Source organism: Allostigmatella hybrida, assembly GCF_020103775.1.
Classification (GTDB): domain Bacteria; phylum Myxococcota; class Myxococcia; order Myxococcales; family Myxococcaceae; genus Hyalangium; species Hyalangium aurantiaca.
Genome location: NZ_JAHXBH010000001.1, coordinates 402,254 through 459,924 on the forward strand (window position 1 = coordinate 402,254; position 57,671 = coordinate 459,924).

Consider the following 57,671-nt stretch of genomic DNA (forward strand, 5'->3'; position numbering starts at 1 on the left):
CAGGCCATGGGCCTCGGCGCAGACGGCGCCCACCAGCCGGGACAGGGCCAGCCGCGTGGCGCGCTCGCCCTCCAGCACGCGCACCAGCAGCTTCAGCCGGGAGGCGGCCAGGGGCTGCGGCTCCTCTTCCTCATGGAGGCCCGAGGCGGAGCGCGGCTCGCGCAACCAGGCGATGCAGCGCTCCACCCACGCATCCCGGGCCTCCCGGTCCTCGCTGGGGATGACGTACAGCAAGCGGCACAAGTCCCGTACCGCCGCATGCCCCGGGGCACGCGGGGCGTACCTCACACAGAAGGCATCCATCTCGCGGCCGGAAGGCTCGCTGCGGAAGGGAAGGGAGAGGGACGCGGAAGCGGACATCACCAGCCGAGGTTCGAGGGAAGCCAGAGCCTACACGGCGCACTGGCTGCCTCCTACGCCCGGAGGCACGGCAGGTGGGGCAGGAGGCAGTGGAGCGCGGGGTTACTTCAGCGGGACCTTGGACAGCTCCTGATCCTTCTCGCGCATCGCCTTGAGCAGCGCGTCCCAGCCACCCTCCTTGAGGAGGGGGCGCACCTGGTCATCCCGGATGCCGGTGAGCATGGAGTCGCCCAGCACCACCACGTCCACCACCTTCCACGCGGCCTTGTCCTTGGCCAGGCTGTACTTGAGCTTGATCTCCTGCTTCTTCATCGGGTGCTCGATGACGACGGTGGAGGCCAGCTTGGCGCCATTGCCCGTCACCTCGGGCTCCGCGTAGTTGATGGCGGCCAGGTTCTTGAAGTTGTCGCGCACCTTGGGGAAGGCAATCTTCGCGAAGAGCGTTTGAAACAACTGGAGGAACTCCTTGCGCTGGGCCTCCGTGCCCTTCTCCCAGTCCTCGCCCACCAGGAAGCGCGCCTGCTGCTCGCCATCCATGAACTTGATGGCGGCCAGGTCCTTTCCGTAGCGGACGGACTGGACCATGCTCTTCACGGGCTTGGCCACCTCCTCGCCCGGCGCGGCGAGCGCGGGGACGGCCAGGAGGAGGGTTGCCAGAAGGGGGACGGTGCGGGAGCGGACGTTCATTCGGATCCTCGGTTCCTCTCGTCAGAAAGCGGGCGCTTCCTGTAGCCCAAGGGAACGCGCCCTGCCGTGCAAAATTCACGCGGTTGTGCCGCCGCCGCGCCCGGCCGCCTGGCCCCGGCCCCCGGGGTTCCCGGGGACTTCGTGGTGTTTGACTCGCCAAGTTGCTCACGTCTACTGTTCAAGCCTGCCGTAGTTTTCGACGGCCCGTCCTTTTCGAGAAGACATGCCTACCGACTTCCTGTTCACGTCCGAATCCGTCACCGAAGGCCACCCGGACAAGATCGCCGATCAGATCTCCGATGGTGTGCTGGATGCCATCATCTCCAAGGATCCCCAGGCGCGCGTCGCCGTGGAGACCCTGGTCAAGACCGGTCTCGCCATCGTCGCGGGCGAGGTGACCACGAACTGCTACGTGGACATTCCGAAGATCGTCCGGAGCACCATCTGCCGCATCGGCTACACCGACAGCTCCATGGGCTATGACGGCCACACCTGCGGCGTCATGGTGGCCATCGAGGGCCAGAGCCAGGACATCGCGCGCGGCGTGGACAACAAGAAGGACCAGGGCGCCGGCGACCAGGGCATGATGTTCGGCTACGCCTGTGACGAGACGCCGGAGCTGATGCCGGCCCCCATCCACTACGCGCACGCGCTCACCCGGCGGCTGGCCGAGGTGCGCCGCAAGGCGCACCCGTGGATCCGTCCGGACGGCAAGAGCCAGGTCTCGGTGCAGTACATCGACGGCCGCCCGGCGCGCATCGACACCGTGGTGGTGTCCACGCAGCACGCCGAGGAGATCTCCAACAAGAAGATCCACGAGGCGCTGCGCGAGGACGTCATCGCCCGCGCGCTGCCGGCCAAGCTCATCGACAAGAAGACCAAGTTCTTCATCAACCCCACGGGCCGCTTCGTGGTGGGTGGCCCCATGGGCGACTCGGGCGTGACGGGCCGGAAGATCATCGTCGACACCTACGGCGGCATGGGCCGTCACGGTGGCGGCGCCTTCTCCGGCAAGGATCCGTCCAAGGTGGACCGCTCCGCGGCGTACATGGGCCGCTACATCGCCAAGAACGTGGTGGCCGCGGGGCTGGCGCGCCGCTGCGAGGTGCAGGTCTCCTACGCCATCGGCGTCGCGGAGCCCGTGAGCGTGATGGTGGAGACGTTCGGCACGGCCACCGTCCCGGAGGAGAAGATTGCCCAGGCGGTGCGCCAGGTGTTCGGCCTGCGTCCGCGTGAAATCATCGAGAACCTGGACCTGCTGCGGCCCATCTACCAGAAGACCGCCGCGTACGGTCACTTCGGCCGCGCCGAGAAGGAGTTCACCTGGGAGCGCACCGACAAGAAGGATGCGCTGCGCGAGGCCCTGGCGGGCCGCACGCGCCTGAAGGCCGTGGGCAGCCCGTAACGGTCCTGTCCGCCTGCTGAGCCCGCGCGCGGTCTTCCCCTGGGGAGGCCGCGCGTTGTGTTTGGGGGCTCAGGCGGGGAAGGTGGCCAGCGTGAGCTGCCCGGGCGGGCAGGGCAGCTCCCGCAGCTGGAGCAGGTGCCCGGAGACGTAGCGCCACCCGGTCCCATCGTGGCGGAAGTCCGACCGCTCCACGAAGGAGCGGTCCTTGCCGCGCTCGAAGACCTTGGCGAAGAAGAGCACCTGCGCCACGCCCTGGGCATCGGGCGGCCTGCGGTCCAGCACGGCGAGTCCCGGGTACTGGTGGCTCTGCGCGGAGGTGCGCAGCTCGCGCAGCATGTCCGCCTCGGGGCGGGCGCGGTCCGGGTGCTCCGGGTGCAGCGTCCTCCACAGGTAGGCCACCTCCCGGAGCGCGAAGGCGCTGTAGCGCGAGCGCATCAGCGCTTCGGCGTCCGGTGGCTCGGCCTGACCCCGGTGGTAGGGGGCACAGCACTGGCGGTAGCGGAGACCCGAGGAGCAGGGACAGGGGGGCGCGGGGGGCATGGTCGGGGCACGAGCCTAGCCCCAAGCGGCCCTGCCCACCGCCGGACGATTCGGCGGGGAACCCTTCCCGGGCCCCGGACATGGCCCTTGCGGGCAGGAGGGGGAGGGCATACATCCGGCACCTTCCACTATGAGCCTCATCGAAGCCATCGTCCTGGGACTGGTCCAGGGCCTCACCGAGTTCCTCCCCATCAGCTCCACGGCCCACCTGCGCATCGTGCCGGAGCTGTTCGGCTGGCAGGACCCGGGGGCGGCGTACTCCGCCGTCATCCAGCTGGGCACCGTGGCCGCCGTGCTCATCTACTTCCGCAAGGACCTGGTGCAGCTCACCACCGCCTTCTTCCAGGGGCTCGTGCGCCGCCAGCCCTTCGCCACCCTCGAGTCCCGGCTGGCGTGGTTCGTCCTGGTGGGGACGCTGCCCATTGGCGTGTGCGGCCTGGCGCTCAAGAAGTACATCGAGAGCTCCCTGCGCTCGCTCTACATCATCTCCGGCAGCCTCATCGTCCTGGCCCTCATCCTGCTCCTCGTGGAGCGGATCGCCTCGCACCAGCGCACGCTGAAGGACATGCGCTGGAGGGACGGCATCATCATCGGCCTGTGGCAGGCGTTGGCCCTCATTCCGGGCTCCTCGCGCTCGGGCACCACGCTCACCGGGGCGCTGTCGCTGGGGCTGCGGCGGGAGGATGCCGCGCGCTACTCCTTCCTGCTCTCCATTCCCGCCACCTCCCTGGCGGGCCTCTTCGAGCTCAAGCACCTGCTGGAGGCCGATGCCCGGCCGTCCGCCCTGGCGCTGTGGACCGGCACGCTGGTGGCCTTTGGCTCGGGCTGGGCGGCCATCGCCTGGCTCATCCGCTACCTGCGCACCCGCACCACCCTGGTGTTCATCGTGTACCGGGTGGCCCTGGGGCTGGCGCTGATTGGCCTGCTGGAGGCCGGGGTGCTCAAGCCGCTGTCGGGTGTGGAGAACGTCGCGCCCCCCGAGCAGCCGGTGAAGGCCCAGGTGGAGAAGCAGGTGACGGACTGACGTGACCGCGCTCTTCGACGCCCTGGAGACCCGGCTCTCCACGCTTCCTCCCCGGGCCCTGAACCTGCCCGGGCTGGTGCTGCGGGAGTCCGCGGTGCTCGTCCCCCTCTTCGAGCGCGAGGGCGTGACGCACATCCTCTTCACGCGCCGCCCCGCCCACCTGCGCAACCACGCCAACCAGTTCTCCTTTCCGGGCGGACGGAGAGACCCGGAGGACGTGACGCCGCTGCACACCGCGCTCCGGGAGACGGAAGAGGAACTGGGCATTCACCGCTCGCGCGTGCGGGTGCTCGGCATGCTGGACGAGGTGCCCACCACGACGGCCTTCCGCATCCAGCCCTTCGTGGGCGTCATCCCCGGGGATGGGCAGTACCAGCCGAACGCCGAGGAGGTGGAGTTCATCCTCGAGGTGCCGCTGCGCGGGCTGCTGGAGCCCAGCCTGTACCGCACCGAGAAGCGCACGGCCCAGGGCATCGAGTACGACGTGGACTTCTACACCTACAACACCCACGTCGTCTGGGGGGCCACCGCGCGCATCCTCCGGAGCCTGTTGGCGCTGGCGTCCGAGGTGGGGCCTCAGAACTGGAGGTAGACGTAGGGCCGCGTCTCCACCGCCGAGAGGTGGCGGATGCCCAGGCCGATGAGCACCAGCACCACCGCGCGCACCGGCACGGGCATGCGCACGAAGAGCGTCCCGGCGTCATGGAACAGGCGCATGGGCAGCATGTGGCTCACCACCGCCACGCCCAGCATGGCCCACACCAGGCCGCTCACGTTGTCCAGGCCCGGCATGCCCAGGGCCATGCGCGCGTAGAACTCGCCCGCATGGGCCAGGTCCGGCGCCCGGAACACCACGCGCGTGAGCACCACCACCGTGAAGGTGACGAGGATGCCCACGCCGATGCGCACCGGGCCTGCGTCCTCGGGCCTTCCGCCGCGGAGCCACCACCAGGTGCGCAGCAGCCCCAGGCCCACCCCGTGTGCCGCGCCCCAGATGGCGAAGCGCCAGTCCGCCCCGTGCCACAGGCCGCCCAGCACCATCACCGTCATCAGGTTGAAGAGCACGCGCGGCTTCGAGCGCCGGTTGCCGCCCAGCGGAATGTACAGGTAGTCCCGGAGCCAGCTCGACAGGCTCATGTGCCAGCGGTTCCAGAACTCGAACAGGTTGCGCGCCAGGTAGGGCCGCTGGAAGTTCTCCGGGAACTCGAAGCCGAAGAGCGCCGCGGCGCCAATGGCCACGTCCGAGTACCCCGAGAAGTCCAGGTACAGCTCGAAGGTGTAGGCCACCGCCGCCACCAGGCACTCCGCCGAGGTGTAGGCCTCGGGGTTGCCGAACACCGGGTCCACCAGCCCGCTGCCCAGCACGTCCGCGATGACCAGCTTCTTCACCAGGCCCACGGCGATGCGGTACAGCGCGCGGCCCCCGGCCTCGGGCGAGAGCGTGGGGACGTCCTTGAAGCGCTCCAGCAACGCCGAGGCCCGCACGATGGGGCCCGATACCACGCGCGGGAAGAAGAGCAGGTAGAGCAGGTGCTCCAGGTAGCTGTGCTCCGCGCTCGCCTTGCCCCGGTACACGTCCACCACGTAGCTGATGGCCTGGAAGCACAGGAAGGAGAGCCCCACGGGCAGCAGCCACCCGAAGGGCTCGGCCCGGATGTGGACTCCGAGCGGCGCCAGCAGGTTCTGGGCCGTCTGGCGGAACAGGTCCGCGTACTTGAAGCTGCCCAGCAGCCCCAGGTTGAACACCACGGACGCCGTCACCAGCGCCTTGCGCACCCGGGGGGACTGCGCCCGGGCGAGCCCCTTCACCACCAGGTGGTCGAAGCCCGCGCCCACGAAGAAGACGATGATGGGCAGCGGGGTCCACGCCACGTAGAAGCACACGCTCGCGGCGAGCAGCACGCCCAGCCGCGCCCCGCGGTGGCGGTGCACGGCCCAGTACAGGGCGAAGGTGAGCGCGAGGAAGACCAGGTACGGGATGCTGGTGGACTGCATGTCAGCCGCCCTCCGCGGCATGGGCGGTGGGGGCGGCGGGCACGGGCAGGGTCCCCTTCGTCTGGACGCGGGCCTGGCCTGCCTCCGCGGACGTGGCCTTGGAGGCGTCGTAGCCTGCCAGCAGCTCCTTCACGAAGGCGCTGGCGAGCCGCTCGGCGCCCTCGGGCGTCAGCTGGGCGCCATCGCCGAGCGCGGGCACCGCGCGCTGCCAGCGCAGCATCGAGCGCTCGCCGCCCATGGCGGCCCGGGCTGACCAGTAGGCGCACCCAGCGTCCCGGGCCACCCCGGGCAGCGTGGAGAGCACCCGCTCCAGGGCAGGGGCCTCGGTCCAGCGGCCCTGCGTGTCCTGTTGCAGGGGGTCCGTGGGGCCGATGAGCAGACACTCGGCCCCCGTGGCGGCGCGCAGCCGGGAGATCGCCGCCGTGTACGCCTTGCTCAGTGCCTCCGGCTCCAGGGAAGGCTCGCCCGCTTCGAGGGCGCCATACCGGAACACGAGCAGCTGGGGCTTGCGCGTGGCGAGCTGCGCCTCGAGCGTCTCCAGCTCCGGGCCGTTCAGCGTGAAGGCCGTCGCGCCGGGCGTCTCGAGCGTGTCATAGGTGATGCCCTTGCTGGCCGCGCCGGAGCGCTTGGCGAGCGCCCCCTGCACGGCGCGGGAGAAGCCAGGGAGGGGCCGGTCGGAGGGGCCAAGCTGAACGATGTCCAGCGGCTCGCCCTCTTTCGCGTCTTCCATCGCCCGGAGGCGCGCGAACGTGCTCCGCAGCGAGGTGCCGCTGTCGAGGAGACCGGCGGGGTCCTCCACCTGCAAGTGCGGGTGCTGCCGGGCATAGGCCCGCTGGAGGGCGAAGTCGAACAGGTGGCCCATCAGGTCCGAGCCTCGCGCGCGGGGATGCACGAGGTCCTCGTTCAGCAGCTTCAGCGGCAGCCAGCGGATGGCGGCGCCCTCTCCCCCCATGGCGGCCAGGGAATCCCAGAAGGCGCAGCCGCCGTCGCGGGCCACCTCGCGGAGGATGCGGCCCACCTCCTGCGTGCCCCGGCGCGGCACCAGCTCGCCGCCCATGGTGCGCACCGCCGCATCCAGCGGGGACATGACGAGGCAGGCCGAGTCCGGGACGGACTCCCGCACCCACTTCACCAGCTCCACCGCCGAGGCGCGGATGTCCTCGGGCTTCGTCCGGTCCCGCGAGAGGTAGAAGGCCTCGTTGCCGCCCACCATCAGCACCACGAGCGAGGGCTTGCGGTGGCGGAGCTGGGCGCGGAAGGCCTCCCGCTTGGCGCGCAGGAACACCTCCGCGGTGGCGCCCGGCAGGCCGATGGTGTCGTAGACGATGCCCGGCTGGCCACTCTCCATCGAGACGCCGTGCAGCTCCACCTTGCCGGTGGTGTGCAGCGACAGCGTCTGGGTGCCCTCGGGCAGGGCCACCCGCGCGAAGGCCATCTGGGGCGACTCGAAGTGGGTGAGCAGGCGCTGCAGCGGCTTGCCGTCCGCGCTGAACATCACCGTGCCGCCCTGGGGCTGGGTCTGGAAGAAGAGCTCCGCGGTGCGGGCCCCTTCGGCCGGGAAGCGCGCGCTCGGCGAGCCCTGGCCCGTGGAGGCGAAGGCCACGCCGGTGAAGCCCAGCCGCTCCTTGGGGTAGTTGCGGTCGATGATGCGGGTGATCTGCCAGCCCTCGCTGGCCGTCCCTGCGCGCACCGTGCGCCCCGCCCCGGTGGGCCGGTCGATGTAGAGCAGCCCCTTGCCGCCCGAGCCGTGGCGCTCCTGGAGCCGGTCCCGGATGACGTCGGTGATGTGGTCCGAGGCGATGAGCGAGTCCCCCAGGTGCACCACGCGCACGGGGGAGCGCCGCGTGTCCTCGCGCAGCGCACTCAAGGCGCGGAAGAAGGGGGCCAGCCCGTTCTCCTCGCACCCCGAGGGCCCCGGGCGGCGGCAGCCCAGCTCGATGTCCACGTGCTGGGAGGCCACGCGCTCGCGCAGGCTCTCCAGCGACAGGGCGCGGGCGCGCGTGAGGGTCCCCAGTCCCTCCAGGTCGGACGGGGGCGCCATCACGGTGGGGGCCTCGGCCTCCTCCGGCTCGGGGGCCTCGTCTTCCTCGGGGGGCAGCGCGTCCGGGGTGCCCGGGGCGGCCACGGGGGCGGCGGTCAGCACGTCCTGGGGCGGGGCCGCGGCGGGGCCTCCGGTCAGGATGCGGGGCAGGAACAGGGCCGCCAGCCGGGGCGCGACGGGGCCCTCCTGGCGCAGGCGGGGAATGGGACGCAGGGACTCGGGCAGCGGGGCAAAGGACAGCCCAAGCGCGAGCGCGCCGGTGAGGACGATGGTCCACCCGGTGGATGTGGCCTTGAAGTTCAACTCAGCGGCATGAGACTGGCTTTTCGGCCTGGGGTCAAAACTCCGCCCTCGGCACGGGTGCCTGGTGGACGGTAGGGGGAGCAAGCAGGCAAAGCCCCGTCCTTCTGTTCCGGGAGACGCTATGGTGCGCCGCCCATGGCCCTCTATCCCGTCATCATGGCCGGTGGTTCCGGCACCCGCTTCTGGCCCCTGTCCCGTCAGGCCCGCCCCAAGCAGTTCCTGCCCCTGGCCTCGAAACTCCCCCTCATCACCGACACCACCGCCCGGCTCAAGGGGTTGGCCTCGCTGAAGGACACCTTCATCGTCTGTGGCCCCCTGCACGCCAAGACCGCCGCGAAGCTGGTGAAGGGGCTGCCCCCGAAGAACCTCCTGGTGGAGCCCGTGGCCCGCAACACCGCGCCGGCCATCGCCCTGGCCACGGTGCAGGTGGCCGCCCGGGACCCGGAGGGCATCCTCCTCGTCCTGCCCTCGGACCACCACGTGGCGGACCCGGCCGGCTTCCGCAAGACGCTCGCCGAGGCGGCGAAGCTCGCCGGGCGGGGCCACATCGTCACCCTGGGCATCCAGCCCCACCGCCCGGAGACGGGCTACGGCTACATCCAGCTCGGCGAGCCCCTGGACGGGGGCGGCCGGAAGGTGAAGGCCTTCAAGGAGAAGCCGGACCTGGAGACGGCGCAGGGCTACCTGAAGTCCGGCGAGTTCCTGTGGAACGGCGGCATCTTCGTCTTCCGGGCGGATGTGATGCTGGCGGCGCTCGCCGAGCACATGCCGGAGATGAAGAAGGGGCTCACGGCCCTGAAGGGCGCGGTGGGCAAGCGCACCTTCCCCTCCGTGCTCAAGAAGGTGTTCCCCAAGCTGCCCGCCGTCTCCATTGACTACGGGGTGATGGAGAAGGCCTCCAACATCGCCGTGCTGCCCGGGGACTTCGGCTGGTCCGACGTGGGCTCCTTCGCCGCCATCCCCGAGGTGCGCCCCGCGGATGCCCGCGGCAACGTCGTCTCCGGAGACGAGACCGTCGTGGTGGACTGCGACAACTGCGTGGTGCTGGGCGACACGCGGCCGCTGGCGGTGGTGGGCCTCACGGACGTGGTGGTGGTGGACGCCGGGGACGCGGTGCTCGTGGTGCCCAAGGACAAGAGCCAGGATGTGCGCAAGGTGGTGGAGGCCCTCAAGGCCCGCAAGCGCCAGAAATACCTCTGAAACAAGGTTCAGGGCCCTTTAACGCATTGCGTGAGATAGGCGAGGCAACGCCCTGGCAAGCCGGCTATCCTGCCGGGTTGGGAGGGCAACCTCGGTCTCATGAACGTCGTCTTTATCTCTCCTCACTTCCCGTCGCACTACATCCACTTCGTCCAGGCCCTGCGCGAGCGCGGGGTCAACGTGCTGGGAATTGGCGATGCACCGCACGACGCCCTGAAGCCGGAGCTGCGCAACGCGCTCAGCGAGTATTACTTCACGCCCAGCCTCGACAACCACGAGGCGCTCCTGCGGGCGGTGGGCTACCTCACCTGGCGCCATGGGCGCATCCACCGCATCGACTCGCTCAATGAGTCGTGGCTGGAGTCCGAGGCCCGGCTGCGCGCGGACTTCTTCGTCCCGGGGCTGCTGCCCGGGGACATCGCCCGGCTGCGCTCCAAGCTGGGCATGCATGATGTGTTCAAGAAGGCAGGGATTCCCCACCCGGACGCCATCCCCGCCACGGATGCGGCCCAGGTGAAGGCCTTCGCCCAGCGGGTGGGCTACCCGCTGGTGCTCAAGCCGGACGTGGGCGTGGGCGCGGCCCACACCTTCAAGGTGAAGAACGACGGCGAGGTGGAGGCCCTCTTCACCCAGCCCCTGCCCACGAGCTACGTGGCGCAGACCTTCGTCCAGGGCGCCATCGTCACCTATGACGGCATGGTGGACGCGGAGGGGCGCATCGTCTGCACCTTCAGCCACGAGTACAGCAACGGCATCATGGAGTCGGTCATCGAGCAGCGCGATACCGTCATCTGGAGCCTGCGGGACTTGCCCCCCGAGCTGGATGCCCTGGGCCGACGCATGGTGGAAGCGCTGGGGCTGCGCGAGCGCTGGTTCCACCTGGAGTTCTTCCGGCTCGACAACGGCAGCTTCGTGGCGCTCGAGGCCAACCTGCGTCCGCCCGGCAGCGTGCTGACGGACATGATGAACTACGCCTGTGACATCGATGTCTACCGGCTGTGGGCGCGCATGCTCACCGGCGAGTCCGTCACGCCCTTCCCGTACACGCGCAAGTACCACGTCTGCCACACCGCCCGGCGCGCCAGCCGCCGCTACCTGCACGCGCACCGGGAGGTGGTGTCGAAGCTGGGCGATGCGCTGCTCCAGCACCTGGAGATGCCCGCGGTGTTCCACAGCGCGCTGGGCAATGAAATCTACCTCACGCGCCACCAGAACCTGGACACCATGAAAGAGGCCGTCCGGCTCATCCAGATGACCTCTTGAGCGGGGCGGTGCGTCAGCTCAGCAGCCAGCGCATGGCGAGCGGCAGCCGGCGTTGCCAGTCCAGCTCGTGGTGGAGCCCCTCGGGTTCCAGCACGAGGAACAGCTCGTGGTCGGCGTACCCCAGGCGCTTGAGGTGGAAGTAGAAGTCGCGCGTCGCATCGCCGTAGCGCATCGGGTAGCCCACCGGATCGATGTTCTCGTGGACGCCGGCATCCAGGTAGATGCGGCTCCACTTGCCCGTGTGGCGCTTCCACTGCTCGAACATGCGGCCGTGGCCCCACATGACCGAGGGGGACATCCCGCCGATGCGGCCGTACAGCTCCGGGTGCGTCCAGCCCAGGTGCAGCGCCATCAGCCCGCCCAAGGACGAGCCCATGACGGCCGTCCACTCGGGCCCCTGGCGCGTCTTGTACTGGGAGTCGATGTACGGCTTGAGCGTCTCGACGGCGAAGCGGACGTATTCCCCGCCCCGTGCCACCACCTGGCTGCGGGGCTCGTCCCAGGGGGAGTACTCCGCGAGCCGGTGGAGCGTCGAGTCCACCGCGACGATGATCCACGGCTCCAGCCGGCCCTCGCCCACCAGGCGGTCCAGGGCCACGTTGGCACACCAGGTGTCGTAGATGGAGGATTCAGGGTGCGCGAAGACGTTCTGCCCGTCGTGCATGTAGAGCACGGGGTAGCGCCGGTCCGAGGACGCGTCGTAGCCGTCGGGCAGGTAGATGCGCAGCGTGCGGGCGAAGCCTTCCGCGGGGGAGGAGAAATCTCGGAGGATGTGGATGGAACCCATGGTGTCGTTCGACGGAACGCACCATACCTGACGGCTCCCCTTCCGGGGCCGCCGCTTTGGTGCAGTGCGTTGGTTTCCCCGGACGGGGGAGCCGTCACTCCTCGTCCGGAGGGGCCTCCATGTACTCGGGCGCCTGGATTCCCAGAAGCGCGAACGCGCTGCGCAGGGTCTGCTTGAGCGCGGCCACCAGCCCGAGCCGTCCCTGGGTCTTCTCCGCGTCGGCGCTGATGATGGGGTCCGTCTTGTACTTCGTGTAGTAGCTGTGGAAGTCGCTGATGAGTTCCTGGCAGAAGTAGAGCACGTGGTGGGGCTCCAGGCGCTCGGCGGCGCTGGCCACCACGTCCGGCAGCTGGCTCATCTTCTTGAGCATGGACAGCTCCTCGGGGAGCGTCAGGCGCGCCAGGTGGGCCTGCGTGAGCCCCTCCAGCCCCACGAACGGGGTGCCCTTCTCCTCGGCCTTCTTCAGGATGCTCGCGCACCGCGCGTGGCCATACTGGAAGTAGAAGACGGGGTTGTCCTTGGACTGCTTCTTCACCAGGTCCAGGTCGAAGTCGAACCGGGAGTTGGCCGTCTTCACCAGGAAGAGGAAGCGGCACACGTCGGCGCCCGCCTCCTGGATGAGGTCCTCCAGCTCGAACACCGTGCCCTTGCGCTTGCTGACTTTGACTTCCTCGCCCCCGCGGGTGATGCGCACGAGCTGCACGAGCAGGAACTCGAGCTTCTTGGTGTCCAGCCCCAGCAGCGCCATGCCCGCGTGGATGCGGGGTGTGTGCCCGGCGTGGTCCGCGCCGAGCACGTCGATGATGCGGTCGAAGCCGCGCTGGTACTTCTCCTGGTGATAGGCGAGGTCCGCCGTCAGGTACACCGGGGTGCCGTCGTGCCGCAGGATGATGCGGTCCTCGTCATCTCCATGCTGGCTGGTGCGCAGGAAGGTGCCGCCCCGCTGCCGGTCCGTGTACTGGGCCGCCTTGCTGTCCTCGTGGCGGACCTTCTCCCCCTGGCGCTCGGCCTCGGCGGCCTCGTAGGTGACGCCGCGCGCCTTGTACTGGTCGACGATGGCGTGCACCTTTCCCGCGGCGTGCAGCGAGGCCTCGCTGAAGAAGATGTCGTGGCGGATGCTCGCCTGCTCCAGCGTCTCGCGGATGGCCTTCAGGTTCTCGCGGATGCCCACCGCCATGGCCTCGGGCAGCCACTCGGACTCGGGGGCGTTCAGGTAGCGCTCGCCCACCGCCTCCTTCCAGGTCTTGGCGATGTCGATGACGTACGCGGCGGGGTACTCGCCCTCGGCCAGGTGTACCTGCTGGCCGAAGAGTTCCCGGTAGCGCTTGTGGACGGTGCGTCCCAGCGTCTCCACCTGCTTGCCGTAGTCATTGATGTAGAACTCGCGGGTAACGTCATGGCCCGCGGCCTCCAGCAGCCGCGACACCGCGTCGCCCATGAAGGCCCCGCGGGCGTGGCCGATGTGGACCGGGCCCGTGGGGTTGGCGGAGACGAACTCCACCATCACGCGCTTGCCCGTGGACTTGGGGGGCTGGTGGCCGAAGGTCTCCCCGGCCTGGAGCACCTCGCGCGCCACCTGCTGGTGGACCTGCTCCTTGAGCGTGAAGTTGAGGAAGCCGGGGCCCGCTACGTCCACCTTGGTGACGATGCCCTGCGGATCCACCAGCCCCTTCACGATGGCCTGGGCGATGTCGCGCGGGGGCTTGCCCTCGGACTTGGTGAGCATCATCGCCACGTTGACCGACCAGTCGCCGTGGGCCGGGTTTTTCGGGGCTTCCACGGTGTAGCCGGGCACCTGCTCCAGCTTGAGCGTGCCGGCGGTCTTGAGCGCCGCGAGCGTGTCGTTGATGAGGACGCGAACCTTCTGCCGCATGGGTACGTCTTCTCCAGCTCAGGAAATGAGGGGGCGCAATGTAGGGGGAATCCGTCCCCGCTTCACGGCTTCTCTCACGCTTCTGGTGGCTGGCGTACGCCTGACCCCTGCGCGGTGTAGGCGCCCTGCTCACTTCCGCTGGGCATCGTTCAGTCGCGCGGCTTGCAGCAGCAGGTAGTCCCGCTCTGGGAGGCTCGCCGTGAGGCGGGCGGCTTTCTGGTAGTGCGCGATCGCGGCCTCCGGCTCGCCTGCCCGCTCCAGCAGGTGGGCCCGGACGGCGTCGAGGCGGTGCGTCCCAGCGAGGCGTGCGTCGGCATCGAGCGCCTTCAGCCGCTCCAGCCCGGCGGCGGGGCCGTGCACCATGGCCGTGGCGACGGCGTGGTTGAGCGCCACCATGGGATTGTCGGCCATCCGCAGGAGCACCTCATAGAGGGCCAGGATCTGGGGCCAGTCCGTGTCCTCGGCCCGTGCCGCCTCGTCGTGCACGGCCGCGATGGCGGCTTGGACCTGGTAGGTGCCGATGGAGCCCTTTGACAGCGCCTCGGTGACGAGCGCCACGCCCTCGGCGATGGCCCGTGAATCCCAGAGCCGCCGGTCCTGGGCATCGAGGGGAATCAGCTCTCCCGAGGGACCGGTGCGTGCCGCGCGCCGCGCATCGGTCAGGAGCATGAGCGCCAGCAGCCCGGCCACCTCGCCGTCTTCTGGCAGAAAGCCACGGAGCAGGCGCAGCAGGCGCAGTGCCTCACCCGACAGGTCGATGCGTTGCAGCTCGGGGCCAGCGCTGGCCGTGTAGCCCTCGTTGAAGAGGAGGTAGAGCACATGCAGCACGGTGCCCAGCTGCTGGGCGCGTTCCTCTGGCGTGGGCATCTGGAACGGCACGCCGGAGGCCTGGATGCTCTGCTTGGCCCGGCTGATCCGCTGGGCCATCGTTGCCTCCGGGACGAGAAATGCCTTGGCGATCTCGGCCGTCGTCAGGCCTCCCACGGCCCGCAGGGTCAGCGCAATGGCGGAGGCCGGTGTGAGCACCGGGTGGCAGCACATGAAGAGCAGGACGAGGCTGTCGTCCCGCCCCGAGGCCCCGTCATGATCGGCGGCGAGGACGATCTGTAGCTCGGGGGGCACGAGGCTGACCACGAGCGCTTCACGGTGACGGCGGGCCGCCTCGGCCCGGGCCTGGTCGGCGATGCGCCGGGAGGCGACCTGGAGCAGCCAGGCGCGTGGCTCATGGGGAATGCCCTCGCGCGGCCACTGGAGCGCCGCGGCGATCAAGGCCTCCTGGACCGCGTCCTCCGCGGCCGCGAAGTCATGAAAGCGCCGGACCATGACGCCGAGCACCTGCGGCGCGAGGCCGCGCAGCAGGTGCTCGGTATGAGCCTCCAGGGACGGGGGCATCACGCCATGTCAGGGGGAGGGCCGCTCGGCACCTGCCGGACTTCGATCGCCATGTTGAGGGGCTTGCCATCGGGGCCGGGCGCGGCGGAGGCCTGCGCAGCAATCTCATAAGCGCGCTCGGGGCCCTCAACGTCCACGATCCAGAAACCGGCGAGGAACTCCTTGGACTCTGGGAACACGCCGTCGGTGATGGGCTTGCCGTCCTGCCCGGCGCGCACGCGCTTGGCCTGGTCGGGCCCAGCCAGGCCTTCGGCGGCCACCAATTCCCCCGAGGCGCCGAGCTGCTTGGCGAAATGGATCATGAAGGCGATGTGCGCCTTGAAGTCCTCCTGCCGCCACTGGGAGATCTGGTACGGCCCTGCGGACGGGGTGTGCATCATCAGCATGTACTTCATGGTCGGCTCCTGGTGAGCGCCAGCGCCCCGGGATGGAGTGGGCGGTCACAGGGAGGTCGGAGCCGGGCGCGGTTTCTCGACATCCTGCATGAAAAGAATCGATGGCCCCCGGCCGCCCGAAGAGCATGCGAGCGTCGTGCCAAGCCCCCAGGGCTTCTCGTCTAAACTACGGCTGCCAAGTCCGGAGAGTGGGTCGTTCGCCGAGGGGGGGAAGTGCTCAGGCCGAGTGGTTCAGACGGGAGTCATTCTCCAAGATGCCGGTGACCTGAAACCAGGGCGGCTCGGGATAGGGATTCTCCTCGATCCGCATTCCCAACCGGCGCATCACGCTGATCGAGGCGGTGTTGGTGCGTTCGGTGCCCGCGAGGATCCGGCCCAGCTTCAGGGTACCGAAGGCATGGTCCACCAGCGCGCGGGCGGCTTCCGTTGCATGGCCTTGACGCTGCTCGGAGGGGGAGAGCGCCCAGAAGAGTCCAACCTCCGCGGAGAACCGTGCTCCTTGCACCCCTCCCAGAGAGGGCAGCTGGCCAAAGGGGGCCAGCAGCGGCACGAGGCCCACGAGGCCCATGAAGCGGCCACTTTCCCGATGCACGATCGCCCGGTCTCCGTAAGGAGGTTGGTAGAGGAGCGCCAACTGCTCATAGTTGCGGACGGTCCATTCCAGCCACTCACGGCGCTGCTTCAGGTTCTCTTCCTCGCTCACCTCCTTGTTCGCCCAATCGATGTCCAGATAGAGCCGGTGGCAATCATTGAGGTCATCCCGCTGAAGCGGGCGAATTCGCAGTCTCTGTGTTTCCAATGTGGGCAGATGCATGTCGGTCCAGTCCCTCGGGGCAGTGCCTGCTGCGGCTCGCCGGCAGGACATACAGGACCGTTCGCTCAAGGCATAGGCTGCTTGCCGCGCCGCAGCCTTTTCTGTGACGGGCCCGCCGGGCGGCTACTCGCGAATCCTGCTCAGGAGGGATCCTATCATTGCCTCCACCTGGAACTGCCCAGTACCCTGCGCTCCAACACACCATGAATTCACTTCTCAGCCGAGCACCGTCCGCGCGTCACGAGACCTTGGCCGATGTCCTCCGGGGGTGGAGCGAGCGTCAGCCGGACGCCCTGGCCTACACCTTCCTGGTGGACGGCGAGCGTGAGGAACTCCAGATCACGTATGGACAGCTCGACCGCAAGGCCCGCACCATCGCCAACGTGCTTCGGACCCGGCTTCCCGCCGGTGGGCGGGCGCTGCTGGTCTATCCTCCGGGCCTGGAGTTCATTGCGGCGTTCTACGGCTGCCTTTACGCGGGTAGGGTGGCGGTGCCCGTCTTCCCCCCCCTGCCAGGCAAATCCCCCGCGGGGCTCGAGCGAGTGGCCGCGGACTCAGGTGCAGCCGTGGCCCTCACCACCTCGGCCATTCTGGGATTCGCCGAACCGCTGCTGGGGTCCTCGGAGGTGCTCAAGACGCTGGCGTGGCTGAGTACCGATGACCTGGAGGACGACAGCGCCCGCTGGCATCGGCCCGAGATCGAGGGCCGCTCAGTGGCTTTTCTCCAATACACCTCGGGCTCCACCCGCGCTCCCAAGGGGGTGCGCGTCACTCACGACAACCTCATGGTGCAGGAGGACTTCATCCGCAAGGCCTTCGGGCACGGGGAGAAGACGGTCGTCGTGGGGTGGCTGCCGCTCTACCACGACATGGGGCTCATCGGGAATGTGCTTCAACCCATGTATCTGGGGGGGCACTGCGTCCTGATGTCGCCGTTTGATTTCCTCGGCTCGCCCCTGCGGTGGCTGGAGGCCATCTCGCGCTACCGGGCGACCACGAGTGGGGGGCCAAACTTCGCCTACGAGCTGTGCGTGCGCAGATTTCAGCCCGAGCGGGCGGCGGCGCTCGACCTGAGCTGCTGGCAGGTGGCCTATAACGGCGCGGAGCCCTTGCGTGCCGCGACCCTGGAGCGCTTCGCCCGGGCCTATGCTCCCTCCGGCTTCCGCGAGAACAGCTTTCTGCCGTGCTACGGCCTCGCCGAGGCGACGCTCGCCGTGTCCGCGGGCCGCCCGGTGTTCGTCAGCTTTGATCGGCGGGCGCTGGAGCGGCGTGAGGCCCTGGCGCTTCCGGCGGGCTCTCCGGAAGCTGTGACCCTCGTGAGCAGTGGCAGTTTGATGCTGGGCGACGTCCGGGTGGTCGAGCCGGAGACGCGGGTGCCATGCGCCCCGGGCGGCATTGGGGAGATCTGGATCTCCAATGCCTGCGTCGCCGATTCCTACTGGCAGTCCGCCGAGAGCGCGGCCACCTTCGAGGCGCGTTTGGCGAGCGGGGAGGGGCCCTACCTGCGCACCGGAGACCTGGGCTTTCTGCGCGCCGGCGAGCTCTTTGTCGTGGGAAGGCTCAAGGACATGCTCATCGTCCACGGGCGTAACCACTACGCGAATGATCTCGAGGCCACGGCCGAGTCCAGCTATCCGGGATTGCGCTCGGGATGTGGGGCCGCGTTCGGGCTGGAGCGTGACGGAGAGGAGCAGGTGGTCATCGTCCAGGAGGTGGCCGATCCGGCCACCTCGAATGCCGCCGAGGCGGCGGAGGCAATCCGCCAAGCCATCACCACCACCCATGCCATCCCGGTGGCGGCCGTCGTGCTCATCGAGCCCAAGAGCATCCTCAAAACGTCCAGTGGGAAGATCCGGCGGCAGGACTGCAAGAAGGCCTTCCTCGCGGGCACGCTCAAGGCCGTGGGCGAACTGCGCTTCGATGCGCACGAGGCCAGCGTGGCCCAGGAGGCTCCCGGTACCGAGACGGAGCAGGTCATCGCCGGCATCTGGGCGGAGCTGCTTGGGCTGCGCGTCGAGCAGGTAGGCCCCGGAGCCAGCTTCTACGCACTGGGCGGTGATTCCGTGCTCGCCGCGCAGTCGGTCAACCGGCTCGGGGAAGTGTTTCAGGTTCAGATCAGTCTGGAGGAGGCGATGGCGGACCTGACCGTGCGAGGACTGGCCCGCGCGGTGGATGCTCAGTTGTTGCGCAAGCTGGAGGGGTTGTCGGACTCCGAGGCCGAGGCACTGCTGGCGCGCATGAGCAAGGTCCAGGGCTCGTGAGCCGCGGCGGCCGGAGGACCGGGTGAGCCTGATTGCGTTCCTCCTGCGCCGGGCCCCGGCCGGGGTACTGCTCTCGGCCTTGGCCGGGCTGGTCTCGGGGCTCATGACCGCCGGGCTGCTGGCCCTCGTGGGGCGTTGGGCCTCCCGTCCGGAGCCGGGGGGCCTTGCGTTGGAGGTCTTCTTCGCCCTGTGCGGCGCGATGTTCCTGACGAAGGTGGCCTCGGAGCAGCTCTTCATCCGGAGTTCGCTGAAGGCGGTCTTCGACCTGCGGATGCAACTGGGCCGTCATCTGCTGGCCGCCCCCCTGCGCCAGCTCGAAGAGGTAGGGCCTGCCCGGCTGTTGTCGGCCCTCACCGAGGACGTCACGCTCATTGCTCAGGCGCTGTCCTTCGTCTCCTCGCTGGTGGTGAACCTCGTGCTGGTGGCGGCCTGCCTGCTCATCCTGGGCATGGTGTCCCTTCCTTTGCTGATGGTCCTGTCGCTCGTCCTGGCGCTGGGGACCGTCACCTACCGGGCGCTTGCATCCGAGGGCGTCCGCCGCTTCGAGGAGGCCCATCGGTCCCAGGGGATCCTGCACGAGCACCTGCGCGCGCTCGTCGCGGGCAGCAAGCAGCTCAAGCTCCATGCGGGCCGGCGCGAGGCCTTTCTCCTGGGCCGGTTCGGGGACAACGTGCGTGCCCTGCGCGACCAGCTCTGGGCTGCCATCCGCCTGTTCGTGGCCGGAGGACAGTGGGGCTCGCTGCTGTTCCTGGGGAGCATTGGCCTGGTGCTCTTCGTGGCACCCCGGGCAGGCTGGGTGGAGCCCCCGGTCAGGGCCGCGGCCACCGTCACGCTCTTGTACCTGATGCTGCCACTCGGAGAGGTGCTGCTCGCCGTGCATCAACTTTCGCGTGCTTCCGTGGCGCTGGACAGCCTTGAGCGGCTCGGCCTGTCGCCGGCCCCGTCCGCAGGCGCGCCTCCGCCCCCCGTGCCTGGCGCATCGTGGCGGCGGCTCGAACTTCGCGGGGTGTCACACGGGTACGTTCAGGGGGGCGAGCGCACCTTCGTTCTCGGCCCCATCGATTTCACCCTGCACCCGGGCGAGGTCGTCTTCATCGCTGGCGGCAACGGCAGCGGCAAGTCGACGTTGCTCAAGCTCCTCACCGGCCTTTACCGTCCCGAGAGCGGCGAGATCGTCTTGGATGGCCGGCTCATCACTGATGCGGATCTCGAATGGTACCAGCAACACTTCTCGGCCGTCTTCTCTGACCACCACCTCTTCGATGGCCTCTACGGAATCAGCGGCCCTTCACTGGAGGAGGAGGCGCGCACGCATCTGACCCGGCTGGGGCTTGAGGGAGAGGTGCGGCTGCATGGGCGCCACTTCTCGACGACGCAGCTCTCGCAAGGGCAGCGCAAGCGCTTGGCCTTGCTCGTCTCCCTCCTTGAGGACAAGCCCCTCGCCGTCTACGACGAGCCCGCCGCCGAGCTGGCTCCAGGCTTCAAGGATTTCTTTTACCGGCAGCTCGTCCCAGAGCTGAAGGCGCGCGGCAAGGGCGTGCTGATTGTCACCCACGACGACCGTTATTTCGCCAACGCGGATCGCGTCCTGACACTCGAGAATGGACGTTTTCGCGAAGCATCGATCGCATCCCCAGCGAGGCAGTGACCCATGAACGTGAATGATCCCGGAAGGGTGCTCATTCTTGGTGCCGGACCCACCGGTCTTGGAGCGGCCTACCGGCTCCAGGAGTTGGGCATGACGGACTTCCAACTGCTCGAGCAGGGCCCCGGTCCCGGCGGACTCGCGGCGAGCCACGTGGATTCCCAGGGCTTCACCTGGGATCTGGGCGGCCATGTGCAATTCAGCCACTACGCCTATTACGACTCCGTCCTGGAACTGGCGCTCAAGGAGTGGCTCTGGCACGAGCGCGAGTCGTGGGTATGGCTCAAGGAGCGGTTCATTCCCTATCCCTTCCAGAACAACATCCACAGACTGGATGCGCAGGACCGGGAGCGGGTGCTCGACGGCTTGCGGCACGCCGCCCGGTCCCGCGTGAGCGGCGTGCCGCCTGCACACTTCGGGGAGTGGCTCGAGCGCAACTTCGGCCGGGCGCTCTGCGACCTCTTCATGTCCCCGTACAACACCAAGGTCTGGGGCTGCCCGCCCTCCGCCATGGGGGTGGGCTGGATGGGCGAGCGGGTGGCCGTCCCGGACCTGGAGCGCATCGAGCGCAACATCCGTGAGCAGCGGGACGATGTCTCCTGGGGGCCCAACAACCGCTTCCGCTTCCCGCTGCGCGGCGGCACGGGCGCCATCTGGAAGGGGGTTGTCGGCCTGATCGGTCCGGAACATCTGTCCGCCGGGTGTCATGTTGTGCGGCTCGAACTCGACGCGCGGGTGGCCGTCCTGGAGGACGGCAGGCGCTTGGGCTACGACACGCTCATCTCCACGCTGCCCATTGATGTCCTCTCGCGCATTTGCGAGCCGCTGCCGCCCGAGGTCCGGCGGGCGGGGAGCCAGATGCGCTACAGCTCCGTGCACGTGCTCGGCGTGGGCCTCCGGCATGGCAAGCCGGAGAGCCTCACGAACAAGTGCTGGATGTACTTCCCCGAGGAACACAGCCCCTATTACCGGGTGACGGTGTTCTCGAACTACTCGCCGCACCTCGTGCCCGAGGGGGACGGCTACTGGTCCCTCATGGCCGAGGTCTGCGAGTCCGCGGACCGGCCGCTGCCCGCGCGCGGCCTGATGGAATGGACGGTGGACGCCATGCGGCGCGATGCGCTGATCTCACCCGGTGCCGAAGTGGTGAGCCGTTGGCACATGCGCCTGGAGCACGGCTACCCCACGCCCTTCACCGGCCGTGACGAGGTTCTCGCCCAGATCCACCCGGCGCTGGAGGCCCGGCGCGTGTACTCACGCGGGCGGTTCGGCGGTTGGAAGTACGAGGCTGGCAACCAGGACCATTCCTTCATGCAGGGCGTGGAGCTCGCGGACCGGCTCATGCTGGGCAAACCCGAGGTGACCTACCCGGACCCAAACCGGGCCAACTCCGGCATCTTTCTGGCGAAGGGCTGAGGGCAGGGCTCAAGCGCTGCGGCGGCGAGCGATGAGCCGGTGGAAGAAGTCCACGAGCGGTGGCAGCTGGTCATCGAAGCAGAAGGTGCTTCGGGCCTCACGCATGTTGCGAGACAGTTGCTGGAGCCGTGGCCGGTCGCGCAGCTGCCGCGCCAGGTCCGCTCCGTTGTTGACGAAGATGCCCACGTCGAGCCGCCGGGCCAGCGTGTCGAGGGCTACCCGCGAGTGGCTGTTGTCCCTGAGGATCCACGGCAAGCCCGCCGAAGCGTAGGTTCCCAGGCGCGCCGGCAGGTTGAGGTCGATCCAGTCCGCGCGGCGCAGCTCTCCCTGGTTGGAGCTCGTGAAGATGTGACACCAGGCGGCGTCATACTGGGAGAGCACGCGCACCCAGTCCGCCGGGCCCACGGGGGGGTGCGTGTGGACCAACCCGCTCGCCCTGAGTTGATCGAGGAACTCCCGGGGCGCGTTCTGGAAGAAGGCTCCTCCGTACAGGTGCACATGGATGCCTGCCTGGAGAATGGACATGACGAACTCGCCGGCCTTGGCGCTTTCGCGAGGATCCAGGCCGAGGGGGCGGCCCGTGCACACGGTGTGTAGCTGTCCATCCTGGTCCGACAGCTTCGGCGCCCATTCGTCCGTCATCCATTCCCGCTTGACCAGGTCTCCGTCCTGGATGAGGACGTTGTCGCGCTGGAGCATCCCATCCGTGGCGTACTGGTACCACTCGAAGGACTCCTCATTGATGAGGATCTGCCCGTCGCTCTGGGAGAGCACGCGCATCAGCGTCGGCCAGAGCCCCCGCTGGTAGCAAAAGAACGGTGCCTCCTTGAAGTGGAACGCCATGGGGATGCCCAGCCGCGCGTCCAGCACGGTGTCAATCAGGGGCAGGGCCTGCCAGTTCAGCAGGGCGTAGATGATGTCGGGCTGAATCTCCCGCACCCGCTCGCGCCAGCGCGAGTCGGCGGGGATGTTCTCGATGTGGCCATACGCGGTGGTGCCCGCCGTGTCCCAGATCTCCGCGCGCGACCACAAGGCAGACAGCGTGTGGCCTTGCTCCTCGAACGCGAGGATCCGCTCGGCGTTGAAACCGAGCTCTCCCACCAGGAGGATCTTCAGCCCCCGGCGTGCAGGCGGCGGGCGGGGCGTGCGCCAGCGCGCATAGGCCACGCGCTCGTCCACGGGGAAGCCCCGGGAAGGCTGCCAGTTGAGGGCCTCGCCCTGGGCGATGCCGTAGTGCTCACGGTAACGCGACAGCCCGCCCTGCAGGACGTTGAGGATGAGGTTGCTGTGGTTCTCCGTGTGCAGCACCCGCTCGCAGCTGACAGCGCCCGAGTAGGCGAAGCGGGCGCCTCGCGACAGCAAGCCCCGCCAGAAGTTGGCCTCGAGCCGGTCGGAGACAATCTCCGAGCGTGGCGGCCAGTGCTGCGCTGATTCCAGGGTTCGCCGGTGCATCACCTGGACCAGCGCCAGCAAGTTGTTGTCCTCGGGCTGATCGCTTACCCGCTCGAGGACATCCGCCTCGGTGTTCTCCGGCACGGAGCCCAGGAGCGTGGGCTCATGGCGGTCGTTCGTCCAGTACTGGCCCCGGCCGATCTGGTCGCTGTACGCGGAGCGGACGGTCCAGTGCACGCCGCCATAGGCCAGGTAGATGTCCGGGCGCGCATCGAGCACTGCCGCCAGCCGCTCCAGGTGCTCTGGGTAGTACACGTCGTCAGACGGCAGGTATGCGATGTACTGGCCGTGCGCCATGGATGCCGCCAGGCCCAGCGCATGGCCCAGCCCGCTGTTGCGCTCCAGGCGGTGGTAGCGGATGCGTGGCTCGCCGAGGTAGGGCTGAAGCACCTGCTGCGTGTCATCATCGGAGCCGTCATCCAAGATGATGAGTTCCCAGTCCTGGAAGCGTTGAGCGCGCAGTCCCTCCAGTGCCCGGCGAATGAAGGACGACTGGCGGTACGTCGGCATCAGAATCGAAACGCGAGGCGTTGGGGCCGTTTGCATGCGCCGCAGCCTAATGGACAGGACCCAGAAGGGTGAAGAAGCGCTCAGGAGCGCTCATGCAGTGCTCCGTCCACCAGTTCCAGGAGGCGGTCGGCCAGATGGAAGTAGCGGTCATCGTGGCTGATGACCAGCAGGGTCTTGCCCTGCGCCCGCAGGGCCGGGAGGATGTGCTCGTAGAAGGTCTGCTTGAACACCGGATCTTGCTCGGCGGCCCACTCGTCGAGCACGTAGAGGGGCCGGTCTTCCACCAGCGCGGCGGCGAGGGCGAGCCGCTTGCGCTGGCCTTGAGACAGCGCCGTGGTGGAGAAAGTCCCCCCGCGCACGCTCACTTTGGACTCCACGCCGAGAAGGGCCAGGTACTCGCGTGCCCGGGTGTCGAGCGCCGCGTCGCGCGCATGGAGATCCTCGAACAGGTAGTGGTCCGAGAAGACCACCGAGAAGTGTTGCCGGTACCACTCGCGGTTGTTGGCGGTGATGCGCTCGCCATCCAATGCGATGTGTCCGGCATCCGGGATGTAGAGGCCGGTGAGGATCTTCCCCAAGGTCGATTTGCCGTGGCCGTTGCCTCCCACGAGGAAGACCAGCTCGCCAGGGCGTAGCACGAGATCGAGGGGGCCGAGCTGGAAGCCTCGCTCCCGGGCTTCAGGATGGCGCAGTTGGATGCCGCGCAGCTCCAGCTGGCGCCAGGCGAGGCGAGCCGGGGATGTGAGCGGCCGGGCTTCGGGCGCCGCGTGCTCCAGCGCGGCTTCAATGCGCCGCAGGTTTCGCAGCGAAACCTGCGCCTGCGCGAGCAGGGGCAGGCCGGAGAGTGCGCGCCGGAGCGGCTCCAACGCGAACATGAGCACCATCAAAGCCATGGGCAGCACGCTCTCGCGGACTCCGGGAAGACGTCCACCCAGGGAGATGAGCAGTCCGAGGCTGATGAAAAAGAGCAGTTGGGAGCCCGCATCCGCGGCCGCGTACCACCCGCGCGCCCGCTGCAGGTGCGCCCGGGCACGCTCGGCGGCGGGCTCCACCGCCATCGAAAAGAAGTCGTCGCGGCTGGCCCGGCTCAGCTTGAGCTGCCGGCTGCCCTCCGTCAGCCCTTGTAGGGCGTGGTGCAGGGCCTCATTGGCACCGTGGGCGAGCTTGAGCCGGGACTGGGCCCGGCTCATCACCCACCGCCAGAGCCCGGCGCCCCCGATGCCGAGCAGCAAAAGCAGTCCCAGGAGGCCCGGTGACAGCAGGGCCAGGTAGAGCACGCATGCGAGCAGGAAAAGGGCGGTCATCAGGAGGACGCATGCGTGGGGCACGCCTTGCGAGATGTGGATGACATCGTCCGTCACGGAAGCGAGCAGCGTGGGGGCGCCGAGTGCCTCGATGGCTTGAATGGGCGCGGCGGCGAGGCGGCGGGCGAGGCGCTGGCGCAGCGAGTGAACCAGCTCCAAGGTGCTCCGCTGGATGTAGAACTCCGAGAGGAGCCGGGTGCCGGTGGAGACGGCACACAGGCCCGCGAATGCCCATCCGCTCCACGCCGGGGGCTCGGGGGTGGCAAGCGCCTGGTGGATGAGCTCGAGCAAGCCTGCCGTGGCCGCACCGGCCACCAGTCCGCCCAGGGTGGAGAGCAGCACTTGCCGCCGGGATTCGCCGAGGAGCAGCCGGAGCATGTCCAGGCCAGGGGATTACGCGGCCCGCGGCTGCAGGTACGCCGGGACGTTGCCCAGGGGATAGGGGGTGAACTTGTTGTTGGGCCGGGCCTCGTAGCCCGGCTCGAGGGTGTACGTGTAGCGCTGAAACAGCATCGCCACGATGGCCGTGCTGAACTGGCGCGCCAATGCGCTGCCAATGCATTCGCGAGCCCCCTTGCCAAAGGGCATGAAGCTGTAGGGCGGAATGCTCGCTGGATCCGCGAAGCGCTCCGGCTGGAATTCGTGCGGCCGGGGCCACAGCTCTGGATCCTGATGGAGGACACACGAGGGGACCACGACGTGGGTTCCGGCCTCGATGGGATGGGCGCCAAGCTCATCATGGGCCAGGGCCTGGCGTATCAGCAGGGGAGAAACCGTGAACATTCGCATCCCCTCGTCGACGCACATGCGCACGTATTGCAGGCGCGGCAGGTCCTCCATCTCCGGGGCGCGCTCGCCCAGCACCTGCTGGACTTCCGCCTGGATGCGTTCGGCGGCATGGGGGGACTTGCCAATGAAGTAGAGCGTCCACCCCAAGGTCGGTGTCTCGTAGGCGGCCAGCAACAGCACGACGAGGTTGCCGAGCAGCTCCTGTTCGGTCATGGCGTGCCGGGGCTCGGCGTTCTGGGCGGCCAGCATCTGGCCGAGCAGGTTCATCCGGGCCTGAGCCTCGGCCCCGTGCTCATGCAGGATGCGCGCAAGCAGGGCCTGGAGTTCGTCCAGCAGACGGCGATAGCGGACGTGCGTGGGCGTGGGCAGCCACAACGGCAGCTTGAGGGGGACGAATGCGCGCGCGCCGGCGATGTCGGTGAGTTCGGTGAGCAGTGCGCCCATGCGCTGGACGGCCGGGCCGGGCAGTACGCCGAACCACTTTTCACACAGGATGCGCATGATCAGCGACCGTACCCCCTCGTAGAGCGGGAAGGATTCGCCCGTGCGCGAGCCTTGCGCGTACGAGTCGAGCAGCGCCCGCGTGTGGTGGACGATCAGTGGCTGGTAGTGCGCGAGGTGGCCTGGGTGGAACTCGGCTGCCACGACGCGGCGATGACGTGCCCAGGCCTCGCCATGCGATGCGAGGAGGTTCTCCTTCCCCCACAAGGGCTCGAACTCGGTATACTGGGTGCCCTTGCTGTAGTTCTGGTGATTGTCCTTGAGCACGCGCCGCACGCTGCTGAGCTCAATGGTGGAGACATATTCTCCGCCCCGGATGTGCAGCGCGACGGTCTTCCCGTACGTGGCGTGCATCCACCGGAACGCCTCCTGGGCGTTCCCGGCCATCCGGCGCATGAACTCCAGCTTGCGCCATCCTTCGAGACGAAATGCTGCGCGTGCGGGGCCGGTCATGCGGTCTCCTGGCCTCTGAAGTTACATGCCCGCTCAGGTCCGTTCAATGTCCGGTGCCTCCAGGAGGGGCCACCCCGCTCACCGCTGCTTCATTCCACCGGCCGCCGCCCGATCACCGCCGCGCAGCGACTTGTCGAAGATGGGAAACAGGTAGTTGAGCGCTTGGATCTCCACTTCGGTGAGATCCGGGTGCCAGATATCCCACAGGAGAATGGTCCGCACCTCGCTGCCCTTGTGCCACACCTCATGGATGAAGCTGTCGTCGAAGATGAGGCACTTGCCCGGCGTCCAGCCACGGATGTCATCTCCCACGCGGATGGAGCACCCCTCGGGGATGATCAACCCCAGGTGGCAGGTGAGCACCACGTTCACGCCACCCGTGTGGGGCGTCAGGTGCGCCCCTGGGTTGAGGCGCGTGAACATGCCTTGGCGTACCCCGCGCGGTGATTTCTCCAGCAGCTGAATGGTCTGCGGACAGCGGGCGGCGTTCTTCTCGTGCCGCTTGCCTTTACGGTAGAGCGTATAGGTGTCCCAGCCCTTCCAACCGAGCTCAAGGGTGTAGGGATCCTCGTAGGGGTAGAAGCCTGCCTTGCTCTCCTGGAGGCCTTGGAGTTCGCCGAGGACGGCTTGCCACGAGTGCTCGATGTCCGCCACCCAGGGAAAGTCCGCCGTGTCGTGCCACGCCTTGGCACTCAGGCCGGGGAAGTAGAGCCGGGTGGGCTCTTGGTGTGGGTGGGGATAGACCGGGGTCTTCTCACCACTCATGTACTTGAGACACTCCTCCACCCGCTCCAGCCCCTGGCTGGAGAAGCGGCGCGTCAGCTCTTCGAGGATGTTCTTAGTGTCCATCGTTGTCGTTCCCGGATTTGCCCTTCGAGGGGGGAGAGGCGCGCCGCTCCATCAGTCTCTTCATGGCGGCACGCCGGTTCTCCGCCTGGCTCTGGTGCTGCTCCACCCTGGGGGGCGGCGGGGCTTGCGTGCACCACCGGGCCAGCGCGCTGACCGTGGGGTGTTGCAGCAGGATGACGAGCGGTACCGGCTGCCCCAGCGCCCGCTCCAGCCGTCCCTGGACCTGGACCAACAGCAGCGAGTGGCCTCCCAGGTCGAAGAAGTTGTCGTGCGCGCTCACCCGTTCCAATCCGAGCACCTCCTGCCAGATTTCAGCGATCCTCCGCTCGTAGCCGGCCGAGGGGTCCACCCAGCCCGCCTCCTGGCTGGGGCTTGGCAGGGCCGGCGCGGGAAGGGCGGACCGGTCGATCTTGTGGGTGCTCGTGCGGGGCAGCTTCTCCAGCGGGATGAAGAACGAGGGCACCATGAAGGCAGGCAGTTGACGGGAGAGGTACTCGCGCAGTTCCCCCGTCGCGAGTGCCCGTGTGGCCACGATGTAGGCCACCAAGCGCGGCTCCTCCGTCTTCTCGGCCAGCCGCAATACCACGGCGCACTCCACCACCGCCTCGTGGCGCGCGAGCACGGTCTCCACCTCGCCCAGCTCCACCCGGTTGCCCCGGATCTTCACCAGGTGATCCGCGCGCCCGAAGAACTCCAGCGTTCCATCCGCGCTCAGCCGCGCGAAGTCTCCGGTCCGGTAGACGGGATCGTCTTCTCGCCCCGTGAGCGGATTGCGCAGGAAGACCTTGCGCGTTTCCTCCTCGCGCCGGAAGTAGCCACGCGTGAGGTAGCGGCTGCGGATGTAGACCTCGCCCTTGGCCCCAGGGGGCGCCGGGCGCTGGTTCGCGTCGAGCAGGAGGATCTGTCTGCCGCCGATGGCCTCGCCCACCGGGATGGATCTCGCGTGGGCCGCGACCTCGCGCACGGCGTAATGGGTGGCAAGCACCGTCTCGGTAGGCCCATACAGGTTGATCAACGCGGGCCGCGGCCCCAGCCGCTCCAGCCACGCGCGGGCGAAGGGAACGGGCAGGGGCTCTCCCGACAGGAGCACATACTGGAGTTCCGGGAACGCGGCGCCTGCCGCGGCGGGCTCCAACGACTCCAACAAGCGCGTGGCGAAGCTTGGCACCGTCTGCAAAAGATGGATGCGCTCGCGGCGCAGCCAGTCCTTCATGGCAGTAGGGCTGACGCGGACCTCCATCGGAGCCAGGACCGCCGTCGCGCCGAAGCACAGCGCGCCCAGCAGCTCGCAGTAGCAGGCGTCGTAGGTGATGGGCGACCAGATGGCGATCCGCTTCTGGGCCGCCATGCTGAACTCGGCGGACTGCCATTCCAGGAACTGGCGGAAGCTGCGGTGGGATTGCTCGATTCCCTTGGGGCGGCCCGTGGAGCCCGAGGTGTAGACGAGATAGGCCGCGTCTTCTGGCCGGGCTCTCCCGGGGGGGCCCGCGGCGCCGGCCGGACCGGTCACCTGCGTCACGTCCAGCACCCATGGCACCCGTGCCGCCAATTCTGGGTGGGTCGCGAGCGCCGAGGGCGTCGAGAGGAGGCCGGCCGGCTCCACATCATCGAGGATCTGCCCCAGACGGCCCCCGGGGTGAAGGACATCGAGGTACACCATGGCGCCCCCCGCCTTGAGCACCGCGAGCCCCGCCGCGACCTGCTCGAAGCCGGTCTCCAACAGGAGCGCCACACGGGCCCCCGAGGCCACGCCGCGTTCGATCAGCGCGTGGGCCAAGTGGTTGGCGCGTGCCTCAAGCTGGGCGTAAGTCCACGAGCGCTCTTCGAAGCAGACCGCAAGGGCGTCTGGCGTTTGCCGAGCATGTCTCTCGAAGAGTTCATGCAGGCACAGGTCACCCAAGGTGCTTTCCGGCTCGGAAATGGGTGCAAGCAAGCGGTCCATTTCCTGAGAGGAGAGCAAGGGGAGTTCGGAAAGCCGGGATGCAGGCCGCGCCACCACCGCTTCGAGCAGGACCTGGAGCTGCCCCACCCAGCGGCGAATGGTACGCGCCTCGAAGAGGGCCGTATCGTAATTGAGCCAGCCACTCAGGCCCTCGGGGGTTGGCTCCAGCATCAGGGTCAGATCGAACCGGGCGGTGGTGACGGGCACCTCCAGCCGTTCCACCTGAAGCGCCCCCATGCGCAGTTCGCCCACGGGGGCATTCTGCAGGATGAGCATCACCTGGAAGAGCGGTGAGGTGCTCAGGTCCCGCTCGGGCCGGAGGGCCTCTACGATCCGGGCAAACGGCGTCTCCTGGTGGGCGTAGACGCTCAGCGCGGTCTGACGCACCCGTTGGAGCAGCTCCAGAAAGGTGGGCTCTCCCCCCAGCTCTCCCCGGAAGACCAGGGTGTTGACGAAGTAGCCGAGCAGCCCCTCCAACTCGGGGCGGCCGCGGTTGGCCACGGGGGCGCCGACCCGGATGTCCTCCTGGCCCGTAAGACGGTGGAGGAACGTCTGGAATGCGGCCAGCAGGGTCATGAAGAGCGTGGCCCCCTCGCGCTGGCCCACTGCTTCCAGCGATGCCACCAGCGGGCGTGGCAACTGGATTCGCTCGATGGCTCCCTCAAGGCGCTGCTTCGGCGGACGCCGGTAGTCGGTGGGCAACTCCAGCCGGGGAGCCTCGGGCAGTTCGTGGCGCCAGAAGGCCTGCTCCGCCTCCAGGTGCTTCCCCGAGAACACCTGGCGATGCCAGGCCGCATAGTCGGTGTACTGGAGCGGCAGGGCGGGCAGCGGCGAGGGCCGGCCGGCAGCGAACTCTTCGTACAGCGCCCCCAGCTCACGGGCCAGCACGCCCGCGGACCACCCATCCCAGATGATGTGGTGGATGACCAGCAGCAGGACGTGCTCATGCGCGGCCAGCCGGAAGAGGGTGAAGCGCAGCAGGGGGCCGTGGGCCAGAGAGAAGGGCCTGCGCGCCTGGAGCACAGCGGCCCGTTCGAGTGCCTGCGGACGCTCGTCCGTGGGCACCTGGGAGAAGTCCTCCCTTGCGAGGGGGACCTCCATGTCCGCACGCACCACGGGCCTCACCTGATCCTCATCGCGGGTGAAGAGGGTCCGAAGCACCTCGTGGCGGTGGACGATCTCCTGGAGGGCACGCTGAAGCGCCTTCTCGTCGAGCGGACCCGCGAGGCGGATCATCACGTCATGGTTGTAGAGCGGGCTGTCCGGTTCAAGCTGGTCCAGGAACCACAGCTGCTCTTGGCCTGGGGAGGGCACGGGGCGGGTGTCCGGGGGCAGCCGCCTGGGCGAAGGGGGAGACGACGTCTTCCCGGCCGCCTGGAGCGCTGCGGCCAGCTCTCCCAACACGGGCTTCTCGAAGAGCAGCGAGAGGGGGACATCCACCGCGAGTGCCTCGCGGAGACGCGCCATGGTGCGGGTGGCGAGCAGCGAGTGTCCCCCCAGTTCGAAAAAGGAGCTGGTCCGGTGCACACGCGGCAGGTGCAGCACTTCCGCCCAGATGCGCGCCACCACCTCTTCGGTAGGGGTTGCCAGGGGCTCGGAGGCAGCCTCGTCTGGAACCTGCGGGACGGGAAGCGCGCGCCGGTTCACCTTCCCGTTGTCCGTGAGCGGCAGCTCCTCCAGGCACATCCAGACGCTGGGCACCATGTACTCGGGGAGCCGTTCCCGAATGAAGGCGCGCAGCGCCTCGGGAGAGGGGGGCTCCCCCGTGGGCGCGTAGTAGGCCACCAGCCGTTGTTCCCCTGGAGTGTCCTCGCGCACCAGGACGGCTGCCTGCCGCACGCCAGGGTGCTGGCCCACCACGGACTCCACCTCGCCCAGCTCAATGCGAAAGCCCCGCAGCTTGGCCTGGTGATCCACCCGTCCGAGGAAGTCCACCCGTCCGTCCGGGCGGTATCGCGCGCGATCTCCGGTCCGGTACATCCTTGCGCCGGCCCGGCCCGAGAACGGCTCCGGGACGAAGCGCTCCGCGGTCAGCTCTGGCCTCGTGGAGTACCCCCGTGTCACCCCCGCTCCGCCAATGTACAGCTCGCCCACGGCCCCGATGGGCACTGGTGTCAGTGCTGCGTCGAGGACGTAGAGCTCGGTATTCGCGATGGGCTGGCCGATGGAGATGGGCTCCTCTGCGGCGGCCACCTCGTGTGTGGACGACCAGATGGTCGTTTCGGTGGGACCGTAGGCGTTGAGGATCCGCGCCCGTGTCCACTGGCGCAGCTGCGATACGAGGGCGGGGGGAAGGGCCTCTCCTCCCAGCACGAGCGTGCGCAAGCCCCCGAGCGCATGCGCGGTCTTGGAGTCCTCCAGGAGGAGAGAGGCGAGCGAGGGCGTGCACTGCAAGTGGGTGACGCCGTGGTTCAAGAGGAGTTCGGGCAGAGGCGCATGAGGGACCCCTGGGCGCCGGGCGCGGCCATTCTGTTCGGGGGCCAGCACCACGGTGAAGCCGCGGGTGAGACTCCAGAGCAGCTCCAGCCCCGCGATGTCGAAGGCAATCGTGGTGACCGCCAGCCACACCCCCGGGCCCTCCCTTCGAAGGCACCTGTCCATGGCCGGGAGGAATGCGGCGAGGTTGCGCCGCGTCACCATCACCGCTTTGGGCGTGCCGGTGGAGCCAGAGGTGTAGATAAGATAGGCGAGGCTCTCGGCAGGAATCCCGGCAGCGGAGCGCGTGGACATCCCTCCGTCGAAGCGGTCCGGCGCGTCCAGCAGCAACACGGGAAGGGAAACCTGGGCAAGGAGCGGCTTGAGCGCGTTCTCCGTGAGGAGCACGGTGGCGCGGCTGTCTTCGAGCATGAAGGCGAGCCGCGCGGGCGGGTAGGTGGGATCCAGGGGGAGGTAGGCCGCGCCTGCCTTGAGCGTGGCCAGCATGCCCACCACCATCTCCACGGAGCGGTGGAGGCAGAGGGCGACGATGTGCTCGGGGCCCGCGCCGAGCTGTACGAGCAGGGCCGCGAGGGTGCTCGCGCGCGCATCCAGCTCACGGTAGGTGAGCGCCTCGTGTCCAAAGCGCAGGGCCACCGCACCGGGGGTGGCGCGTGCCTGGGCCTCGAACTCCTGGGCCACGTCGGAGGCGGGAACGGGGGCGGCGGTAGCGTTCCAGTCAATGAGCTGCTGCTGGCGCTCGGCCTCCGAGAGCAGGGGCAGCTCGAGGAGCCGGCGTCTGGGGGCGGCCACCGCCGCCGTGAGCAGGCGCTGGAAGCCCTCTGCCAGCCGGGCCACGAGGGATGCTTCCAGGATGTCCGTGCCGTACTGGAACACGGCCCGCATTCCACCCGGAGCGTCTTCCACCTCCAGGCACAGGCTGAACTGCGAGGTGGTGGCATCCAGCTCCACCCGGCTCACCTCCAATCCTTCGGCGGAGAAGGCCGCGGAGGGCTGGTTATGGAAGATGAACATCGCCTGGAACGGCTGCCGGCCCGCGGTGCGGACACGAGGAAGTGCCTCCACCACCTGTTGGAACGGGAGTTCCTGATTCGCCAGGGCTCCCGCGAGCCGTTCGCGCACCCGCGAGAGGAGTTCACGGAAGGAGGGATTGCCTGAGACGTCCGTGCGCAGGGCGAGCGTGTTGATGAAGGGGCCCAACACCTGCTCCAGGCCAGGGTGCAGGCGCCCCGAGACGGGCGTGCCCACCACCAGCTCTGCCTCGCCGCTGAAGCGGTGCAGCACCGCGAGGAATGCCGTGAGCAGGATGGCGAAGGCCGTGGTGTTCTCCGAGCGGCCGAGCGCCTTCACCTCGGCAGCGAGGGCTGCGGGTACTTCGAAGCGATAGAGCGCTCCCGCGAAGCTCCGTGCCGCGGGCCGCTGTCCCGGCAGCTGCAGCGCGGACCCCCCCCCGCCCAACTGCTCGCGCCAGTAGGACAGTTGCCGCTTCAGCGCCTCGGGGCGAAGGGTGGTCCGTTGCCTGTGGACGGCCTCGACGTAGCCCCGCCCGGACTCGACCGGTGGGAGTTGGCCTGCCGTATACGCCCGGTAGTACGCGCTCAGCTCCTGGAGGAAGAGGCCGAGTGACCAGCCATCGAAGATGGTGTGATGCGCCACCAGGAGCAACCAGTGCTCGTGTGCCCGCGTCTGCCACAGGATGATCCGCGCCAGGGGGCCGCGTGTGAGCTCGAAGGGGGCCTCCGCGTGTTCGCGGGCAAGCCGGAGCAGCTCCTCGTGCGTGGGCGGCGAGGCCAGCTCCACGACGGCCACCTTCAGCCGGGGCGCCGGATCCACCACAAGGGTGGGATGGCCGTCTTCGAAGGCGAAGCACATGCGCAGCGCATCATGCCGCTGGGCAAGTGCCTCCACCGCGCGCTGGAGCGCCGCCACTTCCAGTGGGCCCGTCAGGCGCCAGAAGCTCCAGAGGTTCTGCACGCTGGTGCCAGGGTGGAGCTGCTCGAAGAAGAGCAGCCGCTCCTGGGTCGAGGAGAGCTGTGGGCGAGCCTCCGGAGCGGGCGTTGGCACGGTGGCCTGCGTCCCCGCGAGCTGTCCGCGCTGCATGGCACGCAGGAGCGCGAGCTTCGTCGGAGAGAGCTTGGAGCGAGGGTCTTCGGACATGGGTCTCTGGCTCTGGAGCGTGGGGCTCGAGCGCTTCTATACTGGTTGTGGGGTATTCCAGGGCAGGTCCACCTGTCATAAAACCATATCTGCCTGCCCTCTGTCCGAGCGCGGGGGCTTCAGGGAGAGCAGGGACATGCGGCTGCTGAAGATCGTCACGGGCCCCGATGAGGAGAGTCATTTCGAGGAGGCGGAGGTCTCCTTCGAGCCCATGGGTGCGCTCGCTTGTTCTGCGCTCTGGCCAGCACTGGGCGCTGGCTTCCGTCATTTTCCGCCTGGCTTCGCGAGCGATTTCCACGCCGTGGGGATGAGGGAGTTGACCATCCTGATCGCGGGCGAAGCGGACTATGAGGTGAGTGATGGGGAGGTCCGGCGGCTGGGGCCGGGCAGCGTGCTGCTCATGGAGGATACCTCCGGCAAAGGGCATCGCAGCCGCAATGTAGGGGCGGCGGAGCGCATCACTCTCTTCCTTCCCTTGGAAGAGGGTTCGGTGGGCGCCGTTTCCTCTTCAGAAGCGCTCAAGGGCGTCTAAAGTCGAGGCGGAAAGCCCTTCTGTCAGTCTTTTTTTGCCACGAAGTGGCCAACATCAAGGAAGGCGAAGGTCCATGGGTGTGGCTCGCGAGCCAGTCGCGATTATCGGAATGTCGGGACGCTTTCCCGGAGCGAATACCCTGGAGCAGTTCTGGGAGAACCTCCGCACCGGGACGGAGTCCATCCAGCAGATTCCGCAGAAGATCATCGACTCCCGCAAGGATCCACGCGGCAATCTGCCGCCCCACTTTGTCCCGCGGGGGGCGTTCCTGGCGGACACGGAGTGGTTCGATCCCCAGTTCTTCGGACTCTCGCTGCGGGACGCGAAGGTGATGGATCCGCAGCAGCGGCTCTTCATTGAGTATGCCTGGACGGCGATCGAGGACGCAGGCTACGAGCCGGAGACGTTGGGCGAGCGGGTCGCCGTGTATGGAGGGGGTGGGCCGTCACGGCACATCCTCGATGCGCTGGATGCCTTTGGGCACGACTACGGCACCATGTTCGAGGTGGTGGCCACCGGGGTCGCCAACGCCATGGCGATGCGGGTGTCGCATCTGTTCAACCTGCTGGGTGAGTCCATCTACGTCTACACCGCTTGCTCCACGACGCTGGTGGCCATCGACATGGCATGCCGGGCGGTGCTCGATGGGCGCGCCGATGTGGCGCTCGCGGGGGGCACCGCGCTGTGGCTGCCACAAATGGAGGGCTATGAGCATGTGGAGGGGATGATCCTCTCCAGAGACGGGCACTGCCGCGCCTTCGATGCGCGCGCCAGCGGAACAGTCTGGGGCAATGGGGTGGCGGCCCTGGTCCTCAAGCCGCTGGCCCAGGCGCTGCGCGACCGGGATCCCATCCGTGCGGTGATCTCCGGCTCGGCGGTCAACAACGATGGACGCCAGGGTAAGCTCAGCTTCGCCTCGCCGAGCGCTGACGGTCAGGCCCGGTGCATCCGGACAGCCTACGCCGAAGCGGGTATCCCTCCCCAGAGTGTCTCCTTCGTGGAGGCGCATGGCACCGCCACGGTGGTGGGAGATCCGCTCGAACTCGAGGGCCTGCACTTGGCGTTTGGCAAGGGTGTGGGGCCGAAGACGGTCGCCCTGGGGTCGGTGAAGACGAACATCGGCCACCTGGATCCGGTGGCGGGGATCGCGTCGGTGATGAAGACGGTGCTCGCGCTGGAGAACGAGGCGATTCCGGCCAGCCTGCACTTCGAGCACCCCAATCCGGCCATCGATTTCAACTCGGGCCCCTTCTTCGTGAACACGAGCCTGCATCCCTGGCCGCGGACGGAGGGAGCCCCCCGGCGCGCGGGGGTCAACTCCTTCGGCGTGGGCGGCACCAACGCGCACGTCATCCTCGAGGAGGCGCCGGAGGCCGCTCCGGTGGTGCGCAGCGCGCGGCCCCGGCAGCTCATCACGCTGTCGGCCCGTACCGAGAAGGCGCTCGAGGCCATGACGGCGCAGCTCGCGGCGCATCTGAGGCAGCACCCGGAACTGGACGTGGCGGACGTTGCCTTCACCCGCGCGCTGGGGAGGCGCCAGTTCGACGCGCGCCGCTTCCTGGTGGCCGAGGATGTGCCCTCGCTGCTCCAGGCGCTGGAGTCGCCTCCACCCGCGGTGAAGGTGCGTCCGCGCGCCGAGACCCAGAAGGCCGTTTTCCTCTTTCCAGGCCAGGGCTCCCAGCACCCGCGGATGGCGCAGGAGCTGTACATGGCCGAGCCCGAGTTCCGCCGGGACGTGGACGACTGCTGCGAGGCCCTTCAGGGACTGCTCAAGCGGGATGTCCGGGAGGTCCTCTTCCCCAAGCCGGAGAAGCTGGCCTGGGCCGAGGAGCAGATTCAGCAGACGTCTCTCACCCAGCCCTTGCTCTTCGTCGTGGAGTACGCGCTGGCGCGGCAGTGGATGCGCTGGGGAATTCAACCCGCGGCACTGATTGGCCACAGCGTGGGCGAGTACGTGGCCGCGTGCCTGGCGGGCGTGTTCAATCCGGGAGAGGCGCTGACCTTGCTGGCGGCGCGCGGACGCTGCATCCAGGATGCTCCCACGGGGGCGATGATCGCCATCACCCGTCCCGAGGCGGAGGTGAGCCCGTTGCTCGGAGAAGGCCTCGGCATTGCCGCGGTGAACAGCCCCACGCAGTGCGTCGTCTCGGGCCCTCACGCGGCCATCGAGTCCTTGGAGAAGGTGCTGGCTGGCAAAGGGATTGAATCCTTCCGGCTGCGAACGTCACATGCGTTCCACTCCGCCATGCTGGAGGGAGCCGCGGAGAAGTTCCTGGCCGCCGCCCGGCGCATCAAGTTCCGCGCCCCGAACCTGCCTTTCATCTCGAACCTCACCGGCACCTGGATCACCCCGGAGCAGGCCACGGATCCCCAGTACTGGGCCAGGCACTTGCGGCAACCGGTGCGCTTTTGGGAGGGGCTGCAGACGCTGCGCTCCTCGGGCCACCGCACGTTCCTCGAGGTGGGCCCTGGCCATACCCTGAGCCGGATCCTCCTGGACAATCCCGTGGAGGGCGGAGGACAAGAGCTGGCGCTCGCCTCGCTCAAGCACCCGAAGCAGGTGGACTCGGACTACGGCGTGTTGCTGCGGAGCCTGGGGACGCTGTGGGCGCATCGCGTGTCCGTGAAGTGGGCCGCCTACTACGGCAATGAGAAGCGCCGCCGCGTGCGCCTGCCGCACTATCCCTTCGAGAAGATCTGGTGCGCTCTTTACGAACCGGGCGAGGAGTTCAAGCTGGTGGAAAAGGCGCTGGGCGCACAGCGGCTCGGCGCCTCGCGCTCCGACGCCCCTCCGGCCGCCGAGAGCCCTGCGCCGCCCGCCCTCTGGGAACTGGAGCGTCCCCCCGGGGGGGAAGCCGTGGGTGTTCCCGCAGCCCGGGCCTCTTTGGCCGGTCCTCCCCTTCAAGCGCGTCCCAGTTCGTACCAGCGGGACTTCGTTGCCCCCAGTGGTGAAGTGGAGGTCCGTATCGCCGAGGTCTTCGGCCGGGCGCTTGGCATTCGAGAGGTGGGCGCGGACGATGACTTGATGGAACTCGGGGGGCACTCGTTGATGCTGGTGGCCATCACCAATCACCTGCGCGCCATGTTCGACGTACAGATCAGCACCCGTGCGGTGATGGAGAACCCCACTCCCGCCACGCTGGCGCGTAAGGTGGAGAGCCTTCTCGCCGAGAAGACTGCGGCCGCCAACAAGTGACATACCGTCATGGAGAGACAGGAGCCGACACCATGAGTACCGCCGACGACAAGCTTGCCATCCTCGAGGTGATGACCAGCTACTTCTTCGCCCTGGATGCCCTGGCGGATCCTGCCGCGCTGATGAGCCACTACGCGCCGGATGCGGTGTGGGAGTGTTATAACTACGGTGAGAAGGAGCCCGCGTTGCGCTTCGACTCCCGCGAGCAGATCGAGATGGTGGTCGCCATGGAGGCGGCCAAGCCCAACCCGCAGCTGCTGCGCCACCACCCGAGTGGCACGTTGTTCCGCGAGCTGACGGCCACCACGGCGGTGACGCGCACCAAGGTGCTGGTCACCGCGCAGCATCCGGAGGACCCGGCGCCCCGCGTGCGCAATACCGCCACCTGCGAGGGGCGCTGGAGCAAGCTGGAGCAGGGGTGGAAGCTGTCCCAGTGGACCATCTTCCGGGACCCTGCTGCCTGAACCCTTCCCGCCTTCCGCGGAACAGATCCATGCCCCTTGAGAACCATAAGAAGCTCGTCCGCCGCTACTTCGAGGAAGTGATCGACGGCCGGGCCGATGTGCTGGACGAACTCTTCACCTCCGGCTGTGTCATCCACCGGTTGGAGCTGCCCGAGCCCATTCAAGGCATCGAGCAGATGCGGATGTTCCTGGAGATGTCGCGCTACTCCATCCAGCAGACGCGCACCACCCTGCACCGGCTGGCCGCCGAGGGCGACACGGTGGCCGCATACCTGACTCACCACGTGACATTTGCCGGGATGATCTCCACGCCCTTTGGCGCGAAGGACGTGGCCGGGCAGTCCGTGCAGTGGTCCGCGATGGTCTTCTTCCGGATCGCGGACGGGAAGATCGCCGAGGAGTGGGTGAACCGGGACGAGCTGGGCATCCTCGCCCAGGTGGGGCTGGTCCAACGCCCGTAGGCCTGTCCGGGCGGGACCGCCCCTTCTTTGCAAGGGGTCAGGGGGTGGAGGGCTTGCGCAGGCTCTCGGGAGAGATGGCGTAACCGGTGGGGTTGAGGGCCACCTTCATGCCGTTGGGAAGCACACCCAGCTCGAAGCGGCCCGCCAGGTAGGCGGCGTGGTCCGGCTTGATGGCCATCAACAGGCCTGCCTGCGCATCCCGGAACAGGCGCTCGATTGGAAACGCGCGGCTCAGGGACTTGGCCCCCGCCACGCGGATGGCCTGCTGGGTGACTTTGGCCGCCGTCTCGCCGACCACGTACTTGGCCTCGGCCAGGCACCAGGTCCGCTCGAAGGAACCGACGGGCTCCGTCAGCGCCGCCCGCTTCAACATCAACCAGGCTGGCTCAAGGGAGATCTTCATCTCTCCCACGGTGGTGAAGAGCCGGCCCACGTCCGGGTGTCCATGTCCGGTTGGTGTGGCCAGCAGGCGCTGCATGTTCTCGCGGGCAATCTCGCGGGCGAAGCGGTACGCGGACTCGGCCACTCCCAGGTAGGCGGCGCACAGGCCCACGCCATACTCCAGCTCCAGCAGCAGGGTGAGCGGGGTGGTGATGACGTTCTCCGTGGGGATGAAGGTGTCCTCGAAGTCGATGCTGACGCTCTGGGTCCCCCGCATGCCGAGGGTGTTCCAGTCCCCGTGGAAGCGGACGTTCGCCGCCCGGAGGGAGACCACCACGCCCACCACTGCCTCGCCCAGCATGGCGTTGACGAAGGCGAAGTCCGCGTTGGGCCCCCAGGAGCAGAACACCTTGCGCCCGCGCAGCAGGTAGCCGCCCGGGGCCTGGGTGAGCACGGTCTTGGGCAGGTCCCCCGAGAAGGTGCTGGCGGAGGGCTCCGAGCCGAGCGCGCTGAACTTCGCGCCCTCTTTCACCACCCAGCCAAAGAAGCGCTCCTTCTGCTCGGGGGTGGCCAGCAGGGCGATGAACGTCATCGCCGTGTTGTGCATCGTGTAGCACAGCGCGGTGGCGGGATCCCCCTTGGCGACTTCCAGGGTCGCGGCCGCCAGGGCCAGGCTGCTGGCCCCCTTGCCGCCGTACTCCTTGGGCACGCGCAGTGCCATCAGTCCGTGGTGCGTGAGATCCTTGAAGTTCTCGGTGGGAAACTGGTTCTCCGCATCGAAGCGCTCCGCGCGCGGGCCGAAGTTCTCGTAGGCCAGGCGCCGGGCCACGGCGATGAGCTCTTTCTCCTCGGCAGACACCTCGAGGTTGGAGTGATCGATCACCTCGGGGCCCCGGTTCAACATGCTCATGTGCTCATTTCCTCGCTGCGCGTGCATTGCGTGTTGACGAAGACCTCTAGCGTTGGACCAGGGCGCGCTGGCCACGGCTGGCCTCCAACCGCTCGGCCAGAGCCGCCACCGTGCGCCCCTCGATAAAATACCGCAATGGCACCTCCATGCGGAGCGCCGAGCGGATCTTCGCGACCAGCTGGGTGGCGAGCAGCGAATGGCCCCCGAGTTCGAAGAAGTCGTCGTGGATGCCTACCTGCTTGATGCCCAGCGCTTGGGCCCACAGCCCGGCGAGCTGATGCTCGAGCGCGGTGCGCGGCGCGACGTACTCGCCCTCCAACGCCGGGCGGGCAAGCTCCGGCATGGGCAGCGCCTTGCGATCTACTTTTCCATTGGGCGTCAGCGGGAAGGACTCCAGCGTGACGAAGATGGAGGGGAGCATGAAGTCCGGGAGGCGCTCCTTGAGGAAGGCGCGGAGCTCGGACTGGGACAACTCCACGCCCCAACGGGTGACGAGATAAGCCACCAGGCGTTGATCCTCTGGGGGGCCGCGGACCACCACCACTGCCTCGCGGACACTGGCATGCTCGCCGAGTGCGTTCTCGATCTCCCCCAGTTCGATCCGGAAGCCGCGCAGCTTGATTTGATGGTCATTGCGGCCGAGGAATTCGACCGTTCCCTCGGGGAGCCAGCGGGCCAGATCGCCGGTGCGGTACAACCTCGCCCCGGGGGTGGAGGAGAAAGGATCCGGCACGAAGCGGGAGGCGGTGAGGTCCGGGCGCCCGTGGTAGCCCCGGGTGACTCCCGCGCCCCCGATATACAGCTCGCCCGCGGCCCCAATGGGCACCAGCTCCAGGTGTTCATCGAGGATGTAAAAGGAGGTGTTGGCGATGGGCCGGCCAATCGGCACCGTCTGGCTTCCCGGGCGCACGTGCTGGGTGGAGGACCAGACGGTGGTCTCGGTCGGTCCGTACATGTTGAGCACCTCGGGCACCCGCGAGGAGAGCTCGCGCGCCAGAGGAACCGGGAAGGCCTCACCGCCCACCAAGAGCTTGCGCAGCTTGCCGAGCCCTTCGAGTTCCTGCAGCAGCAGGCGCCCCAACGACGGGGTGCACTGGAAATGGGTGACACCGTGACGGGTCAGGTTCGACAGCAGCGAAGGCTCCCGCTGGAGCGCACGCGGCGCGTTCATGGCCCGGCGCAGCTCGTCCAGCTTGGGAAGACTGGCCAACACCCTGTCCGCGTCCACGCCGAAGTCGATCAGACAGCCCAGCTCGTCGACGCCAATGGCGCGCAGCCGGTCCACCATCTGTGAGCAGCTGTCCACCGTTCCCATCAGGCTGCTCGTACCGAAGTAGCGCTCGAAGGCGTGGCCCAGCAGTGCCTCCATGTCGTCCTCGGTGAAGCCCTGGGCCTTCACGTCCACCCCCATGCTGCGCGCCAGGTTCTGGATGAGATCCAGGGACGTGCGCAGGTAGTTGCAGAAGGGGCCGCGCACGTGTCTTTTCACCTCCTCAAGGTTGTCACCCACGAAGGTGTGGAGCATGAGCGTGACATGGCCTGCCCCGGGGTGGCCCGCCTTGGCCCGGGCCTCGCGGTAGCGGGCAATCTTCCCCGCCAGCTCCTCGACGCTCTGGCCCAGCAGGTGCGTGAGGATGCCCGCGCCCGCCTCCCCCGCGGCCTCGAACGTTTTTGGATCCCCGGAGGCGGTGAGCCAGAAGGGCAGCTCCTTCTGCACGGGACGGGGAAGGGGCCGGACCTGGATCTCGTTGCCAGCTCCGTTCTGAAAGGGGAGTGCCTCGCCCCGCCACATCCGGCGGACAGCGTCGATGTCACGCAGCATGATGGCGCGGCGATCGGCGTACTGGCCCTTCTGCAGGACAAAGTCGTCAGCGTGCCACCCCGCGGCGAAGGAGATGCCCACCCGGCCGTGGGAGAGGTTGTCCACGACGGACCATTCCTCCACCACCCGGATGGGATTGTGCAGGGGCAGCACCACGCTGCCGGCGCGAATCTGGATGCGCTGGGTGGCGATGGCCAGGGCCGCGCTGGTGATGGCGGGGTTGGGATAGAGCCCGCCGAAGGAGTGGAAGTGGCGCTCGGGCGTCCACACGGCGGTGAAGTGGTTCTGATCCGCGAAGCGCGCCGACTCCAACAGCAGGCGGTATTTGTCTCCAGTCGTGTGCTCCTCCGCGCTCGCGAAGAAGAACAGGCTCATCTGCATCTCGTGCTGGCGTGCCGGTTCCGGACTCTCCTCGGCCACCTCGTCTTCGCGGGGGACCACCACGCGGAAGCCACGGGCCAGCGTCCAGAGGAGCTCCAGGACGGAGATGTCGAAGGCAAAGCTGGTGAGGGCCAGCCAGGTGCCGCCGGTGGCTTCCACACGCGAGTCCATGGCGTGGAAGAAATGGGCGGCATTGCCGTGCTCCACCAGGACGCCCTTGGGACGGCCGGTGGAGCCCGAGGTGTAGAGGACGTACGCGGTATTGCCCCAGCGGGCGCGGGCAGGCGCGTCCAGGGGGCTTTCCCCGGCAAGCGCGGCTCCCTCGGACCTGGGACAGAGCACTTCGAGTCCCGGTACGGCGAGCCGTTCCCGCAGCGGCTCCTCGGTGACCAGAAGGGTGACACGCGCATCGTCCAGGACGAAGGTGAGGCGCTCGTGGGGGTAGTCCGGATCAAGCGGGACGTAGGCACCGCCCGCCTTGAGGATGCCCAGCATGGCTACCACCAACTCCGGGCCATGCGTCATGCACAGGCCCACGCGGCTTTCCGGGCCCACCCCTCGCCGCTCGAGCAGGCGTGCGAGGCGGTTGGCCTGCTCGTTCACCTCGCGGTAGGTGAGCTGACGCTGGCCCCCGATCAGGGCGGTTTCGCCCGGAATGCGGCGGGCTTGCTCCTCGAATTGCTCGACGAGGGTGGTCTCCGTCCCCAACGGGGACCGGGTATCGTTCCACTCCTGAAGGAGCAACTGGCGCTCCGAGCGCGATAGGAGCGGCAGCCGTGACACCCGCTGGCCCGGGTTTGCCACCACCCCTTCCAGCAACGTCAGGTAGCGCGTGGCGAGCAGCTCCACCATCGGAGCGTCGAACAGGTCCGTGTTGTACTCGAGCTCCGCGCGCAACCCCCCCTCGGCCGTGGGAATGATCTCGAGCGTGAGATCCAGACGCGCGGTCCCGGCGTCCACCCGGCCGGGTTCGAGGGCGAGGTGGGGCAGTTCCAGGCGGGCGGTGGGGACGTTCTGCAGGGTGAACATCACCTGGAAGAGCGGGGCGCGGCTGGGGTCCCGTTCGGGACGCAACTCCTCCACCAGCTTCTCGAAGGGCAGCTCGGCATGGGAGAAGGCCTCCAGGGTCACCTGACGCACGCGCCCGAGCAACTGCTGGAAGGAGGGCTCGCCTGACAGGTCCGTGCGCAGCACGAGGCTGTTGACGAAGAAGCCAATCAGCCCTTCGGTCTCCACGAAGTGACGGTTGGCGGTGGGTGAGCCGACGATGATGTCCGTCTGTCCGGAGAGCCGGTACAAGAGCACGTCGAATGTGGCCAGCAGCACCATATAAAGCGTGGCGTTCTCGGCACGGGCAAGCGCCGTCAGCCGGTGTGCGAGCTCGAGCGGAAACGAGAAGGCGTGGACGGCCCCCCGGTACGTCTCCGAGGGAGGACGTGGACGGGACGTGGGCAATTGCAGGGTGGCCCGCGGCGCGGCGAGCTGCTGCTTCCAATAGGTAAGCTGCTGCGCGAGCACTTCTCCCTGAAGCCATTCCCGCTGCCAAGCCGCGAAGTCACCGTACTGGATGGGCAGCTCGGGCAAGGACGGCTCTTGTCCCAGCGCATACGCCCCATAGAGCGCCATCAACTCCTTCACCAGCACCGTCCGGGACCAGCCGTCCGAGATGATGTGGTGGTTGGTCAAGAGCAGCACGTGCACGTCTTCCCGCACCTCGATCAGGAGGGCGCGGAGCAACACGGGCTGGGTGAGATCGAAGGGCTTGCAGACCTCCTGGCGGGCCAGACGGGTGACTTCCGCCTCACGGGAGTCCTCGGGAACCTCGGTCAGTTGCACCCGTTCCAGCGGAAGCTGCGCAAGCAGGGCGATACGTTGCACGGGCCGCTCGTCCTCCAGGACGAAGCGGGTGCGAAGGATCTCATGGCGGCGGACGAGCTCCTCCAGGCTTTGGTCCAGCGCCTCCACGTTCAGCGAGCCGCGCAACCGCAGCAGCACGTTCTCGTTGAAGGCGGGGTTGCCGGGCTCGAGCTGGTCCAGGAACCACAGCCGCTCCTGGGAGAAGGAGAGCGGCGCCCGGCCTGGATCCTCGCGGCGCCGGATGGTGGGCCGTCCCGTTCCGGCCTCCCCCCGCAGGCGCCGGGCGAGGAGCTCCTGCTGTTGCGGAGAGAGGTTGGCGCGGCGGCGCGCGAGGTCCTTGGGGTCCCTGGGATTCGTCATGAAGGAGGTTCAGGCGGTCAGATGAGGTTGAACTCGCGGGTCCACGCGCGGCGCTGGGACTGGATGAACTGGTGCGCGGCGTTGATGTCCGCGTCCATGGGCCGGTCCCGCTCCAGGAAGGAAACCTGCTGGCGGAACGCCTTGTGGATGCGCTCGGTGACGGGCGACAGCCGCAAGCCCTCGTTGAAGTCGATGGCCTGCGCGGCGGTGAGCAGCTCGATGCCGAGGATGTACTCGCAGTTGGCGGCCACCGTTTCCAGCTTGTAGGCGGAGGTGCCGCCCATGCTGACGTGGTCCTCCTGGAGCTGGCAGGTGGGAATGGTGTCCACGCTGGCCGGCGTGCAGAGGACCTTGTTCTCGTTGAGAAGGGCCGCGGAGGTGTACTGGATGACCATCAGCCCCGAGTTCACCCCGGGGTGCTTCACCAGGAAGCTGGGCAGGCCGCGCTGGCCGGAGAGCAGTTGGTAGGTGCGCCGCTCGGAGATGTTGGCGACCTCGCTGGTGGCAATGGCGAGGAAATCCAGCACGAAGGCGGTGGATTCTCCGTGCAGGGCCCCGCCGAAGAGAACGATGTCCTGCTCGGGGAAGAAGAGCGGGTTGTCCGAAACGCCGTTGTATTCCTTCTCCAGTGTGTCCTTGGCGAAGCGGAAGGTCTGCCGGATGGCGGCATGCACCTGCGGCATGCACCGGAACGAATAGGGGTCCTGCATGGATTTGTTGCAGGTGGGCAGCTCGAAGTGATTGCTGCCCTCCAGCAACCGCCGCAGGTTGGCCGCGACGATCCGCCTGTCCTCGTGGAACGAGGTCTGGTGGTAGAGGTCCTGGTAGAAGGTGCGCGAGGCGCTGAAGCCCTGGAGGCTCAGCGCGGCGATGACGTCCGAGGTGGCGATGAGCTCCTCGATGGTCATGAGGGCGTTGGCACCGAGCGCATTGATGTATTGGACGCCGTTGGTGAGGGCCAGACCTTCCTTGGCCTTGAGCCGCAAGGGCTTCCAGTCCCTCTCCGTAAGGGCCTGCATGGCGTCCACGATCTGGCCGCGCAGATACACCTTGCCCAATCCCAGCAGGGGCATGGCCATGTGCGCCAGGGGCGCGAGGTCACCGCTGGCCCCCACCGTGCCCTTCTTCGGGATGGCAGGGATGATGCCGTGGTTCCAGAAGTCCAGCAGCCGCTGCACCGTCTCCAGCGAGACGCCCGTGTGGCCCGTGCGGAAGGTCAGCAGTTTGATGAGCATCACCAGCCGCGAGATGCGCTCGGGCACGATCTCCCCAACGCCACACGCATGGGAGACGACATGATTGTATTGCAGCAGCTCCACCTCTTCGGGCGTCACCCGTGTCTCGCACAGGGAGCCGAAGCCCGTGTTGACGCCGTAGATGTAGCGGTCTTCCTGGGCCTTCTTCTGGACGTACTGGGCGCCCGCGGCGATGCGCTCGGCGACCTCCGGTGCCAGGGTGAGCTGGGGTTGCTCCTCCACGAGGGCGCGGAGTTCATGAAGCGAATAGAACGCGAGGGAGAGGGCGTGAGTGGCAGCAGGGGGCATGAGGCGCACAAGCTACCCTCGACGGGAAAGCTTCTTCAAGAGTACGGGGCAAAGGCGAAGCGTGTGTAAGCCTATTCCCCTGCTCCCAGAGGGCACGTGCATCGAAGGAAAGACGCGGCGCGGCGCGTGGGCTCTTCTGTGTATGGGGAGACTTCTGTAATAGATGGCGCACATGACAGCCGCGCATGAGTCCCCTCCCATGGTGAGCCAGCCCTCCAGCGGCGAGACCGACATCGCCATCATCGCCATGACCGGGCGGTTTCCCGGGGCTCCCGGCGTCGACACGCTCTGGGAGAATCTGCTCGCGGGCAAGGAGTCCATCTCCTTCTTTTCTCCGGAGGAGTTGGTGGCGGCCGGGGTGGAGGACGCGCTGCGGAAGAATCCGCGCTATGTGGCGGCGAGAGGCCTCGTGGAGGGGATCGAGGACTTCGATGCGGGGTTCTTTGGCTTCAATCCGCGCGAGGCGGAGATCATGGATCCCCAGCAGCGGCTCTTCCTGGAGTGTGCCTGGGAGGCACTGGAGGCTTCGGGCCATGCAGGAGAGCGGGCGAGAGGCCGGGTGGGGGTCTACGCGAGTGCTTACCTGAGCACGTATCTGCTGCGCAACGTGTACCCCCAGCGGGGGACGCTCCGGGAGCTGGGGCCCGCGCTCATCCACCAGGGGAACGTGAGCGATCAGCTCGCCACCCGTGTGGCTTACAAGCTGGGACTGACCGGGCCTGCGCTCACCGTGCAGACCGCCTGCTCCTCCTCGTTGGTGGCCGTGCACCTGGCGTGTCAGGCGCTGCTCGTAGGGGAGTGCGATCTGGCGCTCGCGGGCGGGGTCTCCCTGGTGGTGCCGCAACGCGCGGGCTATCTCCACGAGGTGGGGGGCATCGTCTCGCCCGACGGCCATGTGCGCGCATTCGACGCCCGGGCCCAGGGCACGGTCTTCAGCGATGGTGCCGGCGTGGTCGTCCTCAAGCGGTTGGCAGACGCGCTCGCGCAGGGCGATGAGATTCACGCGGTCATCAAGGGCTCGGCCATCAACAACGATGGCTCGGCCAAGGTGGGCTTCACTGCCCCGAGCGTGGAGGGGCAGGCGGAGGTGATTTCCAGCGCGCTGGCCATGGCGGGTCTGGAGCCCGGGGACATCGGGTACGTGGAGACGCATGGAACGGGCACCGAACTGGGGGACGCCATCGAGGTGCAAGCGCTCCAGCGCGTCCTGGGCGGCTCGCGGCGCCCTGGAGGCTGCGTGTTGGGCTCGGTGAAGACCAACCTGGGCCATCTGGACAACGCTGCCGGCGTGACCGGGTTGATCAAGGCTGCGCGGATCGTGGGCGAGGGGCGGATCCCTGGAACACTCCATTTTGAGACGCCCAATTCGAAGCTCGGCCTGGAACAGGGGCCCTTCCAGGTGTTTTCCTCGGCCCGGGACTGGCCTTCGCAGGGGGAGCCCCGCCGCGCGGGGGTGAGTGCGTTCGGCGTGGGGGGGACGAATGCTCACGTGGTGGTCGAGCAGCCTCCGGCGCGGGAGGCCTCGGTGCCATCCATCCGCTCGCACCGGCTCCTGGTGCTCTCGGCGAAGACGCCCTCGGCGCTGGATGCGGCCACCGAGCAGTTGACGGGATTCCTCGCGAAGCGGCCCGAGGTTCCCCTGGATGACGTGGCGTACACCCTGGCGGCCGGGCGGCGGGCGTTCGCCCACCGGCGCGTGCTGGTGTGCCGGGACATGGCCGATGCCGCGGCCGCGCTCCGGGGCGGCCCTTCCAGCCGGCGGGTCATCAGCGCGCACCTTGAGGGCTCCGCGGCCGAGGTGGTTTTCCTCTTTCCGGGACAAGGAGCGCAGCACCCAGGCATGACGCGGGTCCTCTATGAGACCGAGCCAGTCTTCCGGGCCGAGGTGGATCGCTGCGCGGGGCTGCTACGGCCCCTGTTGGACGACGTGGACTTGCGTCAGGTGCTCTACCCTGCGCCAGGCACGCCTACGGACGCCCTCCACCAGACGGCCTTCACCCAGCCGGCGCTGTTCGTGACGGAGTACGCGCTGGCCCGGCTGTGGATGCACTGGGGGGTCCAGCCGCGCGCCATGGCCGGGCACAGTCTGGGCGAGTACGTGGCCGCGTGCCTGTGTGGGGTGTGGACACTCCCCGCCGCCCTGGCGTTGGTGGCCACGCGCGGCCGGATGATGCAGGCGCTCGCACGAGGGGCCATGCTGGCCGTCCCGCTCGCGGAGGCGGAGCTGCGTCCACTGCTTGGGCCCTCCCTCTCGCTCGCCGCCGTCAACGCGCCGCGGTTGTGCGTCGCCTCGGGTCCCGACGCGGACATCTCGGCCCTCGAGCAGAAGCTTCGCGGCCAGGGGTTGAGCCCCCGGCGGCTCTCCACGTCCCATGCGCAGCATTCCGCCATGGTGGAGCCGATGCTGCGGGACTTCGAGCACGAGGTGCGCAAGGCGGCACCCGCCGTGCCCCAACTGCCCTTCGTCTCCAGCCTGACGGGGACGTGGATCACTGCCGGACAGGCCACGGATCCCGCCTACTGGGCTCAGCACCTGCGCCAGACGGTGCGCTTCGCGGACTGCGTGGCGACGCTTGCGGCGCGTGAGGACGCCGTGCTGGTGGAGGTGGGGCCGGGCACGACGCTCACGGCCCTGGTGCGGCAGCAGCCGCGGCCGCTCCGGTCATTCGCTTCCCTGCCGCATCCGCAGGAGCCGAGAGCCGAGTCCGAGCAGCTGCTGGAGACGCTGGGGCAGCTGTGGCTGGCTGGGGTGCCGCTGCGGTGGGAGGCCTTCTACGAGGCCGAGAGGCGCCAGTGCGTGAGCCTGCCGGCATACCCCTTCGAGCGGAGCCGCCACTGGGTGGAGTCCGTGGAGGGCGATGCTCCGGTGCAGGGCCGCGCGGAGGACGTGGCGGAATGGTTCCACGTGCCGTCCTGGCGGCAGGGGGCGCCTCTGGAGGGCTTGGAGCGCGTACTTCCCGCGCACAAGCGCTTCTGGCTGCTCTTCTCCGACGGCAGCCCGCTCTCACGCGAGTTGGCCCTCTGCCTCGAACGTCACGGCCAGGCCGTGACCCTCGTCACCCCGGGCGAGCAGTTCCAACGGCTCGGCCGAGATGCTTTTGTCATCCAGCCCTCGAGCCGGGCAGATCACGAGCAGCTCTTGCAGGAGCTGCGGGCCCTGGCCCGGACGCCAAGTCATGTCTTGCACCTGTGGAACACGGGAGCGCCGCGGGGGGCGGAGGGCGTGGCACCGGAGGAGCTGTCCTTCTATGGGCTCCTCTTCCTGGGGCAAGCCCTGGCTTCGCACGGGGTGACGCACTCGCTGGAGCTGACGGTGGTGTCCACCGGCGTGCAGGAAATTACGGGAGAGGAGGGGCTCGTCCCGGAGCGGGCGATGCTGCTCGGACCCATCAAGGTGCTGCCTCAGGAACTGGCCAATGTCTTCTGCCGGAGTGTGGATGTGGTGCCGCCCCAAGGCGATGCGGCGGCGGCGGCGCTGGCCACGCGCGTGATCTCCGAGGCCTTGCTGGGCGGCAAGGAGGCCCCTCGCGTGGCGCTTCGCGGGCGGCACCGGTGGCTGGAGGGATTCGAACCCCTCCGTCTGCCAGCCCTGGAGGAGGGGGCTTCCCGGTGGGAGCCGGGGTGGACCTATCTGATCACGGGAGGGCTGGGGGGCCTCGGGCTGACGCTGGCGGAGGCGCTCGCGGAGCGAGGCCCAGTCCGCCTGGCGCTGGTAGGCCGCGGCGGACTGCCTCCCCGGGACGCGTGGGATGCGTGGTTGGCGTCGCACGCGGAGCGTGATCCGGTGACGGAGCGCCTCCGCCGGGTGATGCGGCTGGAGGCACGGGGGGCGGAGGTCCTGGTGCTCGCGGCGGATGTAACCCAGGAGGAGGCGCTGCGCGCGGCGGTGAAGCAGGTCCACGCCCGCTTTGGGCGGATCCACGGCGTCATCCACGCGGCGGGCGTGGCAGGGGGAGGGCTCCTGCCCACGCGGAGCCGCGAGGAGGCCGCAGCGGTGCTGGCTCCGAAGGTGTACGGCACGCGGGTGCTGGAGCAGGTGCTCGGCAGCGATCCCCCCGCTCTCTGGGTTCTGTGCTCCTCGACGGCCTCGGTGCTGGGGGGCATCGGCCAGGTGGACTACACGGCCGCCAATGCTTTCCTCGATGCCTTCGCCCGGCGCAGGAGGGCCGCGGGGGCCTGGACGGTCTCGGTGAACTGGGACACCTGGCGCGAGGTCGGCATGGCGGTGGCTGCCGAGTGGCCGGAGGCGCTGCGCGCGCTGAACGACGAGCGGTTGCGCGACGGCATCAGCCCCGCGGAGGGAGCACGTGCTTTCACGAGGCTGCTCGGAAGCCCGGCACCCCAGGTTGTGGTCACGCCACGGCCACTCACGGCCATGCTGAAGCGCTTCTCGGGCGCGGCGCTGCTGGAGTACGTCAAGCGGCTTCAGACCCGGCAGCCGCTCCGTGAGCGGCTACCTCTGGCGCAGGCCTTCGTTCCGCCCTCCAGTGACGTGGAGATCCGGGTGGCGGAGATCTTCCAGCAGATGCTGGGCGTGCAGCGGGTCGGGGTGAACGATGACTTCTTCGAGATGGGAGGCCACTCGCTCCTGGCAACTCAGGTGGTGTCACGCCTGAGGGATCTCTTCGACGTGGATTTGCCCGTGTTGGCGCTCTTCGAAGGGCGCACCGTGGCGCAGGTCTCGCTGGCCATCGAAGAGCTCGTGCTGGAACAGGCAGAGCAGTCATAGCCGGGGGCTGGTGCCCCCTGAGCGGTCCGGCCGTTGACCGAGGGGGATGGGAGACTTGAGTGTGAGGAGGCGGTAAGTCTTACCTCCCTTCGGGACAGGTCCTGGGATGCATTTCGTGTAAGTGCTTGAAACAACTGGAGAGAAGCCCTGCGAAGGGGCTGGCACGCGGAATGCTAATACTCATCCACAAGAAGCACGTGGGGTTGGAGTGGCGGGGCGGGGTCGGGGCGGTCGGGGAGTTCGGGCGGGTCGGGGGGTTGGGCGGGGCGGAACAAGATTGGGGAAGAGGGGAAGCAACGGGGTGGTCTGTCGGGAAGGAGCTACGGGGGTGGCTCCTTCCCGATTCTTTTTGGAGGCATGAGGCCTGCCGGGGTGCGTACTCCGTGTGGCTTGACGGGGACGTGCGCCCTCCTCATCCTGCCGCGCCTCATGCCCGTCCTGCGTGGAGCTGTCACCTTCTCGCGCTTCCTCGTCGAGCCTGCCGAGGACGCGCCCGCGGACCTCAAGCGCTCGCTCGTCCGAGCGCTCAAGGCCCGTGCCTTCGAACCCATTGACCGCAAGAGCGAGGAGGAGCGCGCCTCCGGCTTCGTCGAGCTGGAGAACTCGGAGGGCACCGATTTCTCTTCCGGCAGCGTCTCCTATGGCGAGTACACCCTGTTCGCCTACCGCGTGGACACGCTCAAGGTGCCCGGCCCCGTGCTGCGCGCCGAGCTCAACAAGTGGTCCGCCGCCTTCGAGAAGGAGAAGGGCCGCCCGCCGGGCCGCTCGGAGAAGGCCGAGGGCCGTGCCGGGCTGCGGCAGATGCTGCGCAACCGCGCCGTGCCCGGCACCAAGGTGCATGACCTGAGCTGGAACGTGGAGGCCCGCCAGCTTCAGATCTGGGCCGCCTCGCGCACCGCCGTGGAAGAGGTGATGAACGCCGTGGAGACCGCCTTCAAGGTGAAGCTGCTGCCGCTGGTGCCCGCCGCCATGGCGGAGCGAAATGGCCTCGCGGAGGCCTCGCTGGGGCCCACCGCCGAACTGCTGGGCGTGGAGCTGTCCGCGGAGGTGAGCCATGGGGAGGCGTGAAGAGGCCCGGGCCGAAGCGGCCTTCATGCGTGGGGACGTCGGCATCGACGGCGCCGCTACCGAGGAGAAGGAGGACGCCGCCGAAGCCGAGCGTGGCAAAGCGCGCGAGGCGCTGCTGCGCGGCCGGACGTACCTGGGGCGCGAGTTCCTCACCTGGCTGCTGTGGAACTCCGAGGCCGGCGAGCCGGTGACGGAGTACGAGAAGGTGGGCGTCACGGTGCTCCTGGTGGGGCGCATCGTGCTCAAGGGCGTGAGCGGGGAGGTGACCGAGCTGTCCGCCAAGGGCGCCCAGGCGCCCTACTCGGAGCAGGTGAAGCGCGCCCTGGACAAGGGGCTGCTCGTGCACCAGGCGCGCCTGCTGCTCACCCACGGGGAGCGGGCCTTCGAAGTCTCATTGGACGCGGAGTTCCTCGACATCCGCGCCGCGAAGCTGCCGGCCCTGATGAGCGAGGACGATGACTCCCAGCTCGCGGAGCGGCTGGCCCTCACCGAGCAGCTCTCCGCCCTGGTGAACGCCCTGGTGGAGGCCTTCCTGGCGGTGCGCGCGGGCAAGGCGTGGGCCAAGCAGGTGGTGCCCGCGATGAAGGCCTGGATGCGCGGCGAGGAGGAGCGGCAGAAGCTCACGCCGATCCAGCGCGCCGCCAACGCCCGGAAGCGGTAGCCGATCGCCCGTGTGCCCCCTGTCCGGGGGGCAGGCGGGGGCGAAAAGTTTGCCGGGGCCCCCAGAAAAAATGACACCCCCAGCAGACGTTCCTTTTTACCCAAAGTCGTCTCTTCGTGCGGTTGGCGTGTTCACCCGCGAACGTTGAACCCCCTGCACGAAGGTTGCATTGCCCCCCTCCCAGCCGTGTTGGCGGGACTTTCATGGGGTGGCGTCGATGGGATGTGTTCGTTGCCAGATTGAACATCCGATCCGGACGGTCTGCCCGTCTCTTCCGGGCTCGTCCCGGCCCGAGGAAGGGTCAGCCCAGGGCGGACTGCTGCACGGGCCGCTCGTGCTCCAGAAGCAGCTCGGCTCGGGGGCGACCGGTACCGTGTACCTCGCCCAGCACATGTCCACCGGGGCGGAGTTCGCCCTGAAGGTGCTGCACCCGCACCTGGCCTCCAACCCCACCGTGAAGGACCGGTTCTACGTGGAGACCCACGTGGCCTCCCGCGTGGTGCACCCCAGCGTCACCCGCATTCTCGATGCGCGCCCGGGGCCCGGAGGCCTGCCGAGCCTGCTGATGGAGTACGTGGCGGGCGAGTCCTTCTCGTCGTTGCCGCTGCCCCTGCCGTGCGCGGATGTGGTGTGGATGCTGGGCCAGGTGCTCGAAGGGCTGGAGGCCGCGCACTCCCGCGGCGTGGTTCACCGGGACCTCAAGCCCGACAACCTCGTGCTCACCCGTCCCAAGGACGGGACGCCCCGGGTGAAGGTGCTCGACTTCGGCATGGTCAGCGTCCTGGCCGCCAGCTTCTCCCAGGACGAGCTGAACGCCGGCATGGCCCTGGGCTCTCCGGCCTACATGGCGCCGGAGCAGTGGGAGACCACTGCGGCCGACACCCGCATGGATGTGTACTCGCTGGGCGTGGTGGGCTACCGGCTCGTCACGGGCCGCCTGCCTTTCGGCGGGGGGCGGATGGGCGAGGTGCTGCTCGGCCAGCCCGAGGTCCGGTCCCTGCCGCCCCATGTCATTGATGCGCGGGTGCCCAAGGCCCTCTCCGAGGTGTTGATGCGGGCCATCGCCCGGCGCCCCGAGGAGCGCTTCCAGAGCGCCCGGGAGTTCCGCGACGCGCTGCTCGAGGCCGCGCCCCAGGCGCCCGTGCGCGAGGCCGCGCCCGCGCGTGAGCCCGCGCCTACGCCTACGCTCACGCCCGTGCCCACGCCTCAGGCGGGCCTTCAGGTCCGGGTGCGGGGACTCGCGGGGCAGGGGACGCACACCGTGGATGTCCGGGAGGTGCGGCCCGACGGCCTCTTCATCGCGCATGACGGGCCGTTGCCGCAGCGGGCGGCCCGGCTGCCCATGGAGCTCACCTTCCAGGGGAAGTCGCTCCTGTGCATCGCCGATGTGGTGCGCCACGTGTCCAAGGACGAGGCTCACATCCTCGGTATCGCCGCGGGCTTCTCCGTCCGCTTCGCCGAGCCCTCGGAGCCGCTGCGGCAGATGCTCGCCCAGGTGCTCGCCCGCACGGCGCCGCCCAAGGTGGAGTCCGCGGAGCCGCCGGCCGATCCAGAATTGGCCCAGCTCCTGTCCCGCACCGCCGCGCTGATGCATGACCCCTACGTCCTGCTCGGCCTGGCGCCGTCGGCCAGCTTCGAGGAGGTGCGCCAGCGCGCGGAGACGGCGCTGCGCAAGCTGGGGGACTTCCGGCAGCGCCCGTTGCCCGCGGGCCAGCGCAAGGAGTTGATGACGCTGGGCGCCCGCGTGGATGCGGCGCGGCGCACGCTGGGGGACCCCCTGTCGCGCGTGGGTTTCGACGCCACCCGGGGCAACGCCCATGGCATCGCCCGGTGCATGGCCGCCGGGGTGTCCCAGGAGTCCGTGGAGCCCCTGCGCAAGGCCTTCCTCACCGCCCGGCCCGGCGCGGAGGAGAAGTCACGGGCGTTCCTGATGCGGGCCCGGCAACTGGAGACCCAGAACGCCCTGCGCCCCGCCATCGACTGCTACGCCAAGGCCCTGGCCCTGGACCCGCTCAACCTGCCCTTCCAGCGCCACTACTGGACGCTCCAGCGGCAGGTGCGCGCGGTGACGACGGTGGTCCCCGCAGTGGCCCTGTAGACACAGGGCTCTCAGGGCCGCTCTTCGGAGAGGCCTTGCGGTAGAAAGAGGTATGGCCACGAATTCCGCCTCCCCTTGGACTGTCCTGCCGCACGGCCCGCTGGAGCGGCTTGCGGAGAACCTCTGGCGTGTCGAGGGCGCCCTGCCGCGCATGTCCCTCAAGCGGGTCATGACCGTCGTGCGCCGGGATGATGGCACCCTCGTCATCCACAACGGCATCGCGCTGGAGGAACCGGTGCAGCGTGAGCTGGAAGCGCTCGGTCCGCTGTCGAGCCTCATCGTGCCGAACAGGATGCACCGGCTCGATGCTCCCGCGTACAAGCAGCGCTACCCCTCGCTCCGCGTCTTCGCGCCCTCGGGCGGCCGCCGCGAGGTGGAGGAGAAGGTCCCGGTGGATGGCGTCTACGAGGACTTTCCCCACGGCGAGGACGTGCGGCTGGAGATGTTGCACGGGGTGAAGGAGGCCGAAGGGGCCATGCTCGTGCGCTCGAAGGACGGCACCACGGTGGTGCTGAACGATGCGGTCTTCAACATGGACCGCAAGCGCGACGTGCTCGGCTTTCTCTTCACCACGCTCCTGGGCTCCGCGCCGGGCCCCCGGGTCTCCCGGCTCGCGAAGCTCCTGTTGGTCAAGGATGCCAAGGCGCTGCGCGCGGACCTGGAGCGCTACGCGGCCCTGCCGGGGCTGGTGCGGCTCATCGTCTCGCATGAAAAGGTCGCCTCGGGGGCCGAGGCCGCCCAGGCGCTTCGCCAGGCCGCCACCTATCTCTGAGCAGTCCAGAAAGGCTCTTCCATGGATTTCAACCTCGCGGACGAGGTGCGGCGCCAACTGGAGGAAGCGCTGAGCAAGCGGGGCCGGGTCAACATCGTCATCGCCGGGCGCAGCGGGGTGGGCAAGAGCACCCTGGTGAATGCCGTCTTCCAGGGCAACCTGGCGGAGACGGGCCAGGGCCGTCCGGTGACCCGGAGCGCGCGGGAGTATTCGAAGGAGGGGCTGCCCCTCACCATCCTCGACACCCGCGGGCTGGAGATGGACCAGTACGCGGAGACGACGCGCCAACTGGAGGCGGAGGTGCGCGCGCGCTCGACGGACGCGGATGCGAAGCGCCACCTGCACGTGGCCTGGGTGTGCCTCTCCGAGGATTCGCGCCGGGTGGAGCAGGGAGAGACGGCCGTGGCGGAGATGCTCGCCCGGTACATGCCGGTGGTGGCGGTCATCACCAAGGCCCGCTCGGACCAGGGCTTCCGGGAGCAGGTGCTCCAGCTCATGCCCGTGGCGCGCAACGCCATGCGCGTCCGCGCGCTGCGCGAGCAGGACGACGAGGGGCACGTGCTGGAGCCGCGCGGGCTCCAGGATCTCGTGGACGTGACGATGGAGCTGGTGCCCGAGGCCCAGCGCAACGCCTTCGCCGCCGCGCAGAAGGTGAGCGTGGAGCAGAAGCGCACGCGGGCCCACGCCATCGTGGGCAGCGCCGCCACGCTGGCGGGCACCATCGGCGCGACGCCCATTCCCTTCTCGGACGCGCTCGTCATCGTGCCGGTGCAGATCGGCATGCTGGCGAGCATCAGCGCCGTGTTCGGCCTGCCCCTGAGCCAGGCCTTCCTCTCCACGCTGATCAGCTCGGCGAGCGGGGGGCTGGTGGCGACGCTCTCGGGACAGACGATTGTCTCGGGCCTGCTGAAGCTCGTGCCGGGCGTAGGCACCGTCGTGGGCGCCGCCATCTCCGCGGCCACGGCCATCGCGGTGACGACCCTCTTCGGAGAGGGCTACATCAGCGTCCTGTCGAAGCTCTTCCTGCGCAACCAGGGCGAGCCCCCCACGGAGGAGGAAGTCGCCCAGGCCTTCCGGGAGGAGCTCCATGGCCGGAACTCCTCCCGTCCCTGAGGCAAGGAGCGCATCCGCCGCGAGTTCCGGTGCCGCGTCGTAGAGTTCTCAGGCACTGCCTGAGCTTGTACGCGCTGACGCACCGGTGAATGCTTCGCTCCATGGACACTCCTCCTTGTGCTTCGACTTACTGGGGGTGTCCAACAAAACCGGGGCAAGCTCAGTGCCGCGTCGGCCGACTCCAACTCGGGCCCGGTGACTCAGCGCTGAGGCACGCGCCCGCCAATCTCCGGGAAGCGCTCATACGCTCGTAAGAGCGCCTCCAGGTGCGAGGGGATGTCGAGATCGAGCGGCGTATCTGTAAGCCGCACGATCCACCCGCCCCTCTCGGTGCGCCGCGCCCGAGAGAGCAAGTCCGCGTCACGCGAGGGATCCGGGAAGCCGATAGCCCGAGCGGCAGCATCCGACCAGTAGTTCAGCCACCCGAGGTAATAGGGAATCTCCGGCGCGCGAATATCCTTGAAGAGCTTGAGCGCGGGCAGCCCACGGGGTGGGGACGGCGGCCCTTCCCGGGTGGGGGCTATTTGATACGCGATGTCCAGCGCAGCGCCGTCGGGCGTCGCACGCCCCCAGAACGCGCGTGCGCCTTCTGCCACGCCATCCAGCAGATCCGCCGCAGCTGCGATGCTGGCCGCATCCAGCGGCAACTCTACATGGACTTCAAATTGTGGCTGGCCGCCCGCGTTTTGGCGCGCAGGTGTTCCCCATCCTGTAACCGTCACGGGGTAACTCTCGTCACCGTTGCACAGCAGCGGAAACTTCCCACGCACGCTTGCCTCAGCGAGCCACCCATCGCGTTGCGGCAACGCAATGGGCCGCCCCGCCTTTGACAGCTCCCACTCCAAGCGCACACCGGGAAGCGCCCGTTCGATTCCGTGGACGACTGCGAGCGTGCGGCCGTCGTCTCCTACAAGCGCAGGCGCGTAGACGATGAGGATAAGGGTTCTCCGCTTGGTCATCGCATGCACCCCGTGACGACGATATCAAGTCTGGGATCCCGTTGCAGTAACGCATCCTTGTGGGCTTGGGTGCTCACCCCAACGACGAAGCCGTATCCACATGCCTCCGCGATGTCCCGCTCTTCCTGTAGCAATGGCACTTGCTCCAAGATCGTCTGCCGCTGGATGAAGTCAGAGTACGCGTCGAATCGATGGGTCTTGATCTCCCACAGCACGCGCACGCCGACTTGCAGCGCATCAAAGCGCTTGCCGCCAACGAGCACGTCCTTTCCGGGGTAGCGGTTCGGCGGAAACCTATCGGCGCACTCGTTATGCGGGGGATCTTCGCCCGCGTGTGGCACTGGGATGGGCTCGCACTCTGGGCGGCGGCGCTCCGCCGTCACCGGGGCAGGCGGGTCCCTCCTGTTCGCTCCGGGCCTCTCCGGTGTGGGTTTCGCCTCCGGTTCCTGCGACGCATGAGGAGCGTCTCCAGCCCAAAGGCCCGGCTCCCGGGTAGGCGGCAACACGCGCTTGTGCGGGCTCCGCGGCAGGGGCTTGGGGCGAACATGCCCTGGCTGCCCGGGCATGGG

38 protein-coding genes (2 of these 38 running past the window's edge) are annotated in these 57,671 nt (G+C 68.5%); 18 read left to right on the forward strand and 20 right to left on the reverse strand.

Annotated features, from left to right (window positions below; all coding sequences use genetic code 11):
• Together KY661_RS01585 and KY661_RS01590 are read right to left on the reverse strand one after the other, a co-directional pair.
• Nucleotides 1-288, reverse strand: the start of a protein-coding gene (locus KY661_RS01585; RefSeq protein ID WP_317987200.1) for a gliding motility protein. Its footprint begins 1,788 nt before the window's first position; only the first 288 of its 2,076 coding nucleotides appear in the window; its start codon is at nt 286-288; its stop codon lies beyond the left edge, outside the window.
• A gap of 174 nt (nt 289-462) precedes the next feature.
• Complete coding sequence (locus tag KY661_RS01590; protein WP_225408495.1) at nt 463-1,047, reverse strand: Tgt2/MlaC family protein; 585 nt, start codon at nt 1,045-1,047, stop codon at nt 463-465.
• Nucleotides 1,048-1,270: 223 nt separating this feature from the next.
• On the opposite strand from KY661_RS01590, the gene metK reads away from it, so the two are divergent.
• On the forward strand, nt 1,271-2,452 hold the full coding sequence (metK, locus tag KY661_RS01595) for a methionine adenosyltransferase (protein ID WP_075008995.1): 1,182 nt from the start codon (nt 1,271-1,273) through the stop codon (nt 2,450-2,452).
• A 69-nt stretch (nt 2,453-2,521) separates the two neighbouring features.
• Here the strand turns inward: metK and KY661_RS01600 are convergent, their stop codons facing one another.
• Entirely contained in the window at nt 2,522-2,992 is a 471-nt protein-coding gene (locus KY661_RS01600; protein WP_225408496.1) for a YchJ family protein, read from the reverse strand.
• Between the two features lie 130 nt (nt 2,993-3,122).
• Between KY661_RS01600 and KY661_RS01605 the strand changes: the two genes are divergently transcribed.
• A complete protein-coding gene (locus KY661_RS01605) occupies nt 3,123-4,016 on the forward strand; it encodes an undecaprenyl-diphosphate phosphatase (RefSeq protein WP_225408497.1) in 894 nt (297 codons plus the stop codon).
• A gap of 1 nt (nt 4,017) precedes the next feature.
• Nucleotides 4,018-4,608 carry a CoA pyrophosphatase gene (locus KY661_RS01610; RefSeq protein ID WP_225408498.1) on the forward strand — a complete coding sequence of 197 codons (591 nt, stop codon included), beginning with the start codon at nt 4,018-4,020 and terminating at the stop codon, nt 4,606-4,608.
• Here KY661_RS01610 and KY661_RS01615 read toward each other — a convergent pair.
• On the reverse strand, nt 4,593-6,011 hold the full coding sequence (locus KY661_RS01615; RefSeq protein ID WP_225408499.1) for an MBOAT family O-acyltransferase: 1,419 nt from the start codon (nt 6,009-6,011) through the stop codon (nt 4,593-4,595). The genes KY661_RS01610 and KY661_RS01615 overlap by 16 nt on opposite strands.
• Before the next feature lies 1 nt (nt 6,012).
• Nucleotides 6,013-8,355, reverse strand: coding sequence for a GDSL-type esterase/lipase family protein (locus KY661_RS01620; protein ID WP_225408500.1), 2,343 nt, complete (start codon nt 8,353-8,355; stop codon nt 6,013-6,015).
• Nucleotides 8,356-8,490: 135 nt separating this feature from the next.
• On the opposite strand from KY661_RS01620, the gene KY661_RS01625 reads away from it, so the two are divergent.
• Together KY661_RS01625 and KY661_RS01630 are read left to right on the forward strand one after the other, a co-directional pair.
• Complete coding sequence (locus KY661_RS01625) at nt 8,491-9,555, forward strand: mannose-1-phosphate guanylyltransferase (RefSeq protein WP_225408501.1); 1,065 nt, start codon at nt 8,491-8,493, stop codon at nt 9,553-9,555.
• Between the two features lie 99 nt (nt 9,556-9,654).
• A complete protein-coding gene (locus KY661_RS01630) occupies nt 9,655-10,818 on the forward strand; it encodes an ATP-grasp domain-containing protein (RefSeq protein WP_225408502.1) in 1,164 nt (387 codons plus the stop codon).
• 13 nt (nt 10,819-10,831) lie between these two features.
• Here the strand turns inward: KY661_RS01630 and KY661_RS01635 are convergent, their stop codons facing one another.
• The 5 genes from KY661_RS01635 to KY661_RS01655 form a co-directional block, all read right to left on the reverse strand.
• The gene (locus tag KY661_RS01635) at nt 10,832-11,605 is read right to left on the reverse strand and encodes an alpha/beta hydrolase (protein WP_225408503.1); all 774 of its coding nucleotides are present in this window, start codon (nt 11,603-11,605) and stop codon (nt 10,832-10,834) included.
• A gap of 94 nt (nt 11,606-11,699) precedes the next feature.
• Complete coding sequence (locus tag KY661_RS01640) at nt 11,700-13,478, reverse strand: arginine--tRNA ligase (RefSeq protein ID WP_225408504.1); 1,779 nt, start codon at nt 13,476-13,478, stop codon at nt 11,700-11,702.
• A 129-nt stretch (nt 13,479-13,607) separates the two neighbouring features.
• Entirely contained in the window at nt 13,608-14,870 is a 1,263-nt protein-coding gene (locus KY661_RS01645; RefSeq protein ID WP_225409164.1) for an RNA polymerase sigma factor, read from the reverse strand.
• Nucleotides 14,870-15,265, reverse strand: coding sequence for a YciI family protein (locus KY661_RS01650; RefSeq protein ID WP_225408505.1), 396 nt, complete (start codon nt 15,263-15,265; stop codon nt 14,870-14,872). The genes KY661_RS01645 and KY661_RS01650 overlap by 1 nt, the downstream gene beginning before the upstream one ends.
• A 217-nt stretch (nt 15,266-15,482) precedes the next feature.
• Complete coding sequence (locus KY661_RS01655) at nt 15,483-16,079, reverse strand: GNAT family N-acetyltransferase (protein WP_225408506.1); 597 nt, start codon at nt 16,077-16,079, stop codon at nt 15,483-15,485.
• Nucleotides 16,080-16,327: 248 nt separating this feature from the next.
• Between KY661_RS01655 and KY661_RS01660 the strand changes: the two genes are divergently transcribed.
• Genes KY661_RS01660 through KY661_RS01670 form a run of 3 tightly spaced genes read left to right on the forward strand, consistent with a single transcriptional unit; the run spans nt 16,328 to nt 21,401 of the window.
• On the forward strand, nt 16,328-18,340 hold the full coding sequence (locus KY661_RS01660; RefSeq protein WP_225408507.1) for a fatty acyl-AMP ligase: 2,013 nt from the start codon (nt 16,328-16,330) through the stop codon (nt 18,338-18,340).
• Nucleotides 18,341-18,362: 22 nt separating this feature from the next.
• Nucleotides 18,363-19,988: a cyclic peptide export ABC transporter gene (locus KY661_RS01665; RefSeq protein ID WP_225408508.1), complete on the forward strand. Its 1,626-nt coding sequence runs from the start codon at nt 18,363-18,365 to the stop codon at nt 19,986-19,988.
• 3 nt (nt 19,989-19,991) lie between these two features.
• Nucleotides 19,992-21,401 (forward strand): protoporphyrinogen/coproporphyrinogen oxidase, encoded by a 1,410-nt coding sequence (locus KY661_RS01670; RefSeq protein ID WP_225408509.1) that lies wholly within the window; start codon nt 19,992-19,994, stop codon nt 21,399-21,401.
• Between the two features lie 9 nt (nt 21,402-21,410).
• Here KY661_RS01670 and KY661_RS01675 read toward each other — a convergent pair whose 3' ends face one another.
• From KY661_RS01675 to KY661_RS01695, 5 genes are all read right to left on the reverse strand, one after another.
• Nucleotides 21,411-23,363, reverse strand: coding sequence for a glycosyltransferase family 2 protein (locus KY661_RS01675; protein WP_398577125.1), 1,953 nt, complete (start codon nt 23,361-23,363; stop codon nt 21,411-21,413).
• An 80-nt stretch (nt 23,364-23,443) separates the two neighbouring features.
• Complete coding sequence (locus KY661_RS01680; RefSeq protein ID WP_225408511.1) at nt 23,444-25,045, reverse strand: cyclic peptide export ABC transporter; 1,602 nt, start codon at nt 25,043-25,045, stop codon at nt 23,444-23,446.
• A 15-nt stretch (nt 25,046-25,060) separates the two neighbouring features.
• Nucleotides 25,061-26,410, reverse strand: coding sequence for a cytochrome P450 (locus KY661_RS01685; protein ID WP_225408512.1), 1,350 nt, complete (start codon nt 26,408-26,410; stop codon nt 25,061-25,063).
• Between the two features lie 78 nt (nt 26,411-26,488).
• Nucleotides 26,489-27,259, reverse strand: coding sequence for an aspartyl/asparaginyl beta-hydroxylase domain-containing protein (locus KY661_RS01690; protein WP_225408513.1), 771 nt, complete (start codon nt 27,257-27,259; stop codon nt 26,489-26,491).
• Nucleotides 27,249-33,794, reverse strand: coding sequence for a non-ribosomal peptide synthetase (locus KY661_RS01695; RefSeq protein WP_225408514.1), 6,546 nt, complete (start codon nt 33,792-33,794; stop codon nt 27,249-27,251). The genes KY661_RS01690 and KY661_RS01695 overlap by 11 nt, the downstream gene beginning before the upstream one ends.
• Before the next feature lie 136 nt (nt 33,795-33,930).
• Here KY661_RS01695 and KY661_RS01700 point away from each other — a divergent pair, with 136 nt between their 5' ends.
• The 4 genes from KY661_RS01700 (at nt 33,931) to KY661_RS01715 (ending at nt 38,447) form a co-directional block, all read left to right on the forward strand.
• Entirely contained in the window at nt 33,931-34,326 is a 396-nt protein-coding gene (locus KY661_RS01700; protein ID WP_225408515.1) for a cupin domain-containing protein, read from the forward strand.
• A gap of 73 nt (nt 34,327-34,399) precedes the next feature.
• Nucleotides 34,400-37,522, forward strand: a complete 3,123-nt coding sequence (locus KY661_RS01705) for a type I polyketide synthase (RefSeq protein WP_225408516.1) — start codon at nt 34,400-34,402, stop codon at nt 37,520-37,522.
• A gap of 32 nt (nt 37,523-37,554) precedes the next feature.
• Complete coding sequence (locus tag KY661_RS01710) at nt 37,555-37,986, forward strand: nuclear transport factor 2 family protein (RefSeq protein ID WP_225408517.1); 432 nt, start codon at nt 37,555-37,557, stop codon at nt 37,984-37,986.
• Nucleotides 37,987-38,015: 29 nt separating this feature from the next.
• On the forward strand, nt 38,016-38,447 hold the full coding sequence (locus KY661_RS01715; RefSeq protein WP_225408518.1) for an ester cyclase: 432 nt from the start codon (nt 38,016-38,018) through the stop codon (nt 38,445-38,447).
• A 37-nt stretch (nt 38,448-38,484) separates the two neighbouring features.
• Here the strand turns inward: KY661_RS01715 and KY661_RS01720 are convergent, their stop codons facing one another.
• Genes KY661_RS01720 through KY661_RS01730 form a run of 3 tightly spaced genes read right to left on the reverse strand, consistent with a single transcriptional unit; the run spans nt 38,485 to nt 45,702 of the window.
• On the reverse strand, nt 38,485-39,738 hold the full coding sequence (locus KY661_RS01720; protein ID WP_225408519.1) for an acyl-CoA dehydrogenase family protein: 1,254 nt from the start codon (nt 39,736-39,738) through the stop codon (nt 38,485-38,487).
• A 46-nt stretch (nt 39,739-39,784) separates the two neighbouring features.
• Nucleotides 39,785-44,158: a MupA/Atu3671 family FMN-dependent luciferase-like monooxygenase gene (locus tag KY661_RS01725; protein WP_225408520.1), complete on the reverse strand. Its 4,374-nt coding sequence runs from the start codon at nt 44,156-44,158 to the stop codon at nt 39,785-39,787.
• 17 nt (nt 44,159-44,175) lie between these two features.
• On the reverse strand, nt 44,176-45,702 hold the full coding sequence (locus KY661_RS01730) for an HAL/PAL/TAL family ammonia-lyase (RefSeq protein WP_225408521.1): 1,527 nt from the start codon (nt 45,700-45,702) through the stop codon (nt 44,176-44,178).
• A gap of 172 nt (nt 45,703-45,874) precedes the next feature.
• On the opposite strand from KY661_RS01730, the gene KY661_RS01735 reads away from it, so the two are divergent.
• The 6 genes from KY661_RS01735 (at nt 45,875) to KY661_RS01760 (ending at nt 56,143) form a co-directional block, all read left to right on the forward strand.
• Nucleotides 45,875-50,431: a type I polyketide synthase gene (locus KY661_RS01735; RefSeq protein WP_225408522.1), complete on the forward strand. Its 4,557-nt coding sequence runs from the start codon at nt 45,875-45,877 to the stop codon at nt 50,429-50,431.
• Nucleotides 50,432-50,860: 429 nt separating this feature from the next.
• Nucleotides 50,861-51,499 carry a recombination-associated protein RdgC gene (rdgC, locus tag KY661_RS01740; protein ID WP_225409165.1) on the forward strand — a complete coding sequence of 213 codons (639 nt, stop codon included), beginning with the start codon at nt 50,861-50,863 and terminating at the stop codon, nt 51,497-51,499.
• Nucleotides 51,486-52,160 (forward strand): hypothetical protein, encoded by a 675-nt coding sequence (locus KY661_RS01745; protein ID WP_177233572.1) that lies wholly within the window; start codon nt 51,486-51,488, stop codon nt 52,158-52,160. Before rdgC ends, KY661_RS01745 begins: the two co-directional genes overlap by 14 nt.
• Before the next feature lie 217 nt (nt 52,161-52,377).
• Nucleotides 52,378-54,258: a serine/threonine-protein kinase gene (locus KY661_RS01750; protein WP_225408523.1), complete on the forward strand. Its 1,881-nt coding sequence runs from the start codon at nt 52,378-52,380 to the stop codon at nt 54,256-54,258.
• 52 nt (nt 54,259-54,310) lie between these two features.
• Nucleotides 54,311-55,030 carry a DUF4336 domain-containing protein gene (locus tag KY661_RS01755; RefSeq protein ID WP_225408524.1) on the forward strand — a complete coding sequence of 240 codons (720 nt, stop codon included), beginning with the start codon at nt 54,311-54,313 and terminating at the stop codon, nt 55,028-55,030.
• 21 nt (nt 55,031-55,051) lie between these two features.
• A complete protein-coding gene (locus KY661_RS01760; protein WP_225408525.1) occupies nt 55,052-56,143 on the forward strand; it encodes a YcjF family protein in 1,092 nt (363 codons plus the stop codon).
• Nucleotides 56,144-56,343: 200 nt separating this feature from the next.
• Here KY661_RS01760 and KY661_RS01765 read toward each other — a convergent pair whose 3' ends face one another.
• Both KY661_RS01765 and KY661_RS01770 read right to left on the reverse strand, forming a co-directional pair.
• Nucleotides 56,344-57,102 (reverse strand): DUF5953 family protein, encoded by a 759-nt coding sequence (locus tag KY661_RS01765; protein ID WP_225408526.1) that lies wholly within the window; start codon nt 57,100-57,102, stop codon nt 56,344-56,346.
• Nucleotides 57,099-57,671, reverse strand: the 3' portion of a protein-coding gene (locus KY661_RS01770) for a DUF6310 domain-containing protein (protein ID WP_398577126.1). Its footprint extends 195 nt past the window's final position; the window shows 573 of its 768 coding nt (coding positions 196-768); the start codon falls outside the window, past its right edge; its stop codon occupies nt 57,099-57,101. The genes KY661_RS01765 and KY661_RS01770 overlap by 4 nt, the downstream gene beginning before the upstream one ends.

Bases quoted from the DNA above. Each gene is read 5' to 3' on its own strand.
- KY661_RS01590 (WP_225408495.1), bottom strand. From the start codon at position 1,047: ATGAACGTCCGCTCCCGCACCGTCCCCCTTCTGGCAACCCTCCTCCTG.
- metK (WP_075008995.1), top strand. From the start codon at position 1,271: ATGCCTACCGACTTCCTGTTCACGTCCGAATCCGTCACCGAAGGCCAC.
- KY661_RS01600 (WP_225408496.1), bottom strand. From the start codon at position 2,992: ATGCCCCCCGCGCCCCCCTGTCCCTGCTCCTCGGGTCTCCGCTACCGC.
- KY661_RS01605 (WP_225408497.1), top strand. From the start codon at position 3,123: ATGAGCCTCATCGAAGCCATCGTCCTGGGACTGGTCCAGGGCCTCACC.
- KY661_RS01615 (WP_225408499.1), bottom strand. From the start codon at position 6,011: ATGCAGTCCACCAGCATCCCGTACCTGGTCTTCCTCGCGCTCACCTTC.
- KY661_RS01625 (WP_225408501.1), top strand. From the start codon at position 8,491: ATGGCCCTCTATCCCGTCATCATGGCCGGTGGTTCCGGCACCCGCTTC.
- KY661_RS01630 (WP_225408502.1), top strand. From the start codon at position 9,655: ATGAACGTCGTCTTTATCTCTCCTCACTTCCCGTCGCACTACATCCAC.
- KY661_RS01635 (WP_225408503.1), bottom strand. From the start codon at position 11,605: ATGGGTTCCATCCACATCCTCCGAGATTTCTCCTCCCCCGCGGAAGGC.
- KY661_RS01640 (WP_225408504.1), bottom strand. From the start codon at position 13,478: ATGCGGCAGAAGGTTCGCGTCCTCATCAACGACACGCTCGCGGCGCTC.
- KY661_RS01645 (WP_225409164.1), bottom strand. From the start codon at position 14,870: ATGCCCCCGTCCCTGGAGGCTCATACCGAGCACCTGCTGCGCGGCCTC.
- KY661_RS01650 (WP_225408505.1), bottom strand. From the start codon at position 15,265: ATGAAGTACATGCTGATGATGCACACCCCGTCCGCAGGGCCGTACCAG.
- KY661_RS01655 (WP_225408506.1), bottom strand. From the start codon at position 16,079: ATGCATCTGCCCACATTGGAAACACAGAGACTGCGAATTCGCCCGCTT.
- KY661_RS01670 (WP_225408509.1), top strand. From the start codon at position 19,992: ATGAACGTGAATGATCCCGGAAGGGTGCTCATTCTTGGTGCCGGACCC.
- KY661_RS01675 (WP_398577125.1), bottom strand. From the start codon at position 23,363: ATGCCGACGTACCGCCAGTCGTCCTTCATTCGCCGGGCACTGGAGGGA.
- KY661_RS01680 (WP_225408511.1), bottom strand. From the start codon at position 25,045: ATGCTCCGGCTGCTCCTCGGCGAATCCCGGCGGCAAGTGCTGCTCTCC.
- KY661_RS01685 (WP_225408512.1), bottom strand. From the start codon at position 26,410: ATGACCGGCCCCGCACGCGCAGCATTTCGTCTCGAAGGATGGCGCAAG.
- KY661_RS01690 (WP_225408513.1), bottom strand. From the start codon at position 27,259: ATGGACACTAAGAACATCCTCGAAGAGCTGACGCGCCGCTTCTCCAGC.
- KY661_RS01695 (WP_225408514.1), bottom strand. From the start codon at position 33,794: ATGTCCGAAGACCCTCGCTCCAAGCTCTCTCCGACGAAGCTCGCGCTC.
- KY661_RS01700 (WP_225408515.1), top strand. From the start codon at position 33,931: ATGCGGCTGCTGAAGATCGTCACGGGCCCCGATGAGGAGAGTCATTTC.
- KY661_RS01705 (WP_225408516.1), top strand. From the start codon at position 34,400: ATGGGTGTGGCTCGCGAGCCAGTCGCGATTATCGGAATGTCGGGACGC.
- KY661_RS01710 (WP_225408517.1), top strand. From the start codon at position 37,555: ATGAGTACCGCCGACGACAAGCTTGCCATCCTCGAGGTGATGACCAGC.
- KY661_RS01715 (WP_225408518.1), top strand. From the start codon at position 38,016: ATGCCCCTTGAGAACCATAAGAAGCTCGTCCGCCGCTACTTCGAGGAA.
- KY661_RS01720 (WP_225408519.1), bottom strand. From the start codon at position 39,738: ATGAGCATGTTGAACCGGGGCCCCGAGGTGATCGATCACTCCAACCTC.
- KY661_RS01725 (WP_225408520.1), bottom strand. From the start codon at position 44,158: ATGACGAATCCCAGGGACCCCAAGGACCTCGCGCGCCGCCGCGCCAAC.
- KY661_RS01730 (WP_225408521.1), bottom strand. From the start codon at position 45,702: ATGCCCCCTGCTGCCACTCACGCCCTCTCCCTCGCGTTCTATTCGCTT.
- KY661_RS01735 (WP_225408522.1), top strand. From the start codon at position 45,875: ATGACAGCCGCGCATGAGTCCCCTCCCATGGTGAGCCAGCCCTCCAGC.
- rdgC (WP_225409165.1), top strand. From the start codon at position 50,861: ATGCCCGTCCTGCGTGGAGCTGTCACCTTCTCGCGCTTCCTCGTCGAG.
- KY661_RS01745 (WP_177233572.1), top strand. From the start codon at position 51,486: ATGGGGAGGCGTGAAGAGGCCCGGGCCGAAGCGGCCTTCATGCGTGGG.
- KY661_RS01750 (WP_225408523.1), top strand. From the start codon at position 52,378: ATGGGATGTGTTCGTTGCCAGATTGAACATCCGATCCGGACGGTCTGC.
- KY661_RS01755 (WP_225408524.1), top strand. From the start codon at position 54,311: ATGGCCACGAATTCCGCCTCCCCTTGGACTGTCCTGCCGCACGGCCCG.
- KY661_RS01760 (WP_225408525.1), top strand. From the start codon at position 55,052: ATGGATTTCAACCTCGCGGACGAGGTGCGGCGCCAACTGGAGGAAGCG.
- KY661_RS01765 (WP_225408526.1), bottom strand. From the start codon at position 57,102: ATGACCAAGCGGAGAACCCTTATCCTCATCGTCTACGCGCCTGCGCTT.